We start from the raw sequence: 57,671 nt of genomic DNA, 5'->3' as shown, positions 1-57,671 counted from the left end.
AGCCGCGTGTTTGACGGAAGCCTTCATTTTCTTTAAAGAGCGCAACCAAGTGCTTGAACGACGGGTGGAAGGGATAGGTCTCTCTCACCTGTTCGGCAATTTGCTCGATGCTGGATGCAATGATGTAGCCACCGTCTTCCGCTTTCTTTACTTGCTGCGCATATTCCTCAGCGACATCGCTGATGGTTTGCTCATCCGGAAGTTCATCAATAAGACGCTTTTTTAAAATTTCATAAATTTCATTACCTGACAGTTGCACCGGGGTAATGGTCATCGACTGCCTGCGGGTTTCTTGCTGCAGATTAGAAATAGCTTCTTTTAGTGTTTTGGTTTGCGCACCATAGCTGCCAGATAGGTTGGCAATGACGATACAGCAGTTAGGCAGCTCAAGTGCTGCACTCATCAGCGTGCTTAGACTGTAAACCACCATATTAGCCAAGGTGCCTGAACCATAGACCTGGGTGCTGGCGTTATCGAGGTAAGGTGGCAACTCGTCGATCATAATCAGCGTGGGAGTATCACCGATGATCTCTTTCCATTTTTGCTGGTCAACTGATTTAGGTCCGTTGATCCAATGAGGTTTTATTTTCTCTGCTTCACCTAGTTGAGTAGCAATTTCGCCCCAGATGTAGTTGTCGGGGTTATTACGACCATTAAAAGCAGCAATTCGTGCGTTGCCAAAATCCAGTCGCTCGTTTAAATCAGCAGGTAACACATCAGGGCGCAGATGGGCATGTTTTGCCAGCAAGCCTAGGGCAATCATCATGTGGGTTTTACCACCACCCATGGCTTGTGTAAGTTCAAACACTGCCTGGTCTGATTTGCCTGATAGGCGAAGCATACCCTCGCGGAAGAGTTGCTCCATACCATGAGTAACATAGTTGCGAGAGAAGAACTCTTTACCATCACCTGCGTCGTTAATGAGATCAGCCAGGTTCTCAATTCCCTGGCTCATTCGATAATCCTGGATCACAGGATTAAAACGACACGCCTGCTTAACTGTCTTGATCATGCTTAACGCTCCCACGTTGATCTGAATCTTGGGCTTGCTTTATGGCTATACCATTTTTCTCGCAATGCTCTCGGATGAGCACTTCTATCATGTTGGCGATAGAGCGGTGTTCCGCTTGCGCAGCTGCTCGCAACGCCTCCTTCAAGTCAGGATCGACTCGGATGGTAAGCGTCGCAGTTTTGATGGTAGCCATTACACTCTCCCAGAATGCCTGCAAATGTACTGCATATTACATTACAGTATTGTAATCAACAAGGATAAAATTTACGGTGTAATTAACTTATAATTCCCTATTTTTATTATTTTTTTGGAATAAACCATCACACCAGTATTGTTATATTTATCCTTGATAGACATCTCCCGAATGCGCCTGGCGACTTCTGCCTGTGCTGGTAGCAATGGCAGCATCCCTTCAGCAATCGCGTCCGGTGCAGACTCTTGGCCACAGGACATCAAGTGCTTCCATGGATCTTTAAGAAAGCGCTCGAACGTGATGCCAAATTCAATGATGCGGGCAGAGACGAAGATTTCGCCCCAGTATTCAATGTAGGTGTCTTGGTACATGGAAAGATTCCTCTTATTGGTTAAACCATGAGTTCACTTTCCATTTTCCAGAGGTTTTCAAATATGCAAGAGGCTATGACAAAGCTTTAAATCGATTGCGGGCATCTTTGTAGTCATAGTGGGCATGTTCTGAGCCACGATGATACAAATCATCCAGGTAAGTTTGTTCCTGCGGCAACTCGTCTTCGCTGATTTCGCGCCACCAATGTTTGTTGGCTCCTTTAACGCCGTCATGCCAACGGTAACCACGTTCTTTTAAATAGTCCTTTACGTCAAACGGCGCACCAAACGCACGAACTAACACAGTTCGCCTGTCTGCTTCAGACAACAAGCTTGCAACGGACTCGGGCAACAAATGAAACAGCCAGGCCATCGCCAAACAATCGGTTGCAGCTCGGTGTCCTTCATAAAACCAACCTAAGCGAAGCAGCAGGTACTCAAGTTTTCGACTTTCAAAACCCAGCGCCTTCCAATCTATGCCACTGGCTGAACAGGCCCAAGATAGATGGCCTAATGCGGCAAACCGCTTTTCAAAGAAAGGACGATCAAACTGTGCATTGTGCGCAACCACCAGCGGATCATCGGATAACCAACTCGCAACCATTGCATCATCAATGCGCTGGCCTTGCACCATCTCATCGGTGATACCGGTTAACTCGGTAATCAGTTCGGGGATTGGCTTGCCGGGATCATCATACAGGCTGATCACATCAACAATAGACACAATCCGCTTAGCCGACGGGCTGTAAAGCACCTTAACCAAACCAAGCTCAATAATGGACTCGTCATCGGCAGACAGTCCGGTTGTCTCAGTATCGAGCAGCACCATTGGCTGTTCATCACCGACCATGGGAGATAGTTCAAGTGGCCAGGACTGCGGCTCACGCGTTAATGGAATACGCTCCAGCAATCTAAAATCTTCTGGCCTTTCTGGGATATCCGCCAGGCGCTCTAGCGGAAATGGCGCAGGGGCTCTTGTCATTGATGGTTCCTCTTCAATTCTATTGTTCGCTTTGGGTTATTTCACTGTGCCACAGGTTGTACAAAATGCACCTTGGATACCTCAGCGTTTTTTTAATCTTTCTACTGGGTGAACCCATGTATGAAGGCTTTGACTAAGCCTTTCAGAAAGCCTTAGCTAAACCGTTTAGGTAACCCTTACCGATACCCTTTACGTATGGCTTAGCCAACCCCTTTTCAAACGGTTGCAAAAGGCTTGAACTGAGTTCGACTGAGCATTTTAATGGTGCTCCTAACTTCGCTTTAAGTCAGTAAATTCAATACGAAGCAGAATTTTACTAACTGTTTTTAAACCCTTTGCAAAGGGTTCAACAAGCCTTGTCTGACGGTTACTTGACCCATGCGTTAACCAGTAGCAGTAACAGGATCAGTAACAGAAACAAGAGCAGTAGGCAGAAGCAGTATTGTCCAAGCCTTGCAGGCTTTGACGAGGGCGAGCAATCCCCACATCAAGCTTTTCAACACAAAAAAATAAATCACCGACAACACAGCGTCTTACTCGAACAACTACAGTTTTACCTACAATTTTACTTGTAGAAATCAGCATAGCATTAGATACTGTATAAACAAACAGTATTAAGTATGATTTTTCGAGGTTCGTCATGAGTGTCTCGCTGATAGGCCTTAGCGGCGCACTTGCCTTCATCAAAGCAAAGCGCCTTCGTATTCCATTGTTCATGGAACGTGTTTCTGCTGGTTTTCCCTCACCAGCGCAGGATTATGTTGAGCAAACGCTCGACCTCAACGAGCTGTGCATCAAGCGACCGGCTGCAACGTTCTTTGTGCGTGTTGAAGGTGATTCAATGATTGATGCCGGGATTCACGCGGATGATATTTTGGTGGTTGATCGCTCTGTCCAAGCAGAACAAGGTGACATTGTCATCGCTGGCATCCATGGTGAACTCACGGTAAAGGAGCTTCAACTAAGGCCGTGCGTCAAGCTGATCCCAAGAAACCAGGCGTATGAACCCATTCATATTCCTGAAGGGACAGAGTTAGAGATATTTGGTGTGGTCACCAATGTGGTGCGAAACATGCGCCGTAAGTCGTGACGATCCCATGCCTGTATTTGCCTTGGTGGACTGCAACAACTTTTACGCCAGTTGTGAGAAGCTGTTTCGTCCTGATTTAAAGGATACGCCGGTTGTGGTGCTGTCCAACAATGACGGCTGCGTGGTTGCACGGTCGCGTGAAGCTAAGTTACTCGGTATAAAAATGGGCGTACCCGTCTTTCAGATCAAATCTGAAATGCAGCGCCATGGCATTTTGGCATTTTCGTCCAACTACGCTCTGTATGCAGATTTGAGCAGTCGAGTGATGCGCACTTTGGAGGAGATGGCACCACGAGTAGAGGTTTACTCTATTGACGAAGCGTTTTTGGATTTAACCGGTATTGAGTCTGCCATATCTCTTGTCGAGTTCGGACAACAAGTGCGAGAGCGCATAGGCCACTGGATTGGGATCACCGTTTGTGTAGGCATTGCACCGACTAAAACACTCGCCAAACTGGCTAACCATGCAGCCAAGAAGTATCCAGCCACTCAAGGGGTTGTAGACCTGACCAATCCAGATCGGCAACGTCGATTGCTCTCATTAGTCCCACTTGATGATGTTTGGGGCGTTGGTAGACGGCTTTCTAAGCGTTTAAATGCGTTGGGTATCACCACAGCCTTAGACCTCGCCAATGCCTCTCCTAGAGCTATCAGAGACCAGTTTTCGGTGGTTTTAGAGAGAACCGTCAGAGAGCTCAATGGTGAGTCGTGCATTGAACTTGAAGAGATCCCGCCAACTAAGAAACAAATCGTCTGTAGCCGTTCATTTGGCGTAAAAGTAACGCACTTTGAATTGTTACGTGAAGCCGTATGCGAATACGCAACCCGTGCCACTGAGAAGCTTCGCAAAGAACAGCAGCAAGCCAAAGTGATGACCGTGTTCATACGTACCAGCCCCTTTAAGGACAACGAGCCGCAATACAGCAACTCCGCATCGGGCGAGTTGTTGATACCCAGTTGTGATACGCGGGATTTTATCGAGCTGGCCAATCACTTGCTCAAGCGGATTTGGAAGGATGGTTTTCGTTATGCCAAAGCTGGCGTCATGCTGTCTGACTTTTACGATCCAGGCATGTTTCAACCAGGACTATTCGATGACGTATCGACCCGCTCTAATAGCCAACAGTTAATGTCTGTATTGGACACCATTAACCAAAGTGGTGCCGGAAAGGTTTTCTTTGCTGGACAAGGTACGAAGAAAGATTGGTCGATGAAGCGAGAGCATTTGTCTCCCGCCTACACAACACGCTGGGACCAGTTGCCGCGAGTGAAGTAGCGCAGTTAACTCAATAGGCATTCACTCTGCGACGCAGCATGTTGAGCTTATCAACTTGGCGTCGAATATCACTGAAGAATTCTTCTTTCTCCATGGCCAGCGCTAACTCCCATTCTTTGGCCAAACCTTGGCAGTCCAAAAATGAGTATCTCAGCTTCGTCTTTGAGATACGAAGCCCCTTGCTAAATACCACGCGCTTGCCTCGTTGACCGTGAAAACTGTTGATGTACCACTCTATGCCAAAGCCATACTTAAAGTCTCTGATACGGACACCAAGCAGCCCCCAATCTTTAAAGGGCGCATTTTCGCGAACCTTGTAATGGGTAACCCAAAAGTCATCAACTTCAGCTCGTGCCAGCGCTTTTAGCCTGTCTGTTTCTTGCTGAAGTAAATCTGATACCTCTGCTTTCCATTGTTCATTGACGATTTCTACCAAACCAATTTCCCCATCCAATTAACCCCAAAAGCCAAAACCACTATCCGTTTGGCTTTTGGATCGAAACGCCAAACGTAAAACTGCCGTAACAATCGCTGTTTGGCGTCTCGATATAAATCAACTCGCGCAATCCCATACCTGACAAGGGATACAGGTCGATTTCACTTAAAAACGCCTAAAAAGACGTATTGCCATGAAAATACAAACCGTTTGGCAAGTTCAGGCCAGAATGCAAACGACGTTTGGCGTCTCGATTTTTTTGGCTAGGTTATCCGCCGCCAAACAGAGCCTATTCTCATACTTTTGCGAAAATGCAATAGGCAGATAGATGAAAGGATTTGTCACCTTTCTGCCCACCGCCAGTGCACCGAATCCTGATAATGACATTTGAGTGAACCGCCAGAGCACTTGGAAATGCCCAAGCATGGCCAGTGCGGTTGATTGAAAACCGTTAGAGCACTTTGAGTGCACAGGAGATAAGTATGTTTGTACTAGGCGTAGATATCGGTTACTCAAACCTGAAGCTGGCAATTGGCCAATCAGGCAGTGAACCGAAAACCATTATTCTGCCTGCGGGTGCCGGTCCTGCGGATCGTATGCCAGAGCGTATCGGTGGAGGCGATGATGAAACTTGTTTGTATGTGTCAGTCGATAATGAGCGTTGGGCCGCTGGTGTTCCTGCTGGACGCCTTCAAGGCTGGGAACGAGAGCTTCACCCGGAATATCCCACCACAAAAACCTATAAGGCACTTTTTCATGCCGCCTTGTTAATGGCTGAAACTGAGTCCATCGATTTGGTTGTCACTGGATTACCGGTTTCCCAGTTTCATGAACCACAACGCAAATCTGACCTTGTGAAGCGTTTAAAAGGTGTCCATCAAGTGACGCCTAAGCGCAGCATCACAGTTCATGACGTCAAAGTGCTGCCGCAGCCTGCCGGTGCCTATATGGATCTGGTTCAAACAGGTGGTGATTTGGGCTTGATTGAAGAAGGTCGCGTCGTCGTCATAGATCCCGGCTTCTTTTCTGTTGACTGGGTTGCCCTTGAGGCCGGAGAAATTCGCTACAGCTCATCAGGAACCAGTCTTCAGGCAATGTCCGTTCTACTGGAAACTATTGATAAGCTGATTTCAGAAGATCACGGTGCCAAAGTAGGAATGGATCGACTTGAAAAAGCCATGAGAACAGGAGACTTGCAGGTCCTGCTATTTGGAGAAAAAGTCGATATTTCACCTTATCTGAATGCTGCCATGAAAAAGGTAGCGCCTGTTGCTCTTACAGCCATGCGCCAATCTATGCGTGACGAAAGCATCAATGCAGACTTGGTATTGATCGCCGGAGGTGGAGCCTTGGCTTATAAGGAAGCGGCCAAGGAGATTTTTTCACGAAGCAAGATCATCGTCCCGGAACAGTCTGTTTTGGCGAACGTCCGAGGCTTCTGGTTTTATGGGGCCTGATCATGAGAGTTGTCGTCAACATTCCCCCAGGGAGCCACCCTGAACTGCTTAAAGAATTGGAAAAGACGCCACCACGGGAACGCGCTGAGCGTCTGCGGATGCTGGCCACCTTTGGGTTAATTCACATGAGCCAACCCAAACTATCCACGACATCTGTAACGGTTGATGACCATGCACCAGATGGTGACGTTACTTCCATGAGTACAGCGCCAGAACCCAAAGCAGAATCACGTAAACAATCATTAAAATCCAAACTAGGGCTGGGCTTATAACATGGCGTTATCAGTTAGCTGGCTCGATGCCAGGTTAAATAAAGAAGCAAAAGAAACCGTAGTAAAAGCTGACCGAGACGGGCTAAGTGCTCGGGTATCGCCCAAGGGCAAAATTGTTTTTCAGTTTCGTTATCGTTTCGATGGCAAGCAACAGCGGGTAGACATAGGTACTTACCCACTTATGAAGCTTGCTGAAGCCAGGAATGAGCTGGATAGGTTAAGGGCGGTACTCGACCAGGGCAGAAACCCCAAGCTCTACCTACAGCAGGAACGGGCCAAGTATTCTGCCAATCAAAGCTTCGAATCGATTTTTCGAGACTGGATAGATTCTGCCGGTAAGCAAGGGCTAAAGGAGAAAACGTGGCACTACCAAAAACGCAGCAGTGAAATATATTTGCTGCCCCGACTTGGCAAGTACCCATTAACTGACATCAATGAATTGTCCTTGCGAAACTGTCTTCGTGAGGTTTCGGAGTCGTCCCCTTCAAACACAGAACGTCTGGTGTCTGTGCTGCACAAGTTTTATGACTGGCTGATTGATGAACAAATTTTGGAAATTAACGCTGCCGCTGGGATCACTGCAAAAAAGGTCGGCGGTAAGAAAGGCAAACGAACTCGGGTGCTAAACGACAACGAAATCAGGATACTTTGGCGCTATTTGCATGAGTCAAAAATCACTGAGAAGAATCGCATCTACATAAAACTGCTTCTGCTATTGGGCGGTCGCAAGGGCGAACTCATTCAAGCTGAAAAGCATCACTTTGACTTGCAATCTGCAATGTGGACAGTGCCCATAGAGATCCGCAAACAAGGTGAGAAAATTGGAGCGCCGATCATGCGGCCATTGATTAAGCCAGCTATTGAGCTGATTGAACTGGCGATGCAGATGAGCAAATCAACCTACTTGTTTCCCGCGAACGGACAAGAAGAGCTTGCCACAAATGGCTTTGATACCACTATTCCTAACAATGTGAAAATTTGGGCTCGCAGGTCGCTTAGTGTCGAGATGGAACATTGGTCTATGCATGATCTTCGCAGAACTATGCGAACGCGAATGTCGGCCATCACGACGCAAGAAGTTGCCGAGTTGATGATTGGCCACAGCAAAAAAGGGTTGGATGCTATCTACAACCAATATCAGTACCTGGATGAAATGCGTCATGCTTACGACGTTTGGTATCAACAGCTAGAGACCATCATCGAGCCGACAGGCTTTCCGTTCAACTGGCGTTTCGGACAATAAAATAAAAGAAAGAGGCTCAGTCCTCTTTCTTCTCATACTCCTCCAAATCTTCAATGTGCCACAGCTTGTTTCGTGTATTTCGGTTGATACGAGGTTGCGGCAAGCTGCCATCTTTTATTCTTCGCCAGAGCGTCGTATAGCTAATGTGGTAACGAGCCATCACTTCGTAAGATGTTAGAAAAGGGGTTACCTGGTGCGCTACTGCTGTCATCTGCATTCTCCTGAAAATCAATGTAAAGCTATCATCGCCTGATTCATCACTTGTTGATGGTCAGAAAGATGCATGATTTGTTCAGAAGATCAGCCCAGCATAAATGCCTGTATTTTTGACATCAAACACCGAGAACATCTTTCAACTTTTCTAGGGCTTGTGTATGTTTGTCATTCGGCATTTTTGCCAAATTGATTTGTTTCCATTTAATGGCAGGAAGCTCACTGACTCCATCTAAGCCGAGTAGAGACCAATCAGGCTCTCGATTTTTAAAGGATAGCAAAAAAGACTTTTCACTATCGGTCAGGCCTTGGTGAATGAGGTCTACTAGGCGCACTCTTACGGCTTCCAGCTCCACCAACGGTACATCTGTCTCGGCCATGTTGGTAAATTCACCTTCATAGGTGGCAGTAATATCCTTAAATTGCGGACTGAGTAACTCAGCCATTGGCCGATTATGGCTTGATAAATAAACGAGTAATGCTTTACGAATTTCATCCGTTAGGCCTTCATTCTCCAAAAGCCACTTCACATCAAATAAGTCTCTTGGATGCTGTCTATCTAATGCTGCACATATCTTTCCTGCATACAAATCAGCTAGATCAACAACTGGCATTTCAACATAGCCAAATTCGTCTTCTACAGCTGCGCAAACTTCCATCAACTTTGGTTCATAAACAGTACCGCGCAATACAGGTGATAGCTCGACTTTGATCTGCACACCGTTGCGAGCAACGATCAACCTTAGAGCATCGCGTTTTGAGCGATAGGCTTCCGTTAGCTCGATGTCTTTAAATGCTATTTTTAAATCTGAGCTAATAGCATCAAGTGCATCGCAAATTTCCTGCAAGGCATCATCACGGCTCTTCATTGGCAGATACACCAAATCAATATCGACCGATAAACGAGGAAAGTCTCTGACAAATAAATTGATTGCTGTACCACCTTTGAGGGCAAAGCATTGCTGTTTGGCAACGAAAGGCAATACCTGTATCAAAAGCTGTACTTGTTTGTAATAAATACTATTTCTATCCATCGCTGAACTTATCCTTTACTTGCTAACGCCATATGCTGAGGTACGGTTATCAGATACTCTGTATCCAGCTTCCCACCTTTAGCAACAACACGCTTACCTGAGCCTAAGTCGTAATTTTCTACATTTAACTTATCAAACCAAGGATAAGCTTGGCGTTTTGCAAACCAAAAGAATAAGCGTTTGACCTTTACGCTTTTACACTCCTTTAAGAGCGCATCAAGCTTTCTTGGAGATAAGTTCACTAACCCCTGCATTAGCTCATCGGCATGTTCAAATGACACACTTTCAGGCAAATCCATCAACACTTCCAATATGGCTTTTTCCGGACATGAAAAATATACAGGTGGTAATTGCTCTCCCCATTCATGCTTTTTAACGAACGCTATATCTTGGGATAAACTATCAGGCCACAGTTTACTTGTACTATGTCCTTCGAACTTAATTGGCAATGACAGTCTCGCAAGCCAGGAAGGAAGCTTTTTCGTTGCATATAAATGAATATGAGGCGTACTTCCTAATGATAAATATTGCGATAAACCAGATATGGACAATGCTGACAATCCACCGACCACGATAGACGGAAGTTGTTCATCGACACTTTTTTCCATCATACGCTGCATTGAAGCTACTACGCCTTCCCAAGTGACTGCTCGGGAATACTGACTGTAAACACCTGTAGCTAGTAGCAACAACGTATCGGTTTTGACAGCATTATCTAACGCATGAGCACTCAAGCCTTGCTCTGCAAGCCACTTCTTTGTAGCTAACATGCCATAAGGTAAAAGAGTTTTAAGAGATTGCTTATATGACTCTTTCACCGTTTCACGTTGGGAATGACTAACCATTTCTAAACACCAAACCCTTCTTCTAGTTTATCTCTTTAGGATTTCGCGGCGTAAATCGCCGTAAAACCTAGTTTTAATAAACTAACACAACAAAGGGAAGTTTACCATTTTTTCTATTTACGGCGCATAACGCCGTATAATTGCCATTTGTTAAACCAGCCCAGCTATTAACCCAAGCGATAAAATATCAAGCCCCATCCGCAGAGGTACTTATTGGCTCAAACCTATGAATAACATGGGCTACAAGGCGGTTTGTGTCATGAATTGCAAGCAACACGCCCTACGAGAAAAATTTGTACACACTGTTTGTACACTCGTAACGATGACACATCAAAAACAACAATGATGTCCCCTTTAAATTCAAAAACTTACAAAAAAAACTAGAGATGATCGCATTTATTCCGCTTTTGTAATGTCGAAACCAAAGTACCAAAAGCAAGAGGTACTTTCTTCATCAAACCCAGTAACCACAAGACCTACAGCCAGATTTGTGTCATGAAATTTTCGCCAAAGGCCTCTAAAACGGAATTTGTACTCAAGTTTGTACACACTTTCCGAGGTTACGCTTGAACATCATTGAAAAGCAAAGAAACGAGAAAAAGACAAAAAGCCTTTAAATTCAGTACGTAGAGATGTAATTGTGGTGTGCAATGAAAGGTGGTTTTAAGCGTTGAAAGGCTGGGTGGCATCAGGGTGAGAAATGATAGCAAACGTTCTACGGGTGCTAACTTCATGGAGAAAATTCTGATCTGTCATTTAACCGTTCTTTTCGTCTATATCCAGATTTGTATGGGCATCAGGAAGAGGCTCGAGGTGGCTCTAAGCGCAGCAAATCCGTATTGTTAATCGTAATTGGCGGTTATTTTCGCAGATCTTGGGGTTATAAACAATCAGAGCCTGAAATGTTAGGTGCTCCACCCACTGGATGGAGCCCAATAAATTTACATCGACGCTGCCACTAACTGAGCAATTTCTAGTCCTAATTCTTGTGTGCTGGCATTTCCGCCCATATCGCGAGTCAAGTGACGACGTTCACGAATCGCCGTTTCAACCGCTGACATGATCGTATCGTGCATTTCTTGACAACCGAGATGCTGCATCATCATCGCTGCCGCCCAGATAGTCCCAATTGGGTTGGCAATATTTTTCCCAGCAATATCTGGCGCAGAACCGTGTACCGGTTCAAACATCGATGGAAACTGTTTTTCAGGGTTGATATTCGCTGACGGTGCAATGGCAATCGTCCCCGTACACGCAGGACCAAGATCCGACAAAATATCCCCAAATAAGTTTGATCCCACAATCACATCATAAAATTCCGGCATTCTCACTAAGTTAGCCGCAAAAATATCAATGTGGAATTGATCGACTTTCACATCTGGATACTGTTTTGCCATTTCAGCCACACGGCTATCCCAATACGGCATGGAGTGGAATAACCCATTGGATTTCGTGGCTGAACTTAAATGTTTTTTATCCCGAGAACGGGCAAGTTCGAAAGCATATTTTAAAATTCGGTCAGTCCCTTTGCGGGTAAAAATACTTTGCTGGGATACCATTTCATCTTCCGTCCCTTCATACTGAATCCCGCCAATTGCAGAATATTCGCCCTCTACGTTTTCACGCACTACATAAAAATCAATATCCCCTGGTTTTTTATCCGCTAATGGGCATTTAATTCCCTCAAATAAACGAACTGGGCGCAGATTCACATATTGATTAAACGCACGGCGGATTGGTAGTAATAAGCCCCATAAGGAAATGTGGTCAGGAACCCCCGGAAACCCAACGGCACCAAGGAAAATAGCATCAAATTTTTTCAGTTGCTCTAAGCCATCTTCCGGCATCATGCGTCCTGTACGATGATAGGTTTCACACGACCAATCAAAGTGTGTAAAGTTAAGTTTTACACCATGCTTCTGCGCCGCTGCCTCTAAAACACGTAATCCTTCAGGGATCACTTCCGTTCCAATTCCATCACCCGGAATGACTGCTATATTGAATTGTGCCATTTTCAACGCCCTTATTATTATCTATGCATGTCCTCCAGTTTATGGCTTGCTGTGATAAAGTATAGGCATGAACTGTAATCCCTAGGTTTACAAACTATGAACAAGCTACCTTTGCTTGAAGATATCCGTGTATTTGTCACCGCCGCCCGATTGATGAGCTTCTCTCAAGCGGCAGAGCAACTATTGGTATCTCCAGCCTATATATCGAAACGCATTAAATTACTGGAAGAAAACTTAGGGCAAACGCTGTTTTTCCGTAATGCTCGCGCCATTCAATTGACGCCTGAAGGGAAAATTGTTCTGCATAGTAGTGAGCGGTTACTGGAAGAATTGGAACGTATGCAGGGAGAATTACAAGCTTGCCGCGAGGAGATCAGCGGAGAGCTGCGCATCAGTTGCAGTACAGGCTTTGGTAGCACCTATCTGAATCCCTTTATTCTGGCATTACGTGCTGATTATCCTCTTTTAGGTATTGATCTGACGTTAACGGATCGATCTGTCGATATCATCAGTGAAAACATCGATCTTGATATCTGCATTGGCGGCACCATTTCGGATCAATTTATTGCACGCCGGTTAGCCCGCAATAGCCGAGTACTTTGTGCCTCACCTGCATATATTCAAAAATATGGACAGCCTTCTTTGCCCCAAGAGCTAGAGCAGAAACATTTGTGCATTACCATCAAAGAGCGCAATCAAGCTCCCGCAATCTGGAAACTAGAGCACCAACAAGAAAGCATGACCATCACACCGAATAGTAAATTAATGGTCAATAACGGTGAAGTCGCCAAACAGTGGTGTCTCAGCGGTGAAGGAATTTTATTACGTTCACTTTGGAGTGTACTTCCTGAACTTCAGTCAGGAAAATTAGTGCGCGTTCTACCACAATGGCATCAAGGTGCTGACGTTTTTGCTGTCTATTCACGTAGTTTACGTAATAGTGCTAGTCTTAGAGTTTTCATTGAAAATCTTGAAAAGTATCTCGCCACCCATTTACCACCCATCTTTGGGGATGAATATAACCAATTGGATGCCCATTAATGACCGAACCAGAGACTTTTAAAGAGCGCTTACTCAAGCTATTAAAACAGAAAAAAATGAGCCAGTTAAAAGTTGGGGAACAGCTTGGTGTTTCCCGTACTGCCGTCAATAAATGGACAAAAGGCGGCATGATTGACGAAGATAACCTCAATAAGCTGGCAGACTTACTCGATGTCGATAAGATTTGGCTCAAGTATGGTGAATATACGCAATCCCAACATTCCTTATCTGGAGTAGGCAGCACGCGCAATATCAACGAAGTGCATTTACAAGAATCGGCGGAGATCGTCACTTGGGAATGGGATTTATTGACTGGCGAACTGAATTATTCCGATAACGTTGAAGCGGTGTACGGCATAAAAATCACCACCAACGAAGATTTCTGGGCGTTAATGGATCCGGCATCCAAAGATAAGCTCGTCAATGGTTACTCCAAAATTATTAAAGAAGGCGGCGCCCATGAAATGGATTTTAAAATCAACTGGGAAGGTGACTACCGCTGGATAACATCCAGAGCCGCGGGCGTTAAAGGACCTAACGGCAAAGTCACAAAATTAGTTGGGATCAGCTTGGATAATACTGAGCGCAAAAACAATGAGTTACGTCTACGAAAAATCAAATGCTATTTTGATGTGTTACTGACACACTTCCAACATTTGGTTGCCTTTACCGACAAAGCCGGAGAAATCCTCGCCAGTAATCTTAAAAGCCAATCAACAGATATTGATTATTTAGCCTTACAGCGCCTTCTCTATCAGTTAGCCATTAATCATAAAACATGGCTCGACGATGTTATCCAAACAGGCCGTGGGCAAATTGTGTTTCAGGACAAGCAGATCACCGCCTACCATCATCTTAATGATGAGCATCAATCCTTCTTAATGTTTGAACTAAAACCCTCGTAAATATCAGCAAAAACCCCAGTGATTAAACTGGGGCTTTCCGGCTATCAACCTACACATTCGCCATCATAAATCCAACACCAGCCGTTTGCCCTTCGCTCGAGAAACACACAGCATCATGGTTTTTTGCTCCGCTTTCTCATCATCGTCAAGATACAAATCACGATGGTCGGCTTCCCCTTCCAAAATTGCCGTTTCACAGGTTCCACACACACCATTGCGGCACATACATTCCACCTTTATGCGCTTATCCGCTTCGATAACCTGCAAAATGGATTGATCTTCTGCAACTTGCAAACTAAATCCTGAGCGCTGAAAATGCACTTCAAAAGAGTCCCCTCCACTCGCCACCTCCCCAAAATTTTCAAAATGCACTCGTGCGCTGCCAAGATGCTGATTGCCCTGTTCAATGACTTCATTAATCAGTCTTTCAGGCCCACAGACATACACATGGCTATTTTTAGGTTGGGATTGGATTAATGTGGCAACAGGCATCCGTTGACCTTGGGATTTATCATAAGTGTGTAAACGGGAGCCAATACGCGCCTGCAATTCATCAACAAACGCTGCCGTCGCTTTATCACTGAACCCGTAATGAAGCTCAAAATCCATTCCTGAGTGCTCAAGCTCATACAAATAGGATAAAAATGGTGTGATCCCAATCCCTCCTGCGATCAAAATATGTTTACTGCTCTGCTCTTGTGCTAATGCGAAAAAATTTTGCGCAGGGGATAAATAGAGTGCATCCCCCTGCGCAATGTTATCGTGCATGAAAACAGAACCCCCTTTCGAGTTTTGATCACGCAAAACAGAGATACAGTAACGTTCGCACTGCTGAGGGTCGCTTATTAATGAATAAGCACGTTGTAGCCCAGTTTGCTCATCCATGTGAACCGTGACATGGCTACCCGCGCTAAACGGGTTAAGTTGTCCTTCTTGCGCCACGAATTCGAACATTTTAATGGTTGGGCTGACCTGTTCAATTCGGCTAACATTCACCGCTATTTTTTGTTGGCTCATCACAGTTCCTTTTTCCGTTACGCGATATCAAGGCACAAATATTTGATGCTTAAATAATCATCGATACCATAATGGGAGCCTTCTTTACCTAGCCCCGACTGCTTAACCCCACCAAACGGAGCCACTTCGTTTGAAATCAAACCGGTATTGATCCCAACCATGCCGCTTTGCAGCTTTTCAGCCACTCGGTAAATACGGTTTACATCCCGAGAAAAGAAGTAAGCGGCTAAACCATAAATGGTGTTATTGGCACGGCGGAGAACGTCACCTTCATCAGTAAACCGAATCAATGTGGCAATCGGGCCAAAAATCTCTTCATGGACGATATCCATTGAATCATCGACATCCACCAGCACTTTCGGATTGATAAAATGGCCATGCTCCTCAATTTCAGAACCTAATGTCACTCGGCGAGCACCTTTAGCAAGGGCATTCTCAAGCAGTTGGTTCATTCCATCAATCGCCTTAGTGGTGATCATCGGTCCAATATCAACACCAGCATCCACGCCATTACCGACTCTCAACTTGGCTACTTGTGCCACAAACTTTCGTTCAAATTCATCAAAAATGGCATCATGAAGATAAAAACGGTTAACGCAGACACAGGTTTGCCCACCATTACGGAATTTGGCTTGAATGGCGCTAGTGACCGCTTTATCAATATCCGCATCCTCGAAAACAATAAATGGTGCGTTTCCACCTAATTCAAGCGATGTTTTCTTGATAGTCGATGCACATTGCTCCGCTAATACACGCCCCACTTGGGTGGAACCCGTAAAAGAAAACTTACTGATCAGCGCATGTTTGGTCAGCCTTTCCCCTAAAATACGTGATTCTCCAGTCACCACGTTAAAAATACCCGCAGGGATCCCCGCTTCATCGGCAAGTTGAGCCAGTGCCAATGCGGTAAATGGTGTTTCGGTAGCGGGCTTGATGATGATACTGCACCCTGCTGCAAGGGCGGGTGCCGCTTTACGCGTGATCATCGCCGCAGGGAAATTCCATGGCGTAATTGCACTGCACACGCCAATGGGCTGCTTAATCGTAGAAAGGCGATTAGTTCCAACAGTTTGTGGGATAGTTTCCCCATAAACACGTTTTCCTTCTTCTGCGAACCACTCAATAAAAGAGGCGGCATAACGAATTTCGCCTTTTGCTTCATGCAGCGGCTTACCTTGCTCAAGAGTCATCAACAACCCAAGATCATCAATATTTGCCTCAATCAACTCAAACCAACGGCGCAAAATAATTGAGCGCGCTTTCGCAGTTAATTGGCTCCATCCCGCCATCGCGGCATGGGCTTGTTCAATGGCTTCATCAACCTGCGTCGCTGTTAGGCTGGGAATGGTGCCCAGCACAGTTTGAGAGGCAGGATTTGTCACGGGAATTGTTTTCTCCGCTTCCACCCAGCGACCATTGATATAGCAGGCTTGGCGAAATAGCGCGGCATGTTTTAACCTGTTCATCGTCACGTCTCCCATCCCTTGCGATTATTCCGTATGAGCGCCAGCCACAATTTTGTGGAAATGAGCAACACCGTGCTCACTGATCCCACTGCGTTGTCTATCAGCCATAATGCGCCCTTGACCACGATATCCACGGGAACGCAGACCTTTTTGTACACTTTCCACCAAACGTAAATCTTCAGGGCGGAATACCGTGCGGTACCATTCCACTAAATTTTTCTGATATTCAGTCAGCTCTTCATTCAGGAAATAGATATCGTAATGCTGCAATGTCTCGCCCGCATTCACAGGGAATTCATAAATCACCGTCATAAAATCGCCGCCAGGAGGCATATTGAACATGGTGCTTGGCCAAATCCAAAAACCAAAGAAGCGCGGGTCTAATACTGACTCATCGAACTGATAAGAAGATTCAGATGGCTTGGCTTTGCCGATTTGTACCGTCCAATTATCTTTAAGCAAATGCTCATACACATTCACATCCACCGAACTGGCAAAGCTAACGTGGTTAGTCGGGCAGTGATAGCATTCAATGTAGTTATCAACGATGGTTTTCCAGTTAGCTGGAGTATGGCTAACAAAACGCGCTGCTAATTTCAGGTCATTGATAACCGCGCACGCTTCTTCCATTTTTTTTGCTAAACCAGGTAGCTGCTCTTCAATTGGCTGAGGCTCACCGTCCGTCAGGTTTACATAGATAAAACCTGCGTGCTCAGTCACATGGAAAGAACTTAGTGACATCGCATCCGCTTCAAAGTTATTCACGTTTTCACAGTTGGTTGCATGCGCCAACTTCCCATCCAACTTGAATGCCCAGGCATGGTAAGGGCAGGTAATCACATTTTTCATTTTCCCGCCATCACCACTGATTAATTGATGACCACGGTGTGGGCAAACGTTGTAGAAGCCGCGCAGAACATCATCACGACCACGAACAATCACAAGGCTTTCACCGATTAATTGGCGAGTAATATAGGCATTTTTTTCTTTTACTTCGCTCACATGACCAACACAAACCCATGAGTTAGCAAAGATTTTTTCTTTTTCAAAATCAAAAATGTCTTCGGATGTGTAATAACGTGCAGGGATAGTCCATGCATTATCTATATCAAGGTGATCATTAATCGAAATGACTTTAGCTGCATTGCTCATAATTGCTCTCTCTTTTTGTAAACTTATAGTTAACATATTTTAGGCGGATGTTAACGAAGATCGCAATAATGATCAAACAAAATCTCAGTAGTTTTTATAAATAAAATTATTAACATTTCAATTCAATCAGTTGAGACATAATTCAATAATTACAATGTTAATGTTTAGTTAATTAGTTGTTGACTGGGTAATCTTTGCATGGCTATTCTCTGTAAACCCAAAGTAAGCATCACCTGCAAAATAACGACTCAACAAAAGAGATAATAAAGAAGTGAGCAACTGGAGAAGAGGTATGATGAATCATAAAAGGTCTGTATTTTACGTATCCCTCGCTTTTAGCCTGATCCTCATCGGCTTAGGGGCTTTTATTCCCGATAAACTGGAAACATTTTCACACTCTGCACTGAGCTTTATCTATAACAACTTAGGTTGGTTTATCCTTGGTGCTGTATTCATTTTTTTTAGCTTCTGTATGTACCTTGGATTTTCGAAATTTGGTCATATTCGCTTAGGCGATGATAATGACAAGCCGGAGTACAACACTGCCACTTGGGTCGGCATGCTGTTCAGCGCATCCATAGGGATCAGCTTAGTATTCTGGGGAGTCGCAGAGCCCGTTTCTTATTACATCAGCCCACCAATGGGACCTGGAATGACGGAGCAATCCGCAAAAACAGCGATGCAATATGTCTATTTGCATTGGGGTGTTTCGGCTTGGGCGTGTTATGCCTTAGTCGGGGTTTCTTTAGCTTTTTTCCAATTCAGAAAAAAATTACCATCCTCATTAAGTTCCGTGTTTTATCCATTAATTGGCAATCGTATTAAAGGGTCAATTGGAAAATGGGTGGATGTACTGGTCGTGTTATCCATTGTGATTGGTATCGCCACATCCCTCGGATTTGGTACGTTACAAGTCAACAGCGGAATGCACTATTTGTGGGGTTTGCCTGTTAGTATTTATATTCAAATCGCGATTATTGCCGTTGTGACTGTTATTTATATCGCCTCTACCATTTCAGGATTACAGGGCGCCATCAAGCATCTTTCTAACCTCAACATGTTGCTTGCCTTCGCATTAATGGGGTTTATTCTGTTTGCCGGTCCAACACAAACTATCTTGAAAGTACTGTTCCAAGGTATCGGAGATTACATGCAAAATTTCGTCAGCATGTCATTCCGTACTGAGCCTTATAATGATGGTTCGTGGATTGCTAACTGGACACTGTTTTACTTCGGCTGGTGGATTGCATGGGCGCCATTAGTAGGTAGCTTCGTCGCGCGTATTTCCAAAGGTCGTACAATCAAAGAGTTCATGATCGGTGCAGTATTTATTCCGGTATTAGGTTCATTTGCTTGGTTTGCGGTAATGGGCGGCTCAGCCATCCATATCATCCAAAATCTCGGTGAAGTTGCCTTAGCAGATGCAGTCAAAACCGATGTCACGTCTGCACTGTTTAAATTCTTAGATTATTTCCCTGCTCCGACGTTGATTAGTATTTTAGCCATGGTCTTGGTGATGGTGTTCTTTATTACGTCAGCAAACTCAGCGGTATTCGTCTTAGGTATGGTCAGTGAAAATGGTAATCCAAATCCAAGTCACGTGACCAAAACTATCTGGGGAGTGGTCATTGCAGCAATTGCTATCGTGCTTATAATGACGGGAGGGCTAACGGGTTTACAGTCCGCGCTTGTCGCCACAGCAATCCCACTTTCGGTGTTAATGTTGATTATGTGCTACTCAACCTATAAAGGTTTGAATGAAGAAGTCAAAGCCACGGCCAAAGTCAAAAGGAGCCTGAGAGAAAAAGTTGGGCGCCTGAGAAAACCTATCTTCACAGAAACAGAAAAATCATAAATTATAGGTTCGTTAAGACATAAAAAAACCACGGTGGCTGCTGATTTTATGGGATCACTTCAGGCTACCGTGGTTTTTCTTTAGAAGAATGTATTACGCTTTTTGACTAAACATATCTTCGCTGAACAAGGTTAATGCCAGTACTAACGCATCTTCTCGGCCTGTTTTTGTCGGATAATAGTCTTTGCGCACTGTCGCCTGTTGAAAGCCAAGTTTGTCATAAAGATGAATAGCAGAAGCGTTCGATTCTCGCACTTCCAACCACAGGGTTGAAATCCCTCGATTAACAAGATCGTGAATTAATCTTTCTAATAGCATTCGTCCATAGCCATGTCCTTGAAAATCAGGGTGAATGGCAATATTGAACAGCGTAGCTTCATCTAATACATACTGAGTTATTGCATACCCAACAATTTGATTATTAACTGATATTTTTAGATTATGGTATTTTTCACCTTGGTTGCCATAAAAAACTCGCTCAGTCCATGGAAAATCATGACTTAACTTTTCAATTAAGAAGGCTGTCGCGAGATCAGATTGCTTGAGTGTTGAAATTTTCATCATATTGATAAATTTGTTTCCATAGTGCCTGTTTAGCATTGCTGCTTGCTATCAGTTCAGACAAAACAGGAGAAAGAAATGTGACTTTTGAACCTTCGGGATGAATGCCATCCCCTATCACCCAACAAGGTATTGTTATTGGTGTTGGAATGAGTTTGAGCTGATCGGAATTAATGCACACAACGTCAATCTCATCGATCTTCATTGTGAGAAAAATATCTTTTAACAGCTGGCTGTTTAAATCAAGGTTCTCATCAGTGATAATAATAAGCTTAGTCGACTCAGGAATGCGTACACCACGTTCACCACGTAACACAGTCGGATTTCTCACCATCCATTGAGTGATCCCCATTTGTTCTAAAAGTCTGTCACGTCGTGTCATTGCTTTACCCAGTCGTTAGTTAACAACCACATCTTATCAAAGGGGATTAATAGCGCCAACAGAGCAATGCTATTTATCTTTTTTCTGGTAAGGTAGTCCGCGTGGTTATATTCATTTTAGGAGATAGACAGAATATGTCATTACTGACACCCGCCAGCGAAGTTATTCAACGCCATTTAGAGCACTTTACCGATCGTCATGTTCTTTTGGCAGGCGATATTCAGGATGAACTGGGTACAATTTTAGAAGCCGCCAGCGTGCGCGTGCTCACTAACCAGTACCATCGCTGGAAAAACTTACAGCCGGCATTGGGTGAAAATGTTCTGTTTGCTTCAACAGCAACCGCGGAATTCGTTAAACCTTGCGACACCTTAATTTACTTTTGGTCTAAGAACAAACAAGAAGCCGCGTTCCAACTTGATGATTTATGTACCCATCTTGCTGCTGGCAGCCAAATTTTTATCGTCGGCGAAAACCGCAGCGGCGTAAAAAGTGCCGAAGCGATAATGGAAGGGATTGCGACACTGCAAAAAATTGATTCCGCACGCCGCTGTGGGCTCTATTACGGTGAATTAGAGCAACCAACCGAATTTGATATTAAGCGCTGGTGGCGTAACTATCAGGTTGATAATGTGAAAATTCATGCACTTCCAGGTGTATTCAGCCATAACGAGTTAGATATCGGTAGTGATTTACTGCTCTCCACATTGACTGAGCCAATGAGCGGTAATGTGCTTGATCTGGCTTGCGGTAACGGCGTACTCGCCGCGGTCATCGGCTCACAAAATCCGGGTGTCACCTTAACCCTAAGTGATGTCAGCGCATCCGCGATTGATTCCGCTACGGCAACATTAGCGGCCAACAACCTGACCGGAAAAGTGATCCCAAGCGACGTCTATTCCGATGTTGATGATAAATTTGATTGGATCATTTCTAACCCGCCGTTCCATGATGGGATCAATACCAGCTATAACGCGGTAGAAACACTTATTTTCCAAGCACCTAAGCACCTGAAAAAAGGCGGACGCTTACGGATCGTGGCGAATGCATTTTTACCTTATCCTGACTTACTGGATAAAGCGTTTGGCGGTCATGTGGTTCTGGCTAAGACAGGTAAATTCAAAGTTTACGAAGCCATTAAGCGCTAAAACGGCGAAATTATCTCATTGTCTATTTTGTTTCTAACGGTCAACTTTATAAGTTGGCCGTTTTTTCATCAAACAAGATAGCGCCGATAAAAATTTATTGACGTCTGCGCAAATTAGCCTAAAATCCGCACCGTACTATTGATGCATGAGCAATTATGCAAAAGAGTTAGTATTGCGAGGGTGGCGGAATTGGTAGACGCGCTAGCTTCAGGTGTTAGTGTCCTTTGGACGTGGGGGTTCAAGTCCCCCCTTTCGCACCACTTACTCTTCATAATTTCAATTATCTATGCGTTGACTGCTCTTCGCAGCTCATTATAGAAATCAGTATCAATAGAAAGAATTTTGACAGTATTTGCGAGGGTGGCGGAATTGGTAGACGCGCTAGCTTCAGGTGTTAGTGTCCTATGGACGTGGGGGTTCAAGTCCCCCCTTTCGCACCACTGTTAATGATTCGTAGCCTTATGATTTAATCCTCAGATGTTCAATCCTTGATAGCCACTCGCGCAATACTCCTAGCCTAAATATCGCTTAGACAATCTTAGCTTCGCATAATAAAAATCAGCAAGAAACAACCTAAAGACATCACTGCTGGAATAATTAATAAACGGCGAGAACCTCGATTAAACAGCATGCCAGCCGTCGCAATCATCAAGGTGATCATCGCCACTTTCAGTGGATCAAACCCCATATTGCTCAGCAGATACATAATACTCAGTAATACCACCGCGAAGACGCCCCACAAACCAGCGCCAATACGCCGCAACCCAGTTGCTTTTGATACGCTAGTTCCCATAACGTCTCCCATTTATAGCTAACGAGTCTTTAGCTAACTCTTAATTAGCCTATAATTTCGCTAAAGATGATAATGATTATCAATAATATCTGCGTTTCTATAAAAATCAATCAAATTTTTGTGAGGAAAATATTTCCCCTACGGTAAAAATATCACTCAAAAGTACAAACAAAGTGAATATCTTCAGGCTCTAGCGCAAACAGCACAGGATCGGGCTTTTCGAGCAGTTCACAGCCCATATATTGATAAAAATGCACCGTATTTTCGGAAGGGGTTGCAGAAACATACAACCCACCAGCGCCTTTCTTCAACGCCCTCTGCTGGCAAAGTTTGAAAAGCTGGCCGCCCAGCCCTTCACCACGATATTGGTGGCTAACATGAAGAAAAGAGAGCTGCAACAGATCCTGATTTTCCCCTCGCCATACATTATCTAAACTCGCTGCGGCGATCAGTTTTTCATTATCAAAAATACCAAAGAAAACAGCACCATTATCATAACTTTCCAGCAAATGCGGGGTGTATGCATCGGTTTCACCTTCCGGCCAACCTTTCATATCAAAACGTTGAGCGGAAAGAACTAACTCTCCTTGTTGGTGAAGATAAAGGTGTTCAATCAATTCAGTTCTATCAATCGACCACACATTTGGGATCTCATCCCGCGTGAGCTCGCGTGTTATTCTCATTTTTATTGGTCTCTTAATGCTTGTATAAAGGCTATATAAATCGGATACATAGAGAGCATACAGGCTACACAATCAAAAAGAAATCAGGGCATGAGGAAGGAAACTTAATGAGGATTTATTGGACTTTATAAACAAAAAAGTTCTCTGTAGCATCCTGCCGCAGAGAACTTTTAACTACAGGGGTTGGTTTATTGCTTCAATCCCATCGCATCGCGCATGGTAAAGAACAAATCGGTTTGGTCAGTCAGACCCATTACGTTCGCGGCATGTGGACCATAGGCTGCTACACGTAGCTGAGCACCTGTATGCTCCTGTGAATCTTCTTCTTCAGAGTTACCGTAGTTCACGGTCATCACGGTACCATCTTTAGTAATCAGCGCTTGAGTTAAGCCTGATGATTTAGTTCCGTCTGGAATAATTTGACTAGAATGCGAGTGGTCAGCGGTCACGATAACCAGCGTATCACCGTGCTTCTTAGCAAAATCTAAGCCCACTTGTACCGCTTGGTCCAGCGAGACAGTCTCACCAATTTGACCACATGGGTTCGCTTTATGATCCTGCTTATCGATAGAAGCGCTTTCAACTTGTAAGAAGAAGCCATTCGGATTTACTTTCAATAAATCAATCGCTTTTTCAGTCATTTGCGCTAATGTCGGTGCATTCGGGTCTAGTTTAGAATTCGGTTTACACTCTAATGCTGCATTATTTAAGTTACCGTGATAAGTGGCTTTTGGACCTTCCCACGCCACAGTCATGTTGCCATCATGGAACAGACCTAACACAGGTTTATCTTGGTTAGCTTCTTTGATTGCATCGAGTGACTTAGCATCACGAACGATAGTGAAGCCTCGCTCTTCCGCTTGTTTTTCCAAGGTTTTCCCTTTGTAATCACCCGCTTTAGCTTCCTGCTTAAAACTTTTCGCACCGCCACCTAATGTGACATCGGCACGAGTGATCATTAACTGTTCAGAGATAGAACCACGACCGCCATTTTCCAGCGCATTGGTTGCACACTTTTCGCTGGTCTCTTCAGGACCGTAACATTTGCGCCCCGTCACATGAGCAAACTGAGCCGCTGGCGTTGCATCTTGGATCTCAGATGTCGTTACGTTACCCGTTGCTTTACCATTCCGTTTCGCAATTTCAATCAATGTGTCATGGTCTTTACCAAATACATCAATCCCTAAAGCGCCGTTATAGGTTTTCACACCGGATGACCATGCTGTTGCAGATGCCGCAGAATCAGTTACATAGTCTGGTTTTTGTGTTTTCTTATCTAATGCGTAATGGGTGTATTGTCCAGTGATTGGCAATGCATCGATTCCTTTAAAGAAACCGCCAGCCCCTTCAGCATAGTTACGTGCGACAGTAATTTCAGAATCCCCCATACCATCGCCGATAAATAAAATGACGTTCTTTGCTTGACCATTATGCAGTGCCGCTTTCATGATATCCGTCTGTTCAGTCGATAAACGGCGAGCACCACCAAATTTAGTGATATCCCCTTTTGCAGCGCGACTTTCTGAAACTGCATCATTTTTATCCGCGGCATAAGCGGGGATTGCAGTTCCTAAAATTAACGTACTTACAGCGACGGCTAACATAGATTTCATAAAATTACCTGTCATAACTTTTATCCTTGCCAATCAATAAAAAGAAGAGTGAATATACTTCGAATAATTGACCAGCATGCTAGAGCAGCCAGATGACAGTTGAATGACGGTTTTATGTCGATATAAAGATGATTGTCATAAACATAGCAGCCATAAACATAACAATCATAAAAGCGAAACGCCCAATCAGGGCGTTATCGATGAGAAAAAATTATTGATGAGGTGTTTGTTGGCTCATGAGTTGAGAAATCAGCTGTAGTGCGCTTAATAAGCGATGTCGCTGCTGATCAGTCAAACGTAAATAACGCCGAGCAGCAGGGATCCGACTAACCATTTCAGAAGCTGTGTAAGGCTCAATTTCGCAACGCCAAACGCCATTTTTGACAGCAATATGACAGTGAGTGAAATCTAGCTCTTCGAAAGTTTGGCGGATCACGGGGTACTGCTCTAAGCTTTCGACCAAAAATTTCCCTTCCGTTTGTTGAGTCGTGAACTGAACGTGTTTTTTCCGCGCTGACCCTGCTGTTTTCACATCAATCTGTGCCACCAGCGCACTGTCACATTTTCCCGAAACTGCAAAGCGACTATGCACAATAAACGCCATAAACAAGGTTTTCACACGCTCAGTCACTTCCACTTTAATACCTTGAGGCAATTGGATGAGCAACACTCCAGGCGCCTCCCACTCACAAACATAAGGAGCGATATCTTTCTCAATCCGATTTAAAGTTAACCCAGCTTGATACCCTGTCGGGAGGCGTTTTTGAGTTAACCTTTTCCACCATGGTGACTTAGGCAAGGTTACGTAAAGGCTCAAGTTCCACCTCCTCTGCATTGTCATCGTCAAATGAGTTGGACAATACTTGTTCAACCGGAACGGGCTTAAATGGATTCACTTTCTGCACTAACACGGTCCAACCTAATGCATAACTCGCGGTTAATCCCAACATAATGGCAAATGGAATATACACGTCCGCTTTATTCATGCCCGGCGGCGTGATGTAAACAATCGCTAGAATAATCCCCACACTCGAAATAATTTGAGGGATAGGGAAGAATGGTGAGCGATAAGCACGATGCAAATCAGGGCGACGAATACGTAATAACACCACAGAAATCGTCACTAATAAGTATGCCGTTCCCCACGAGCACACAGCCGCCAGCACCAACGGGATAATACGGTCTAAATCCCCTTGGATAGCAAATGCGTGTAAACATGGGATCATCACCGCCACTAAAATACCAAACACTGGCGTTTTAAAGCGAGGGTGTAAATAAGCGAACACTTTTGGTAATGCACCATCTAATGCCATGCCGTAAAGAATGCGTGGAACTGCCGCCATCAATGTATTGATAGTTGCCCCACCCGCCAGCAATAAGGCGATTCCAATCCAGTATTTACCGAAGTCACCCATAATTTGCCCAGCAAACGCAGGAATAGCCATCGGTGTTTCTAATAGGCTCACACCATTTTGAGGGTCAACAATCACGTTTTCGACTTGGTTTGTCAGTGCCGCACCAAACAGGAACATACAGAATGCCACGCCACATAAACCAATCGCCATCGCACGCGGGATCACTTTGGCTGAATTTTTAATTTCCGGCGCCATCGGTGTCACTAATTCACAGCCGACAAACATAAACATCGCCATTCCCACAAAGCTAAGAACAAGGGTCGGGTCAGAAATATTCAGCCCTTGACCAAACCAGCCTTCTGCAGAAACATGGAATGGCATCAGCAGCCCACAAATACTGAAAATCACCAACGTGCTCCACATTGCAAAAGTGAGCACCACTTCCACTTTGCCGAAAGCTTCGATACCAAATGCATTCAATAAGCCGAATGCCACAACTAAACCAACCCCCACCATCCAAGAGGAGTTATTGGTTTCCAGCACTGTATTCAGGCTTTCAAAGTTCACTAACGCCATAATCCCGGACAAAATGGTCTCTGCTGTACCTGCAAAAACGTGAACTATCAGATAGGCAGACAGTGCCCCTGTAATCGCCCAAAAGCGCCCCATACCGCAGGAGATATAGTCGTAAACAGAACCGGAGGTCGGTAAAATTGCCGCCGCTTCGGAGAATGTGGTTAATTGAGCCTGCATCATGATAAAGCTCAGTAAAACAGCTAAGGCAAAAGTATCACCGCCGATCCCAAAACCACTGGTTACAGTGAGGATCACAGGGCTTGCCATAATCACGCCAACCGAACTGGCGAGCGTTGTTGGAAAGCCAACCTTACCTTTTTCAATGTGTGATGTTAATTTTGAGGATAAATTCATTTTGCTTCCCTCTCTCTGCTCACAGCCCAAATTGTGAATTTTTTGTAAAAATGAAGTGACTGCATTCTCACTATAGAAATAAGCCTAAACATCTCGCCATCGTCCTTTAGAACGATACCCAGAGAGAGGGGAGCACACAGAGCCCAAAACGAAAAGTACCCTTTTAAAACTCAAATAATATAATAATCATTGAAATATCAATGGTTAGTAAAAAATAACCTCATTAACATATTAACAAACACACTACGAAAGATACCCAAAGGCAGTAAACTCCCTTTAAACGATAAAAAACAAGTTTTAAATAGTGTAACCACGCTCACGTTATTAACATGTTTACTTTATGTTAATCGAATTAAATTGCATGATAGTAAGCTGTATATTTTGATGGGGTATGATGATGGTTCAACCGCTATTTAGTGAGAGTCAACAGGGCTTAATCGACTGCTGCCTAAATACAATTGCCCATATCATTCCTATTTCTGCGGCGGTTTATTATCTAGTAAATGAGCACTGGCAGCCAGAAAACCATGTACTGTATGGAATTTCTGCGCGTATGCATGAAGAGTATCTCTCTGCCTTTTCCCAGCACGATCCTCTACATCCCGACCATTTTCGTGGTGAGGATCTCCGTTTAGTGAAGATGCCAGTGGAAATGCGTCAGCACGATCAAACCTTCTTCCATGATTTTATGCAGCCAAACCATATCGCAGATATGGCAGAGATTTTTATTCGCCGTAAAAATAAGATTGTGGCGGGAATTTCCGTGCTACGCGATACGCCATTTACGCCGGAAGAGGTGATTAGGCTCAATGCAATCTTACCAATTGCGGAGCTTATGACATTTGATGTGCGACCCGATTCTCTGGTTTCCTATACCCCGAAAGAGCAAGAAATTATTCATTTAGTGCGAGAAGGCGCCAGTAATAAGCGTATTGCGCTGCTGTTGGGTGTTTCGCTTTCCACTGTAAAAACCCATCTACGCAATATTTTTACCAAAGCCAATGTGAGCAACCGGACAGAATTAGTTTCCTCCGGATTTATACTGCGCCAAGATAAAATTTTATAAAAAATCCCGGCGCATTGGCCGGGAAAACTGTTGCTTTACAGAAAAAACAAAACCACTAACGCTCTAATAACGCACCATGACGGACTTTAATTCAGTGTAGTGCTCGATGAATGCACTACCAAATTCACGACCAATTCCAGAGGACTTAATACCACCGAAAGGCACTGCTGGGTCGAGGAAGGTGTGCATATTCACCCAAACGGTTCCTGCTTCAATTTGTGAAACCATGCGCATTGCTTTGCTGAGATCATTTGTCCATACGCTCGCAGCCAAGCCAAATGGCGTGCTATTCATCATCGTAATCAGCTCTTCTTCATCATCATAAGCCAAGAAAGTGCCGATAGGACCAAATGTCTCTTCTTTCATTAATACATCATCAGGGCCATTTGCACGAATAATCGTAGGCGGTACAAAGTAACCCGCTCCAGCAATTGGCTGCCCGCCATAGACAATTTCACTGCCATCTTGGCGTGCTTTTTCAAATAGGCTTAAGATCTTATCGTAATGGGCTTTATTGGCTAATGGTCCCATTTCTGTGGTTTCATCCAATGGCGAGCCAACCTTCATTGCCGATAAACGCGTTTTTAGCGCTTCCAGAACCGTATCCATCAATTTAGATGGAATATAGAAACGCTCTGCCGCTGCGCAGATTTGCCCTTGGTTTAAATAACCCGCTTCAATGATGCCGCTCACAATCTTATCCACGGATAAATCCGCTAAGAATGCTGCACCATTTTTACCGCCCAATTCTAATGTGACGCGAGTCAGTTTGCCTTCCATCGCTGAGCGCCCTACCGCCAATCCAGTCGGCACTGAGCCTGTAAAGGTCACTTTCGAACAAAGTTCATGGCTAATTAAAGCAGGTCCCACTTCGCGACCACCACCATTTACAATATTGATTACACCATCAGGAATACCCGCTTCTTTAGCGAGTTCAGCCACGCGCAACATGGTCAGAGGGGTAAACTCACTTGGCTTCAGTACAATCGTGCAGCCACATGTCAATGCAGCCGCTAATTTCCAAATGGAAATCATAATGGAGAAGTTCCATGGGATAATCCCAGCAACCACCCCGACAGGCTCACGCTGGGTAAATGCCGAGTATTTTTCGCCATTAAATGATGGCAAAGAAACATTCAGGGTTTCACCGCTAATTTTGGTTGCCCAGCCCGCAAAATAACGTAAAAACTGTGCCGCTGAACCTACTTCCAGAAAACGTGATAACTGAATGGTTTTCCCAGAACTTAAGGTTTCTAATTGCGCTAATTCTTCTAAGTGTTTTTCGAGCAAATCCGCTAAACGATTCAAACAGTTGCCTCGTTCCATCGGCGTGGTATTTGCCCATGAGCCTTTAAATGCGGCATATGCCGCATTCATCGCTGCATCAACTTCTTCGCAAGTCCCTTCTTTCACTTTCGCAATCACTTGCTCGGTGGCTGGATTCACGACTTCAAAATAAGCATCTCCCTTGCCAGAAACAGGCAATCCATTAATAAAATGACCGTGTTGACGGTTCAAGAATTCTCTAACTTCTGGTAACAGGGTTAACTCACTCATCGTTATCTCCACCTCGTTAATTTATCAAATTACGCATTCACGCAGGCTAAATAGTGTTTTACAAAACGTGGTGCGCTGATTTCCCAAAGTACTTCAGTGCCTTTGGCTGCAAACCAAGAGTCGCCTTTATGGTATTCCACGGTGACGCCTGTTTTTACGTCGGTTAATTTCACCGAACCTTCATGGACAGTTGCCATTTCATCAAATGGGTAAACCATCTTAAATTTGCCTGTTGTACAAGCAAAAATACCGCAAGTCAGATTATCTGTTGGCTCTCCGTGGATCATCGCCACGCTTGCTTGTGGATCACCTTCAACAACCACAGAACCTAAATTGCTCACGCTACCAATGTTCAGTAATTCAGGAAGTGCTTTGTTTAACAGTAATGGGCTGATCATCTTTCTTACCTTCTCTTATGTAATAAAATCAAAAATGGACATTAAATTTAGGAAAACTTAGCGGCGACCTTGCCAATATCCTGATAACTGATGCCAACACTTGGCAAGTGACACAATAGCATTACGCATGCTGTCTTTCCCCATAATGTCAGCATGAGGAATCGAACTCATCAGGTCATAGCGGCTGGAGCCTTCAACCATTCCCTCAGCAAGCACCTTGCACACGATCTGGCTTGGCGTAACACCAAAGCCTGAATAGCCTTGTACGTAGAACACGTTTTTATGACCAGGGATCGTGCCAATTTGCGGGAATAAGTTAGCACTACACGCCATTGGACCTCCCCATGCCAGCTCGATTTTGACGTCTTTCAGGTATGGGAAAACATTCAGCATCAATTTACGGTTCCACTCTTTCAAGTCGGATGGAATGTATTCTAAAAAGTACGTCGAGCTACCAAATAGCAGGCGATTTTCGTTTGTTACACGGTAGTAATCGATGACTGGGCGAATATCGCTGTATGCCCCGCGAATTGGGCTAATGCGTTCAATTAATTCATCGGAAAGCTCTTCCGTCATTAACTGATAAGCATAGGTGTTAATTGTTTTTGGGTATAACGTCGGCTCAAGACCATTCAAGAAGCCATCGCACGCCCACAACATTTTTTTCGCTTTCACGGAACCCATCGCGGTACGAACCGTTACTGTATCGCCGTACTCAACATTCAAAACTTGGCTGTTTTCAAAAATTTTTGCGCCATATTCACTCACCGCTTTCGCTTCCCCCAGTAACAGGTTAAGTGAATGAACATGTCCGCCTCCCATGTGTTTGATTCCACATGTATAAGCGTCAGATCCGATAATCTGCTTTAAATCTGAACCTGTATAAAATTCAATTTCTTCATCTGGCGCGACGGCTTTAAAATCTGCAAGCCAACTGCGCAATGTTTTTTCTTGGCGCTTGTTACTACCTAAGTAGGCATAACCATGGCAAAAATCCGCATCAATATTGTATTTGGCGATACGGTCACGCATGATCCCCGCGCCCATGTTGCTCAGTTTAAAAATCGTTTCTAAACCTTCAGAACCAACGTGTTTTTTAATCGCATCGAGGTCATGACCAATACCAGCCATCACTTGCCCACCGTTACGTCCTGTACCGCCATAACCAAGATGGCGACCTTCCAAGATAGCAATGTTGGTAATTCCCTTTTCACACAATTCTAATGCTGTATTAATCCCTGAGAATCCACCACCGATGATCACGACATCCACATCAATGTCTTCTTTCAAAGTTGGGAAACGCAGATCATATTTTTTGGTTGCTGAGTAATAAGTTAATGATTCTACTTGGTTATTCATAATGGATACCCTATCTAGTATCTTGCAATAACCTTGATTATCTTAACCAATCATTAACAGTTACATAGCCCTTTAGGGACATTCGAAACATAAAGTTAACATTTGTGACGTAGATACAATATTTACTTATAAATAAGATTAAATCAATTTAAACCTTTTATGTTTTAATTCAAAAGGATAAATATTTATTATTATATTAATAGAAATTATTACATATTTTAGTAAAGGATGAAGGCAAGGAGTATTTCATTGCTAATGAGATAAATACAATCAATTGAAAAATAAAGCTTTATCAAGGTTATCTAGTATAACCATCTGATATATACAAGAAATACACTAACTCTACTCAATTACTGTTTTATTGGAGTCATTAATAAATTAAACAATTCAACTTGAGAGTTAATCTCTAATTTTTGATAGATATTCTTGCGGTGATTTTTGACAGTACCCAAGCTAATAAACAGCGCCTCGGCAATTTGTGGGGAGCCTTTACCTTCCAAAATTAATTCAACGACCTCACACTCTCTTGGCGTCAAACCAAAGCAAGTTTGTAAGTCAGTATTACGGTAATGGCTGGATACTGAGTTAGGCACGACTTCCTTATGTAATCGAGCGATACTTCGAATAATATCAAAGGCTTCTTTTAATGAGGCTTGTTTATTTTCGTCTGAAAGAAAAGGCTGGTCTTCATTACCAAAGAAAATACCTAATTGTTTATCGGCCGATAGCTCCAGCAACAGCCCCGCCTCATCGCACCAACCGGTCTTACGATAAAAGTTAAGATAATAATCAGTATGATAAAACCCTTTCGGTGCAACTTCTTTCAATGTCAGCACCTTCGAGCTGCCACCTTTTTGTAGTTCTTGGTAGAAAGGATCCATCAGATAAGCGCCACGCTGATAAATACGATTGATACTGTCACTATTGCGCTTCTCAACTTTCGACAGAAAACGCGGCGCACCTTCTTTTTCAAAGGCATAAATAATGGCGTTATCAAAGACCACAAAAGAGGACAGCCATGACAACAAATTGGGGTAAAACTGGTTGGTTGCCACGGAGTCAATAAGGTCAGGTAATTTATGCAGATAATGATCCATTTAGCCCTCACTCATTAACTTATTAATAATTTATCACCGTGTATATTCAGGCGAACTATAACCCTATAAAGACCATATTCTGAGAGGAAGCTCAATTTTTTTGTTATTAATATGTTAATTAAATCACAATATATGCCATGGATATTAATAATGTTTTATCAATTATTTAATAAGTTGAAGGGGAGCGAAGAAAGTACAGGAGTAATAAAAGAGAGCAGCCCCGAAAGGCTGCTAGAGAACTATTTATTGATAATGGCCTTCAATTTGCTGTAACGACGGATCAAACGCCACTTTAATTTCAGCGTTGTGGCATGCTTCCAAACAATATCCCAGTAACCTTTATCGAAAAACAGCTGAACCATCTGCTTTTGCGTTTCCGGTGACTTGATGGCTAATAGCGCTAAAACAACCCCTAAGCCTTCTTTCCCCACTTGCCATAAGCAAGCCGGTGCTTGTTTCACTTCTTCAGGATGGCGCTTATAGATATCCATCAACATATCTAAGATCTTCAGATAGGTATTGATCTTACGTACTGAGCGCTCATCTCCGGTTAAAGAGTGAGAAACGGATTGGTTATGGATCAGATATTCATAATATTGTTCATTGATAAACTGCACTCGTTTAGCAACGAGCAGCATTTCGGTAGTCCAAGGAATATCTTGATGGTGTAATCTTGGTTCAAAGGAAAAATTGTGTTCTCTAATTAATGACAAGCGATACAGATTCAACCAAGTTACATGGAGAAATTTACGAGAGCTCAAGCCAATTTGCAGCCATTGAGGGCCCGTGATCACGCCAGTAGAAGGCACTTTATTTGGCGGAAAAATAGCTTTTGGCGCATCCCCATTGGTGTACACATAAGTACCATTGCAAGTTGCTACGTCCAGATCCCCCACTAAGGCAATCTCTAATAAACGACCATACATTCTGGCATCAATTTCATCATCAATATCAGGGAAAGTGATGTATTTCCCTGTTGCGACAGCCATTCCGGTATTACGCGCAACGGAAACGCCACCGTTTTCCTGAGTGAGTACTTTGAAATTCTCAAACTTATCTTCGTATTGACGAATGACTGATTCGCTATCATCTGTTGAACCATCGTTCACAACGATCAGTTCCCAGTTTTCGAGCTTTTGGGCAATTAAGCTGTCAAAAAAATGGGGTAAAAACTTTTCGCCGTTATAAACAGCAACAACGATACTCAATACAGGCTGAAGGGACATGGATTAACCTTACGCTCATTAAAAATGATGATAATGACAAAACATATTCTTGTTTTTCATGAAAAATTCATAATCAAATCAAAGCTGTTATGATAAGAGCAACTTTACCTATCCCGATTATTACTCAAATTATCAAATCGCTGTGAACTAATTTTGACTTATCTTACCTAAGAAATGTCAATTATACCTCACCTTAACAAAAGGATCCTCCTGTGGCTGGAAGTAGCTTACTTGCCTTATTAGATGATATTGCAGCAGTTTTAGATGATGTGTCCGTGATGACAAAAATGGCGGCAAAAAAAACATCTGGTGTTCTGGGTGATGACCTCGCTTTAAATGCGCAACAAGTCACAGGCGTTCGCGCTGAAAGAGAGATCCCTGTCGTCTTGGCTGTCGCAAAGGGCTCATTCATCAACAAACTCATTTTAGTCCCACTAGCATTACTGATTAGCGCTTTCATTCCGTGGGCAGTCACACCATTATTAATGATTGGAGGCGCATATCTCTGCTTTGAAGGCGCTGAAAAACTTGCCCATAAGTATCTACACAAACATGAAATCTCACCATCAGAAGCAGCACGAGAAGCTCAGCGTTCAGAACAAGAAATAGCAGCATTTGAAAAACAAAAAATTAAAGGTGCAATCCGTACTGATTTTGTTTTATCGGCGGAAATTATCGCTATTACTTTAGGTATCGTTTCTTCAACAACGCTCCTAAACCAATTTGCAGTTTTATCAATTATTGCCATTGTCATGACTGTCGGGGTGTATGGATTAGTTGCTGGTATAGTCAAACTAGATGACTTAGGCTTCTATCTACAGAAAAAAGCCTCTACTTTGCTGCGTAAATGCGGTAATGGGTTAATTTATGTAACCCCTTATTTAATGAAAACATTATCTGTTGTAGGAACGGCCGCGATGTTTATGGTCGGAGGGGGGATACTCACTCACGGAATTACCTATCTGCATTTATGGATCGAAAAAATGGCAGAAAAGACAGGCAGCATCAGTGTTGTTGGTAATACACTACAATTTTTGACTCCTTCTATTCTTAATTTAATTTTTGGTCTAGTTATCGGTTTACTTATTGTTTTCATTATTAACTTTTTTGCTCGATTTAAAAAAACAAAATAAAGCTAAAAACTGACTAATATCCTTAAATACATTATGGTAATAGTCAGTTTATTTTGTATCAGGAAAAAGAGAGAATGCCGACACTTTACCGACGATTTTCGATCATCAACCAGGTTATTGGGTTAATGCTACTTATTGCTGTTTTAGGCATTATCGGTATGACAATTTCCAACCGTATGATCATCAGTGTACAAGGCAATGCTCATGCCATTAACACATCAGGTTCCTTGCGCATGCAAAGTTACCGCCTACTTTCTTTAACGCCCATAAACCAGCATAGTCAGAATTATCTTGATGAATTAGAGAAAGACTTACTCAGCCCCGAACTCACCCAAGTGGTTAAAATTGAAAACCTTACACCTGAATTTAATAAAATACATGAATTTTGGCTAAACACTTTAAGACCCGCACTCACAAAAGCATCTTCACCTGATGATGCCCGTTATGAAGTCATTACTTTTGTTAATATGCTCAATGAGTTAGTTCATAATATTGATGATAAAACTGAGAAAAAAATAGCTTACGTTGCCATGACTCAGCTTATTTTTATTAGCTTAGTCTTTTTACTGTTGATGGGAACAATCTGGCATTTGAGACGAAAAATTTATTACCCATGGATGAAACTGCTTTCTATGGTTAATGCTATTGGGCGTAAAGACTTTACTCAGCGCTATCCCATGAAGAATAATAAGCAAGATGAGCTCAATGCCCTAGGTGAAACCCTCAATCATATGTCTGATGAGCTGGCACAAAGTTACCACCAACTCGAAGAACGTGTGGCAGAAAAAACCGCGGACTTACTCGCTAAAAACCGGGTTTTGTCATATCTTTATCAATCAAATCAAATATTACACTCATCGGAAACGCTTTATTCAAGATTACAAAAAGTTCTCACAGAGCTGAAAAACATTACGCAGCTAGAGAACCTACGCCTCAAATTATATGAAGATAGCAATGAACAATATTTTCATGAAATCTCTTATGCCACGACCAATCTCGAAATAGATAAAACAAAGCTATCTTCCACTAATCAGCATCCATTACACAATGATCCAGCAAAAGAATATCAAACGTTACAGTGGGATCTCTCTGATAACATGCACCGATATGGTGTAATTATTGGTGAAATTGAGCAAAAACAATCATTTTCTGATGAAAAAAACAGATTGGTTCTTATGCTAGCGAAACAGATTTCAGGTATGCTCACCATGGAGCAACAGATAGAGCAACAGCAGCAGCTGCTAATTATGGATGAACGTGCCGCTATTGCCAGAGAGCTTCATGACTCTATCGCGCAATCACTCTCATGTTTAAAAATGCAAATTAGCTATCTGCAAATGCAACCAGAACCATTACCAGAAACAACGCTACATTTGCTCAATGAGATGCGTACAGAAATTAATACTGCATACAGCCAGTTACGGGAATTATTAACGACTTTCCGCTTGAAACTCACTGAATCAGGTCTATTACCTTCACTCAAAAGTACTTTAGGTGAATTTAGTGGGCGTATTGGCTTTAATATTCAGCTTCATTATGAAATTCCAGCGAAAAGTATCTCACCACACCAATCTATCCACATAATACAAATAATTCGGGAAGCACTAAGTAATATTCTAAAGCATGCCAATGCAACTTGGGCTAAAGTTTCATTAAGCCAACATAGAGGCACTGTCACCATTACAATTGATGATAATGGCAATGGTATTGATGACAATCCAAATAAACTTAACCATTATGGCCTCATTATTATGAGAGAAAGAGCACTTAGCCTGAATGGCGAGTGCTACATTACTCAACGTGCCGGAGGGGGAACCGAAGTGAAAGTCACATTCCCCTTATCTGACATCTAAAACATCTGATATTTAGAACACCGGATCAAATCATTCATGGAGACTAAAAATATAATGACCGAAAAATCAACGATCCTACTTATTGATGATCACCCAATGCTCCGAAATGGTGTAAAACAGCTGATTAGCTTAGAGCCTTCACTTCAAGTTATCGGTGAAGCTGGAGATGGCAAAATAGGTATTCAGATAGCAGAAGAGCAAGATCCTGACCTGATCCTTTTAGATCTCAATATGCCTGGAATGAATGGCTTTGAAACCCTAGATGAACTCAGAAAACGTGAACTTTCAGGCAGAATTATTCTCTTTACCGTATCGAATTATAGTGATGATTTGATCAGTGCGCTTAAGCGAGGTGCTGATGGTTATTTGCTAAAAGATATGGAGCCTGAAGAACTGATTATCGCACTCAAAGAAGCCGCAAGTGGAAAAATGGTGGTTAGCCCGACATTAACCTCTGTCCTTGCTGAATCATTAAGAGAAAATCAATCACAAAATGAAAGCGATGCAATCGCACTAACGCCACGAGAATCCGACATTTTAGAGCTTATCGCTCAAGGATTATCGAATAAAATGATTGCTCGAAATTTAGATATCGCAGAGAGCACAGTAAAAGTACATGTAAAACATTTACTTAAAAAACTAAATCTAAAATCTAGAGTCGAAGCTGCTGTCTGGGTGCTCCAACAAAAATAATATTTCTTCATAATACCGTCTTCATTCATAGCTAAATGATTGATTCATCTAGCTATGAATGCACTTATCAATCTCACTGTACAAATTAACAAAGGCTATTAATAGCTCTAATCTACAAGTCATTTTTTTCCAGTTATAATAAGCTTGCTTTGACTCTTACTGATACAGATTACCCTTATGATAGAAGAACAACTTATTTTAGTTAATGAACAAGACACACCAATTGGTAGCATGCCAAAACTACTTGCTCATCAGCAAGGCTGCCTACATCGTGCATTTTCTATCTTTATTTATAACCGTAAGAACGAATTACTCATTCAACAACGCGCATTTCATAAATATCATTCCGCTGGGCAGTGGGCAAACTCCTGCTGTAGCCATCCAAGGCCGCAAGAAGATACCCATGATGCAGCTTTACGCCGCTTAACAGAAGAACTCGGGTTTTCAACTTCATTAACTCATGTTGGTGAGTTTATTTATAAAGCTGATGTGAATGGCGGGCTAATTGAGCATGAGTATGACCACCTATTTGTGGGCTACTATGACAATCAAGTCATTCCTAATCCTGAAGAAGTCAGTGCTACCTGCTGGATTAGCCTTGAAACTTTAGCCCAAGAAATCAGTACTCATCCTGAAAAATTTACTCCGTGGTTCAAGAAAATCTGGGAAAAATACCCGTTACTGAATTTTTCTTCCTAATCCTTCTTTTATATTACGTCAGCCATAACGTATTCCTTTTTTCTCTGTTACCAGATAGTCTTCTCATAAGCAACAGATAGTATAACCAATTAATATATAGCTATTTTCTTACAATAGAATAACTAGAATGGTTGAAATTTTTGAGTCAGAACAAAAGGCGATACTAAGGTTTTACTGTTAATTTAGGACTAAGATTCGGTTTTAGCTTGAGATTTGAAATTATATCGGATCAAATATTCACCCATTAAAGTGCTTTTATTGATAAGCTCTGAAGGGGGCTGTTGCGATAATCACGCTTCAAAGGATGACTATCTTGCCTTTTATCACCTATTTTTTAAGTCCCCAAACGCAAAAAAGCCACCCAATGGGTGGCTTCTCGGCTAATTTAATGTCTGGCAGTTCCCTACTCTCACATGGGGAGACCCCACACTACCATCGGCGCTACGGCGTTTCACTGCTGAGTTCGGCATGGGGTCAGGTGGGACCACCGCGCTATTGCCGCCAGACAAATTCTGTTTATCCCCGTTACCTTTTGGTAACCAGAATATCAATCTTGAACAAGCTGTTGTGTCCTTCACCTTTCGGCTTCTCACTGGCTTTGAAAATCAACTCAATCTCTCTTCTCGAAAACACCTTCGGTGTTGTCAGGTTAAGCCTCACGGTTCATTAGTATTGGTTAGCTCAACGTATCGCTACGCTTACACACCCAACCTATCAACGTCTTAGTCTTAAACGTTCCTTTAGGACCCTTAAAGAGTCAGGGAAGACTCATCTCAAGGCAAGTTTCCCGCTTAGATGCTTTCAGCGGTTATCTCTTCCGCACTTAGCTACCGGGCAATGCCATTGGCATGACAACCCGAACACCAGTGGTGCGTCCACTCCGGTCCTCTCGTACTAGGAGCAGCCCCTTTCAATCTTCCAACGCCCACGGCAGATAGGGACCGAACTGTCTCACGACGTTCTAAACCCAGCTCGCGTACCACTTTAAACGGCGAACAGCCGTACCCTTGGGACCTACTTCAGCCCCAGGATGTGATGAGCCGACATCGAGGTGCCAAACACCGCCGTCGATATGAACTCTTGGGCGGTATCAGCCTGTTATCCCCGGAGTACCTTTTATCCGTTGAGCGATGGCCCTTCCATACAGAACCACCGGATCACTAAGACCTACTTTCGTACCTGCTCGAGCCGTCACTCTCGCAGTCAAGCTGGCTTATGCCTTTGCACTAACCGCATGATGTCCGACCATGCTTAGCCAACCTTCGTGCTCCTCCGTTACTCTTTGGGAGGAGACCGCCCCAGTCAAACTACCCACCAGACACTGTCCGCACCCCGGATTACGGGGCTACGTTAGAACATCAAACATTAAAGGGTGGTATTTCAAGGTTGGCTCCACGCAGACTGGCGTCCACGCTTCAAAGCCTCCCACCTATCCTACACATCAAGGCTCAATGTTCAGTGTCAAGCTATAGTAAAGGTTCACGGGGTCTTTCCGTCTTGCCGCGGGTACACTGCATCTTCACAGCGAGTTCAATTTCACTGAGTCTCGGGTGGAGACAGCCTGGCCATCATTACGCCATTCGTGCAGGTCGGAACTTACCCGACAAGGAATTTCGCTACCTTAGGACCGTTATAGTTACGGCCGCCGTTTACTGGGGCTTCGATCAAGAGCTTCTCCTTACGGATAACCCCATCAATTAACCTTCCAGCACCGGGCAGGCGTCACACCGTATACGTCCACTTTCGTGTTTGCACAGTGCTGTGTTTTTAATAAACAGTTGCAGCCAGCTGGTATCTGCGACTGGCTTCAGCTCCATGAGTAAATCACTTCACCTAATGCCAGCGTGCCTTCTCCCGAAGTTACGGCACCATTTTGCCTAGTTCCTTCACCCGAGTTCTCTCAAGCGCCTGAGTATTCTCTACCTGACCACCTGTGTCGGTTTGGGGTACGATTAATGATAATCTAGAGCTTAGAGGCTTTTCCTGGAAGCGGGGTATGAGCTACTTCGCCACCGTAGTGACTCGTCATCAGACCTCAGCATATAGTGAACCGGATTTGCCTAATTCACCTGCCTACATCCTTAAACCGGGACAACCGTCGCCCGGCCAGCCTAACCTTCTCCGTCCCCCCATCGCAATTATCACCAGTACGGGAATATTAACCCGTTTCCCATCGACTACGCATTTCTGCCTCGCCTTAGGGGTCGACTCACCCTGCCCCGATTAACGTTGGACAGGAACCCTTGGTCTTCCGGCGTGCGGGTTTTTCACCCGCATTATCGTTACTTATGTCAGCATTCGCACTTCTGATACCTCCAGCATGCCTCACAGCACACCTTCACAGGCTTACAGAACGCTCCCCTACCCAACAATATTTACATATCGCTGCCGCAGCTTCGGTGCATAGTTTAGCCCCGTTACATCTTCCGCGCAGGCCGACTCGACCAGTGAGCTATTACGCTTTCTTTAAATGATGGCTGCTTCTAAGCCAACATCCTGGCTGTCTGAGCCTTCCCACTTCGTTTCCCACTTAACTATGACTTTGGGACCTTAGCTGGCGGTCTGGGTTGTTTCCCTCTTCACGACGAACGTTAGCACCCGCCGTGTGTCTCCCGTGATAACATTCTTCGGTATTCGTAGTTTGCATCGAGTTGGTAAGTCGGGATGACCCCCTAGTCGAAACAGTGCTCTACCCCCGAAGATGAGTTCACGAGGCGCTACCTAAATAGCTTTCGGGGAGAACCAGCTATCTCCCGGTTTGATTGGCCTTTCACCCCCAGCCACAAGTCATCCGCTAATTTTTCAACATTAGTCGGTTCGGTCCTCCAGTTAGTGTTACCCAACCTTCAACCTGCCCATGGCTAGATCACCGGGTTTCGGGTCTATACCCTGCAACTCATTCGCCCAGTTAAGACTCGGTTTCCCTACGGCTCCCCTATACGGTTAACCTTGCTACAGAATATAAGTCGCTGACCCATTATACAAAAGGTACGCAGTCACACCACAAGGGTGCTCCCACTGCTTGTACGTACACGGTTTCAGGTTCTATTTCACTCCCCTCGCCGGGGTTCTTTTCGCCTTTCCCTCACGGTACTGGTTCACTATCGGTCAATCAGGAGTATTTAGCCTTGGAGGATGGTCCCCCCATATTCAGACAGGATAACACGTGTCCCGCCCTACTCGTCGAGTTCACAACACTAACACCTTCGGATACGGGGCTATCACCCTTTACTGCCGGCCTTTCCAGACCGTTCTCCTGATGCTAATGCTGATTAAGACTCTGGGCTGCTCCCCGTTCGCTCGCCGCTACTAGGGGAATCTCGGTTGATTTCTTTTCCTCGAGGTACTGAGATGTTTCAGTTCCCTCGGTTCGCCTCGTTTGACTATGTATTCATCAAACGATAGTGCAACGAATTGCACTGGGTTTCCCCATTCGGAAATCGTCGGTTATAACGGTTCATATCACCTTACCGACGCTTATCGCAGATTAGCACGTCCTTCATCGCCTCTGATTGCCTAGGCATCCACCGTGTACGCTTAGTCGCTTAACCTCACAACCCGAAGGTGTCTTTACCAACTGACCCGACGGTCAATTGAACACATTCACGTTGAGATTTTTGAGAGACTCTCACATTGTTTAAGCGATAAACAATGTGCGTTGTTTTCAATTTTCAGCTTGTTCCAGATTGTTAAAGAGCATAATTGTTAAACCAACTACAACGTAATTGGCTTAATCATTATTTGTGGGGAACGTCTTTCACTCATTCTCCGCGCAATTGGCGTCCCCTAGGGGATTCGAACCCCTGTTACCGCCGTGAAAGGGCGGTGTCCTAGGCCTCTAGACGAAGGGGACACTACAGTCAGCTTCGCAGACGCGCTTTTTGCTCTACTTTCTATCAGACAATCTGTGTGAGCACTTCACAAAAACACTTCAATGGTAAGGAGGTGATCCAACCGCAGGTTCCCCTACGGTTACCTTGTTACGACTTCACCCCAGTCATGAATCACAAAGTGGTAAGCGCCCTCCCGAAGGTTAAGCTACCTACTTCTTTTGCAACCCACTCCCATGGTGTGACGGGCGGTGTGTACAAGGCCCGGGAACGTATTCACCGTAGCATTCTGATCTACGATTACTAGCGATTCCGACTTCATGGAGTCGAGTTGCAGACTCCAATCCGGACTACGACGTACTTTATGAGTTCCGCTTGCTCTCGCGAGGTCGCTTCTCTTTGTATACGCCATTGTAGCACGTGTGTAGCCCTACTCGTAAGGGCCATGATGACTTGACGTCATCCCCACCTTCCTCCGGTTTATCACCGGCAGTCTCCTTTGAGTTCCCGACCGAATCGCTGGCAACAAAGGATAAGGGTTGCGCTCGTTGCGGGACTTAACCCAACATTTCACAACACGAGCTGACGACAGCCATGCAGCACCTGTCTCAGAGTTCCCGAAGGCACCAAAGCATCTCTGCTAAGTTCTCTGGATGTCAAGAGTAGGTAAGGTTCTTCGCGTTGCATCGAATTAAACCACATGCTCCACCGCTTGTGCGGGCCCCCGTCAATTCATTTGAGTTTTAACCTTGCGGCCGTACTCCCCAGGCGGTCGATTTAACGCGTTAGCTCCGGAAGCCACTCCTCAAGGGAACAACCTCCAAATCGACATCGTTTACAGCGTGGACTACCAGGGTATCTAATCCTGTTTGCTCCCCACGCTTTCGCACCTGAGCGTCAGTCTTTGTCCAGGGGGCCGCCTTCGCCACCGGTATTCCTCCACATCTCTACGCATTTCACCGCTACACATGGAATTCTACCCCCTCTACAAGACTCTAGCTGACCAGTCTTAGATGCCATTCCCAGGTTAAGCCCGGGGATTTCACATCTAACTTAATCAACCGCCTGCGTGCGCTTTACGCCCAGTAATTCCGATTAACGCTTGCACCCTCCGTATTACCGCGGCTGCTGGCACGGAGTTAGCCGGTGCTTCTTCTGTTGGTAACGTCAATCGCTGATGATATTAGCATCAGCGCCTTCCTCCCAACTGAAAGTACTTTACAACCCTAAGGCCTTCTTCATACACGCGGCATGGCTGCATCAGGCTTGCGCCCATTGTGCAATATTCCCCACTGCTGCCTCCCGTAGGAGTCTGGGCCGTGTCTCAGTCCCAGTGTGGCTGATCATCCTCTCAGACCAGCTAGGGATCGTCGCCTTGGTGAGCCATTACCTCACCAACTAGCTAATCCCATATGGGTTCATCCGATAGCGCAAGGACCGAAGTTCCCCTGCTTTGCTCCTAAGAGATTATGCGGTATTAGCTACCGTTTCCAGTAGTTATCCCCCTCTATCGGGCAGATCCCCATACATTACTCACCCGTCCGCCGCTCGTCAGCGAGAAGCAAGCTTCCCCTGTTACCGCTCGACTTGCATGTGTTAGGCCTGCCGCCAGCGTTCAATCTGAGCCATGATCAAACTCTTCAATTAAAAAGCTTGATGCTCAAAGAATGTTTACTGTCGTTTGATTTCCGAAGAAACCAAATTACCTATTAGTTCATATATATGAATTAACGTGTTAGTCACTCTTCAAGACTTAAAATCAAATATTTTTTTGATAGTGTCCTGTGAGTGCCCACACAGATTGTCTGATAAATTGTTAAAGAGCGGTGCGACTTAATCTTTTGATTATCGACTTTAGGTCGTTGTCGCGAGGTGTCGTATACTACGTTTTTTATTTAGAAAGTCAAGCGATTATTTTCAACTATTTTCTTTCTTCACCTCTGTTATCACGGGGCTTCGAGGTTTTCTTCGAGCCGGTTTGTCGTGACAACGGATGCGCATTATAGGGAGTCGCAGAAATCCTGCAAGTGTTTTTTGAATATTTTTATTCGACCGTTTTCTTTTTAAACAAATCGCGCAAAACAACCACGATTTGTTTAAATATCAAGCTAGAGATTATCAAATTCAGTTGCGAAAGCCGCAACATTATCCCAATTGGTATATTCAATTTCTGTATTTGGGTCGGTTGGTCCGTCTGTCATTTTCATAATGAGCCGGATCATCACTCTATCAAACCATTTATAGCGAGGGTAAAACAGCGCGCCTGCAAAAACAGACTTCACGGTCGGCTGCCATGGGCACTTCTCTAAGAACTTACGAGTATAGGCATTCGTCTCAACGGTATTCTTGCCTTCTTTTCTTGCTGTAAGGTTAACGGCAAAGAACCCCGTCTTCATCGAATTAAGTTGAGTTTGATGGGTTGTAGCAAAACGCACTAACTGCTTATTGAAATGCCCATAACGAATAGAAGCTCCCACTAGCACCTTTTCGTAAGCAGATAAGTTAAAACTTTTATCTGAATTCAAATCACGAATATCACACTCACGCCCAGCGCGACGTAATTGATCTGCCATTTTAAGTATGATTTTTTTGGTTTGCCCATCGGTGCTTGAGTGCAAAAGTAGATAACTCATTTTTATTCCTAATCGTTACTATCTATATACGTTAGCGGCGCAGCTATATTACTCACGCCAGAAAGTAGGGGTCAGTAATACTAATAAAGTAAACACTTCCAAACGACCAAACAGCATCGTGACAACTAAAATCCATTTACCTGCAGGATTCATTGTCGTGAAGTTATCAGCAACAGTACCTAGGCCTGGACCTAAGTTATTCAACGTTGTTGCAATCGCTGAGAATGCAGAAAACTCATCCACCCCAGTGGCGATTAAAAGCAGCAAGCTAACCACGAAAACTAAAGCATAAGCAGAGAAGAATCCCCAGACAGCTTCAATGATCCTTTCTGGCAGTGCCCGTTGTCCTAATTTAATGGTATAGACCGCATTAGGATGCACTAATCGTTTTAACTCTCGGGAACCTTGCAGGAACAGTAAAAGGATACGAATCACTTTTAATCCCCCACCCGTTGACCCTGCACAACCACCGACAAACGCCGCACATAGTAGAAGCATTGGCAAGAACAGCGGCCAGCCAGAAAAACTGTCAGTGGTGAAACCCGCAGTGGTCGCCATCGAGACCACTTGGAAAAAGGCTTGATCCAACGTTTGCCCAAAGCCAGCATATACGGAGTGATACATCAGCACCGCGGTACAGATCACGACTAGAACAAACTGGAAACTGATGAACATTCTAAACTCAGGGTCGCGCCAATAAATTCCGAGGCTTCTTCCCGTTAAAACCGCAAAGTGCAAGCCAAAGTTACAACCCGAGATAATTAGAAACACGCCAATAATGGTATTAATGGCAGGACTATTAAAGTAGCCTATGCTGGCATCATGAGTAGAAAACCCACCGATCGCGATGGTTGAAAAACTGTGTGATATCGCATCGAACACATCCATACCAGCGATCCATAATGCAATCGCACACGCGATAGTTAGCAACACATAAATAAGCCAAAGGGTTTTTGCTGTTTCCGCAATTCGCGGACGCATTTTGTTATCTTTTAATGGCCCCGGCATCTCTGCACGATAGAGCTGCATCCCCCCGACACCTAAGAGAGGCAAAATCGCGACGGCGAGTACAATGATCCCCATCCCTCCAAGCCATTGCAGCATCTGCCGATAGAATAAGATCGCTTTCGGAAGAGAGTCTAATCCCGTCAGAGTTGTTGCACCGGTGGTTGTTAGCCCAGAAAAGGACTCAAAGAAGGCATCTGTAACAGATAAATTGGGTTTTTCAGAGAAGATAAACGGCAGTGCCCCGACACTCCCTAGCACCGTCCAAAACAGAACAACAATTAAAAAACCTTCTTTTGCTTTTAATTCATGTCGACTATTTCGCGTAGGCAGCCATAAAAAAAGCCCAATCAGCAACGCCGTTATAAAAGTTTGACTGAATGCTCGTCCCGCACCATCGCGATATATCAGTGCGACAATACCAGGTATGACCATAGTAAAAGAGAAGATAATGACGAGTAACCCGACAATACGAGTTATTGCGCGAAAATGCATTCGGCCGGTTCCTTGCTATGCTGTTTGCTCTTGTGACGGTTCTAAGAGAGTAACTTCCCCACGACTGATATCACGTAATTTATCATTGACCTCCTGCTCACAAGTAGCAGGAATAGAAATTTGCAAAGATACAGACTCATTATAATCACTGAGCAATATAGTACCATTTACCTGAGCTAATAATTGCTCAACTCCATTGATAAGTGAGTAATCACATACCACATTGAAGATTTTTTGAGGGACTTTAGTTTGTGTTGGGAGTAACTTCAGCGCTTGCTGAACCCCACTACCATAAGCACGGACTAACCCACCCGTACCTAGCTTTATTCCACCAAAATAACGCACAACAACGCAAGTGATCTCACCTAAGTTGCTACCTAATAGCTGCGCCATGATGGGTTTACCTGCCGTTCCCGTAGGCTCTCCATCATCGGAAAAACCTAATTGCTGGGAATCATCAGGTCGCCCCGCAACAAATGCCCAGCAATGGTGCCGGGCATCGGGGTATTGCGCTTTAATCGATTGAATATAATCTTTCGCAGCGTCAATACCCTCGGTATGAGCGATATAAGTAATAAAACGGCTTTTTTTGATCTCTTCCGAAAAAGAGATCGTTTCTGCCGGAATTGAGTACGCTTTCATTACGGTAAATGCAAATCTCGAGTCATATTTTCAATATGGTTATGATGGATAACGATATTATCTTCAATTCGAATACCACCATAAGGTTTGAAGTGCTCGATTTTATCCCAATTAAAGTGCTGACTGAACTCCCCTGTACGCCACGCAGAAAGCAAGGACTCAATAAAGTAAAGACCCGGTTCGATAGTTAACACCATTCTTGGTTCCAAAATACGAGTGCAGCGTAAGAATGGATACATTTTCGGTGCAGCTAAATGGGTACCATCTTCATCCTGCATAAAGCCTGCTACATCATGCACTTGTAAACCTAATGGATGACCTAACCCATGTGGTAAAAATGGTGTTGTTAAACCATTTTCAACCATAGCATCTTCGCTAATCCCTTTCACAATTCCATGCTTAGCAAGTAATTTCGCAATACGGTGATGCATATCTACATGGTAATCGGTATAACGCACGCCAGCTTTAATTGAAGCGATCAGAGCGAGTTGTTCTGTATTCAAATCTCCAACTAATTCTGCAAACTCACTTTTGTTCTTAGCCGCATAAGTACGAGTAATATCAGCGGCATAACCGTTATACTCAGCACCAGCATCAATCAAGAAGCTACGTAATTCACTCGGAGTCGTTTGCTGTAATTTAGTGTAGTGAAGCACGGCTGCATTTTCATTTAAAGCTACAATGTTACCGTAAGGCACATTCGTATCACGATGCCCTGTCGCTTCTAAATAGCTAATATTAATATCAAACTCACTTGCCCCAGCTTGAAAAGCTTCGAAAGCTGATAAATGACCATTCACCGCCATTTTTTGGGCTTCGCGCATACAGTACAGCTCATAGTCTGTCTTATATGAACGGTGATAGTGATAATAATCGAGTACAGGTTTTGGGTTGATATTGTGTGTCGAAATACCTAAAGATTCGGCTTTGTTTGCAGAGGAGCCGATATAAGCTAGATGCTCTTTCGGTAAATTCGCTAAAAAGCCTTTAATTTCATCCGCATTTTTCAGATGAATAAGCTCAACTTCTTTCGTCCAGAAGCTAGTTGGTAAAGGTTCAACGCTATGCCAATAATCAACTGGTGAGTAAAACCATAACTTCGGTTTATTCACTCCATCGACTAATAACCAAGAATGCGGGACGTCCGTCACTGGAACCCATGCTTTGAAATGTGGATTCACTTTAAATGGGTAGTCACTATCATCGAGGAAAATGCGAATTGGCTCTCCTGAATGAATCAAGATGGCATCTAATTTACTGCGTTGCAAAACTTGCTGAGTCGTTTTTTGTAGCGTTTTAATATGTTCTGCGTAGAGTCCAGCCAGTTTTTCCATTTCGTTCAACCTTTCAGTATTAGTTAGAAAAATCAAGCTTATCACGTTCTGCTAATAACGTGTATGCACTCAATGACAAGATAAGATTAATGCATTGATTATTAATAGAAATATCATTTTCACCTTGTGTTATTTACCTTAATTCCTGTGAGCCGCCTTCCAGTTTTGTTATTAATCATTTGCATTTAATTAACATTATCGTCACACTGATTTTCATCTGGTCATACCAGATAAGACCGCCACATAAAGGAGAACAGCATGCTTTATCAAAGTGAGACAATCTCTATTCAATGGTTGAAAAAAGGTATTGCAGAACTGGTGTTTAACTCATCAGGACCAATCAATAAATTGGATACTCATACCGTCGCTTCACTTGATGAAGCAGTTGCAGTACTCGAACAACAAAGCGATTTACAAGGCGTTATTTTGCGCTCAGATAAACCCGCTTTTATTGTTGGCGCAGATATTAAAGAATTTTTATCCCTATTCGACGCATCCAAAGAAACCCTCAGTGAATGGCTTGGTTACGCGAATAGTATATTTAATCGCCTTGAAGATCTCCCTGTTCCAACTATTAGCGCAATTAATGGTTATGCCCTAGGCGGTGGATGTGAGTGTGTACTCGCTACCGATTTTAGAATTGCGTCACCCGATGCCAGAATTGGCTTACCTGAAACAAAGTTAGGAATTATGCCTGGCTTTGGCGGATCAGTCCGTTTGCCTCGACTTATTGGTCTTGATAGCGCTCTGGAAATTATCACTGCGGGTAAAGATGTGAGTGGATCTCAAGCACTGAAACTCGGTTTAGTGGATGCGATTGTCGAAACTGAAAAATTACCACAGGCAGCCTTGCACATCATCGAACAAGCTATTTCTGGCGCATTAAATTGGCGTCAAGCACGGCAGCCAAAACTTGAGCCGCTAAAACTTAGCGCACTAGAGCAAGCAATGAGCTTTAACGTTGCTAAAGGTATGGTCTATCAAGTTGCTGGAAAACACTATCCAGCACCAATGAGTGCAGTCAATACTATCGAGAAAGCTGCAAACTGCACTCGAGATGAAGCACTGAAACATGAAACTGCTGCTTTCGTCCCGCTGGCTCATAGTGATGTTGCTCGTGCATTAGTTAGCGTTTTTCTGAATGATCAACAGGTTAAATCGACCAGTAAAAAAATCGCAGGTTCCTCTACTGCACCGGCACACGCAGCTGTACTGGGTGCAGGCATTATGGGTGGAGGTATTGCTTATCAATCTGCGAGCAAGGGTGTTCCCGTTCTGATGAAGGATATCAATGAGAAATCCTTAGATTTAGGTATTGATGAAGCTAGAAAGCTGCTTAATGGTCAATTTGAACGAGGAAAAATCACTGCAGATAAGATGGCAACAACCTTAGCCTCTATCCATCCGTCTTTATCTTATGCTGGCATTGATAATTCTCAGGTGGTCGTTGAAGCTGTCGTTGAAAACCCTAAAATAAAAGCCGCCGTGTTATCCGAAGTGGAATCACTAATCACATCAGAGACTATACTGGCTTCAAATACTTCAACTATTCCAATCACTGAACTAGCGAACTCTCTTAAACGCCCAGAAAACTTCTGTGGTATGCATTTTTTCAATCCTGTTCATCGCATGCCTTTGGTCGAAATTATTCGAGGTGAAAAAACCAGTGATGCCGCCATCGCTAAAGTGGTTGCTTATGCGAATAAAATGGGAAAAACCCCTATTGTTGTAAATGACTGCCCTGGCTTTTTCGTTAACCGCGTTCTTTTCCCTTATTTCGCTGGGTTTAACTTATTACTTCAAGATGGCGCCGATTTTAGAGAAATCGATAAAGTCATGGAAAAAGAATTTGGTTGGCCAATGGGGCCGGCTTATCTACTTGATGTTGTCGGGATTGATACCGCATTTCATGCAGAGCAAGTCATGGCTCAAGGATTTCCGCAAAGAATGCAAAAAGTCGGTAAGAACGCCATCGATATTATGTTTGAACAACAACGTTTTGGTCAGAAAAATGGCAAAGGCTTTTATCAATATGAAAAAGATAAAAAAGGAAAGCCAAAGAAAATTGATGACCCAAAAACCGATGAATTATTAAGTTCGATTCGCCAAAGTAAGCGTTCATTTACTAAAGATGAAATTATTGCTCGAATGATGGCGCCAATGGTGAACGAAGTGGTTCGCTGCCTTGAAGAAGGCATTATACAAAGCCCTTCAGATGCCGATATTGCGCTAGTTTATGGACTTGGTTTCCCGCCATTCCGCGGAGGTGTTTTCTGCTATCTTGATACACTCGGTAGCCAGTCTTATGTCAAAACTGCGGAATCCTACTCCCATTTAAGCCCGCTTTATCAAGTTCCAAATGGATTGAAAGAAAAAGCGGCCACTAACGCCAGATACTATCCGCAGCCACCGGTTGTGGCTATTGATGTTAAAAAAGTTGCGAGAGGTTAATCCTATGGAAAATGTCTTCATTATTGATGGTATACGCACACCAATGGGCCGTTCCAAAGGCGGTGTATTTCGTCATGTAAGAGCAGAAGACCTCTCTGCACACCTGATGAATGCAATTTTTGAACGCAATCCCAATGCGAAAAAGAAAGAGTTGGATGACATTATTTGGGGATGTGTTCAGCAAACCTTAGAGCAAGGTTTTAACATCGCAAAAAATGCTGCTTTATTGACTGATATTCCTCATACAGTTCCTGCGGTCACGGTCAATCGCCTATGTGGTTCTTCGATGCAAGCCATTCATGACGCAAGCCGTTTCATTATGACTGGAGATGCTCATTCCGTTTTGATTGGAGGTGTTGAGCATATGGGTCATGTTCCAATGACTCACGGTATTGATTTCAATCCAAAGCTCACATTACGCGTAGCAAAAGCCTCTGGAGCCATGGGTTTAACTGCCGAAATGCTCGCCAAAATGTATAAAATCAGTCGCGAAGAACAAGATGCCTTTGCATTGAGATCTCACCAACGCGCGGCAGCGGCAACTAAGAATGGTAAATTTAGCCGTGAAATCGTTCCGATTTCAGGACATGACGCTGATGGCAATCTTATTTCAATCAACTATGACGAAGTCATCCGTTTTGATGCCAATTTGGAAGGACTTGCTGCATTAAGACCCGCTTTCGACCCTGTCAGTGGTACCGTGACCGCAGGTAATTCGTCAGCATTGTCCGATGGTGCTTCAGCCATGCTACTTGCCAGTGAGTCTTATGCCAAACTGCATGGATTGAAACCTCGTGCAAAAATTCGCGCCATGGCCGTGGTTGGTTGCGATCCTTCAATCATGGGTTTTGGGCCAGTTCCTGCCACTGAATTAGCATTAAAGCGTGCGGGGCTGACGTTGAATGATATTGATATTATTGAACTTAATGAAGCTTTCGCGGCTCAGTCTATTGCTTGCCTAAAAGGGCTGCAAATTTCAGAAAGCCAAGTGGATCAGAAAGTGAATTTAAGTGGTGGAGCAATCGCTTTAGGGCACCCTCTCGGTTGCTCTGGCGCAAGGATCACAACTGCGTTACTTAATCAGTTAGAACAACATGATAAGCAGTTTGGTTTAGCTACAATGTGTATTGGATTTGGGCAAGGCATCGCCACAATTATCGAAAGAGTCTAATTCATTTTGCCGTTACATTGTCGTATCTTGCAATGTTCCCGCCTAGTCAGGGGCGGGATTTTTTTATCCACGAACCAGCTCAGTGAAATCAATCAGCCAATCAACCAATCAACCAATCAACCAGAATATTGAATACAACTCAGTCCATCCCCTAAATAGTTCAGGTCACAGGTAGGCGGCAAGTAAAGCTATCCCTTGAGCATACTGGAGTATGTGATAGGGTAGCTTTATGAAGCTAACACCCCTGTGGCTTGAAATATGACGGGGATACTCAAATCACAAAAAGTCGAAGGCATCGCCGAACAACTGGGTGGACTTTGCCCCCCTCTCATTACAAAACCTATCCCGCGCAATCTTCGCCATCTCAAAACGACCCGCAATATAAATATCATGCCCAGATAAGTCACCGAAATCTTCTAGCACGGTACTCAAAACAGTTCCTGTTCTTCCACGCCAATTTTCATCCGGTTGCTCGACAACAGGGACCACTTTCAGATTAGGATAACGCTCACTAATAGCCTGCAATTCACCGAGGTCATACAAATGCTCTAACTGGCGACCGCCCCAATAGAAAGTAATATCCCGTTGAGGGTTTTCAGCCAAAGCAGCCAATAGAATAGAATGGGTATAAGAGAAGCCGGTACCGCCTGCGATCAAGATCATCGGGTTTTGGCTATTTTCGCGGAACCACGCTTTACCGTGAGGAATATCAATATCAATACGTTGCTGTTCTAAAATGCGATCCATCACCGCCATAGCGTATAAATTAAATTCCGACGCGCCAATATGCAGTTCGATAGATTGATTATTTTCGGGAGTAGAAGCCATAGAGAATGGTCGTTTGTCTCTTTCATCCATAACGACCATAAGATATTGACCCGCTTTAAAATGAAAAGGTCCGTCTGGCAACAAAATAACCCGATAAACTGTATCCGTGATAGATTCAACAGATGTGACTTTACAGCTCAAAGTTGCCATGATTTTCCTCTTACTTTTCAATAATATTTAACTGTTCCCAGATATCATCTACGCGGGATTTGACACTCTGCGTCATGACAATAGGGCGTCCCCATTCACGGTTGGTTTCTCCCGGCCATTTATTGGTCGCATCCATTCCCATTTTGGAACCAAGCCCAGAAATCGGTGATGCAAAATCGAGATAATCAATCGGCGTGTTTTCCATCATGACAGTATCACGAGCAGGATCCATACGTGTTGTGATGGCCCAAATAACATCTTTCCAATCACGAGCATTGATATCATCATCACAAACAATCACGAACTTCGTATACATAAATTGGCGCAGGTAAGACCAGACGCCCATCATTACTCTTTTTGCGTGTCCTGCATACTGTTTTTTCATGGTAACAACCGCCAGACGATAGGAACAACCTTCTGGTGGCAAATAGAAATCCACAATTTCAGGGAACTGCTTTTGCAAAATAGGCACTAAAACTTCGTTCAGCGCTTCCCCTAATACTGCAGGTTCATCTGGTGGACGGCCTGTATAGGTAGAGTGATAAATCGCATCGCGACGTTGAGTCACATGAGTCACAGTAAATACTGGGAAGTCATCAATCTCGTTATAATAACCAGTGTGGTCACCGTAAGGGCCTTCTGGTGCCATTTCGCCCGGTTCAATATATCCTTCAAGGATAATTTCCGCCCCTGCAGGAACCTCTAAGTCGTTAGAAATACACTTTACGACTTCCGTTTTATTGCCTCGGAGTAACCCAGCAAAAGCATATTCAGATAGCGTATCAGGAACTGGTGTCACTGCGCCTAAAATCGTTGCGGGGTCAGCACCTAGCGCCACAGCGACTGGGAATCGTTCACCTGGATGTGCCTGACACCACTCTTGGAAATCCAGCGCACCACCACGATGAGACAACCAACGCATAATAACTTTATTTTTGCCAAGGACTTGCTGGCGATAGATACCTAAATTTTGGCGTTCTTTATGGGGGCCTTTAGTGACCGTTAAGCCCCAAGTAATCAGTGGTGCAGCATCTTCCGGCCAGCAATGCATAACGGGGATCTTAGTCAGATCAACATCATCACCAGCCCAAATTTCCTCCTGACAAGGCGCTGAGCTTAAGCGTTTAGCTGGCATATTCAGCACTTGTTTGAATTTCGGCAACTTGTCCATTAAGTCACGAAAACCCTTAGGAGGATCCGGTTCTTTCAAGAAAGCGAGCAACTTACCCACATCATGTAAGGCTTTAATATCTTCTTGCCCCATTCCCATAGCAACGCGCTTGGTTGTACCAAACAAGTTACACAGAACGGGCATATTATAGCCTTTAGGGTTTTCGAATAGTAAGGCTGGTCCCCCTGCTCTTAGTGTACGATCTGCGATTTCAGTCATTTCCAAATAAGGGTCGACTTCCATCGTAATGCGTTTTAGTTCGCCTTGCTTTTCAAGCTGCGCGATGAAATCTCTAAGGTCACGGTATTTCATTATCTTCTTTTACTATTACAGGGGGAACCTCATTATAAGGTTCCCAGCCAAGGTTACAAGTTGCTGTTAAACATACTTAATAATCAATATCTTCAGATTAAGTATATCACTTTACTTGCAATCAAACGGAACATAATCCTTTAATGATACGGTATCAAATTGCTCAGGGAATGTTTTGTTGTGCTGAAACAGCTTGAAACCTTCATTTTTACCACTGAAGTAGCTTAATTCATTTCCTTTGATCTGTAATCCGCTACCTTCGCGTAACGCGACAACAACTTCATGAGGGTTAATAACACAGAATTCTTGTAAGCGCTCATCTCGTGTTTCACCCATATGCCCAGAAATATGCGCATCGATATAATGTGGGTTAATTTGCATTGGAAACAGCCCTAAAGACGGCATGATAACCGCATTGCTCACAGGCATATCATTCGTTGTACGAATACTTGGGGTCGCCACGTTACAACCCGCACTCCAACCAATGTAAGGTACACCGCGTTCACGTACTGCACGTTGGATAGCAACAATTAAGCCATTCTCATGCAAGCATTTGTTTAACCACCATGTATTACCGCCGCTAACAAGAATACATTCTGCTTGTTCGATGGCTTCTACTGGGCTCTCAAAATGTTCAATCGAAGTCACTTTAATACCTAAAGCATCGCTTAACTGCTCCGCACGCTCATCGTGAGAACCTCGTAAAACAGCATAAGGCACTAATACTGCTGACTTAATCTGTTTACGTTCAATCATTTCGCTAATTCTTGGTAATGCGTAACTTAGCCATACAGGGTTGCCGGAAAGTTTGCCATTACTCAGTAAAAAGATATCCATGGTGTCTCCTACAAAAAGTGTATTAACTGCTATGTTTATTGTGTATCTAATTTCGTAACTATCGAATTAATCTATACTTGTGTAGATGAATAATATTGTGCAACTCATCATTAGTCACATTCTTATGCCTTAATTTGTTATCATGAGCATAAATTTGTTGGATGGGATCAAAAAATGGAAAAATGGTATTTGCTGTATTGCAAACGAGGGCAACTGGATAGAGCGATTGAGCACTTAACTCGACAGCATGTGACTTGTATGACTCCAATGACTGAAATGGAGAAAGTCGTTCGAGGCAAGCGCACAGTTATTACTGAAGCGTTATTCCCCAATTACCTGTTTGTGAAATTCGACCATGAGCAAATTCATACAACCACCATCCAATCTACACGCGGTGTCAGCCACTTTATTCGCTTTGGCGCATTACCGGCTGAAGTTCCTGAAGAGATAATTGAACTCATACAACAAACGCCCGTCAGCCATACTCAATCACCGGATCTCCCCTCTCAGGGAGATAGTGTTGTCATTACTGAAGGTATTTTTGCCGGCGTTAAGGCCATCTTCAATGAACCAAATGGTGAGTCGCGCTCAATCCTCTTGCTTAACATCTTAAATACCACTGTCGCAAAAGTCATTGATAATACGCAATTTAGAAAAGAGTCTGAATAAATTTTTCACGATATGTTTGCTTCAAACTGGCATAAAAAAAGCCCATCGATTGAATGGGCTTTTTATTTCACAATAACGTTGTCACCGTGATTATTCTTCTGGCTCTTCTTCTTCGTCATCACCTCTACGTCGACCTTTGCCAACATAGAAATTAGATAGTAATACCCCAAGCTCAAACAGCAAATACATCGGTACTGCGAGTAAAGTTTGCGATAAAACATCTGGCGGAGTCAGGAACATCCCGACGATAAACGCACCCACTAAAATATATGGACGTTTACGTCTAAGTGATTCTGGAGTCGTTACGCCAGTCCAGCACAGTAAAATAATCGCGATTGGCACTTCAAACGCAGCCCCGAATGCCATGAACAATGTCATGACAAAACTGAGGTATTTGCTGATATCAGGTATAAAGTTAACGCTTTCTGGCGTTGTTTTTACAAAGAAGCCAAAAGCTAACGGGAATACCACAAAGTAAGCAAATGCCATTCCTAAATAGAATAGGAAGCTACTTGATACCAGCAACGGCAGCATTAATCGACGTTCATGCTTATACAGCGCAGGCGCGATAAATGCCCAAATTTGGTACAAAATGACGGGTATCGAAACAAATACAGATACCATCATGGTCAGTTTAATCGGGGTAAAAAACGTCGATGCCACGTCTGTCGCACTCATCTGAGAGCCAACAGGCAGCTTATCAATCAAAGGCGCAGCAACAAGGCGATAAATATCGTTTGAAAAATAAGCGAGCGCCGCAAAGACGATTAATACCGTAATCAAACAGTTTAGTAGCCGCTTTCTTAGTTCAATCAGGTGGCTAATAAGTGGTTGAGCATCATTGACAGCCATGTGTTATTTTTCACTTTCTGTTTGATTAGAGTTTGTTACTTTAGCATCGAGTAGCTTAGAGTCTGCAGGAGTTGTTGAAGCAGGTGTTGTTGAAGCAGGTTTTTCTTCAACAACTGCAGCCATCTTAGCAGCATACTCAGGATCAGGATCTGACTCTTGAGTTTGCGAAGAACTAGCATGGGATTCCTTTACCGCAGCATCGTAGTTTTCTGTGATCTCTTTTGCTTTGTTCAACTCAGATTGGACATCATTGGTTGTTGCCTGATAACCGCTTTGTAAAGACAAAGCAGCATGACGCAGGTCATCCATCGACTTTTTAAGTTCCGGAGAAAGAGTTTCCAAACCCGCCTTCTCTTCAACTTTTTTAAGAGTCTCTTGCAGTTCTTGCAATTTCAGTTCTTGTGATAGCTCATTCTGGACATTAGCAGCCATAGAGCGCATAGCACGAATCCAACCAGCAACAGTTCTCACTGCCACTGGTAGACGTTGGGGACCTAATACCACAAGACCGATGATCGCAACTAGCAGTAGTTCACTAAAACCTATGTCAAACACGGTTTATCCCTGCTCTTTATTTTTGCTCTCAACTGGGCTGTCTTTTCTCTCAGGAGCCTGTTGTTCAGTGATGTTTTTCGGTGCAAAATCAGCATCTTGCTTCTCTTGCTCTGCTTTCGCTTTTGCAGCTTCATCATCGCTCATTGCTTTTTTGAAGCCCTTAAGTGATTCGCCCAGATCAGAACCTAAAGAACGTAATTTCTTGGTGCCGAAAATTAAAATGATAAGCAAAGCAATGATAATTAATTGCCAAGGACTACCGAAAGCAGCCATTGCAAAAGTTGATTCCATTGTTAATACCTCTATAGTTTTGGGATC

At 43.8% G+C, this 57,671-nt stretch carries 52 protein-coding genes, 3 tRNA genes and 3 rRNA genes (1 of these 58 running past the window's edge); 19 read left to right on the top strand and 39 right to left on the bottom strand.

The features are described from left to right. The 5 genes from ACY3ZI_RS03070 to ACY3ZI_RS03050 all read right to left on the bottom strand — a co-directional run. A protein-coding gene (locus ACY3ZI_RS03070) for an anti-phage-associated DUF499 domain-containing protein (protein WP_108717267.1) crosses the window boundary here: on the bottom strand, nt 1–1,012 show its 5' end (the start). The gene continues 2,114 nt to the left of window position 1, outside the view; only the first 1,012 of its 3,126 coding nucleotides appear in the window; its start codon is at nt 1,010–1,012; its stop codon lies off the left edge, out of view. Further along, on the bottom strand, nt 996–1,205 hold the full coding sequence (locus ACY3ZI_RS03065) for a type II toxin-antitoxin system antitoxin (RefSeq protein ID WP_024008846.1): 210 nt from the start codon (nt 1,203–1,205) through the stop codon (nt 996–998). The genes ACY3ZI_RS03070 and ACY3ZI_RS03065 overlap by 17 nt, the downstream gene beginning before the upstream one ends. 71 nt (nt 1,206–1,276) lie before the next feature. Beyond that, nucleotides 1,277–1,576 carry a hypothetical protein gene (locus tag ACY3ZI_RS03060; protein ID WP_024008847.1) on the bottom strand — a complete coding sequence of 100 codons (300 nt, stop codon included), beginning with the start codon at nt 1,574–1,576 and terminating at the stop codon, nt 1,277–1,279. Between the two features lie 73 nt (nt 1,577–1,649). Further along, the gene (locus ACY3ZI_RS03055; protein ID WP_487375957.1) at nt 1,650–2,558 is read right to left on the bottom strand and encodes a 3'-5' exonuclease; all 909 of its coding nucleotides are present in this window, start codon (nt 2,556–2,558) and stop codon (nt 1,650–1,652) included. A 405-nt stretch (nt 2,559–2,963) separates the two neighbouring features. After that, nucleotides 2,964–3,200 (bottom strand): hypothetical protein, encoded by a 237-nt coding sequence (locus ACY3ZI_RS03050; RefSeq protein ID WP_487375956.1) that lies wholly within the window; start codon nt 3,198–3,200, stop codon nt 2,964–2,966. Here ACY3ZI_RS03050 and umuD point away from each other — a divergent pair. Together umuD and umuC are read left to right on the top strand one after the other, a co-directional pair. Next, the gene (gene umuD / locus ACY3ZI_RS03045; RefSeq protein ID WP_487375955.1) at nt 3,199–3,648 is read left to right on the top strand and encodes a translesion error-prone DNA polymerase V autoproteolytic subunit; all 450 of its coding nucleotides are present in this window, start codon (nt 3,199–3,201) and stop codon (nt 3,646–3,648) included. The two genes, ACY3ZI_RS03050 and umuD, sit on opposite strands and share 2 nt — an antisense overlap. Before the next feature lie 7 nt (nt 3,649–3,655). Continuing rightward, the gene (gene umuC, locus ACY3ZI_RS03040) at nt 3,656–4,924 is read left to right on the top strand and encodes a translesion error-prone DNA polymerase V subunit UmuC (RefSeq protein ID WP_487375954.1); all 1,269 of its coding nucleotides are present in this window, start codon (nt 3,656–3,658) and stop codon (nt 4,922–4,924) included. 10 nt (nt 4,925–4,934) lie between these two features. On the opposite strand, the gene mobI is transcribed toward umuC, so the two are convergent. Continuing rightward, entirely contained in the window at nt 4,935–5,360 is a 426-nt protein-coding gene (mobI, locus tag ACY3ZI_RS03035; RefSeq protein WP_201284758.1) for a conjugative transfer protein MobI(A/C), read from the bottom strand. A gap of 482 nt (nt 5,361–5,842) precedes the next feature. Here mobI and ACY3ZI_RS03030 point away from each other — a divergent pair, with 482 nt between their 5' ends. From ACY3ZI_RS03030 to ACY3ZI_RS03020, 3 genes are read left to right on the top strand one after another with little or no spacing between them, the layout of a single operon-like run. Next, nucleotides 5,843–6,817 carry a ParM/StbA family protein gene (locus tag ACY3ZI_RS03030; protein ID WP_008305551.1) on the top strand — a complete coding sequence of 325 codons (975 nt, stop codon included), beginning with the start codon at nt 5,843–5,845 and terminating at the stop codon, nt 6,815–6,817. 2 nt (nt 6,818–6,819) lie between these two features. Beyond that, nucleotides 6,820–7,089, top strand: coding sequence for a hypothetical protein (locus ACY3ZI_RS03025; protein WP_032194327.1), 270 nt, complete (start codon nt 6,820–6,822; stop codon nt 7,087–7,089). A gap of 1 nt (nt 7,090) precedes the next feature. Continuing rightward, on the top strand, nt 7,091–8,332 hold the full coding sequence (locus ACY3ZI_RS03020) for a tyrosine-type recombinase/integrase (RefSeq protein ID WP_024015921.1): 1,242 nt from the start codon (nt 7,091–7,093) through the stop codon (nt 8,330–8,332). A gap of 16 nt (nt 8,333–8,348) precedes the next feature. On the opposite strand, the gene ACY3ZI_RS03015 is transcribed toward ACY3ZI_RS03020, so the two are convergent. The 4 genes from ACY3ZI_RS03015 to ACY3ZI_RS03000 form a co-directional block, all read right to left on the bottom strand. Beyond that, on the bottom strand, nt 8,349–8,543 hold the full coding sequence (locus tag ACY3ZI_RS03015) for a helix-turn-helix transcriptional regulator (protein ID WP_000127614.1): 195 nt from the start codon (nt 8,541–8,543) through the stop codon (nt 8,349–8,351). A 121-nt stretch (nt 8,544–8,664) separates the two neighbouring features. Then, nucleotides 8,665–9,579 (bottom strand): nucleotidyl transferase AbiEii/AbiGii toxin family protein, encoded by a 915-nt coding sequence (locus ACY3ZI_RS03010; RefSeq protein WP_025516074.1) that lies wholly within the window; start codon nt 9,577–9,579, stop codon nt 8,665–8,667. Nucleotides 9,580–9,587: 8 nt separating this feature from the next. Next, a complete protein-coding gene (locus ACY3ZI_RS03005) occupies nt 9,588–10,424 on the bottom strand; it encodes a type IV toxin-antitoxin system AbiEi family antitoxin (protein ID WP_049874721.1) in 837 nt (278 codons plus the stop codon). A 941-nt stretch (nt 10,425–11,365) separates the two neighbouring features. Then, nucleotides 11,366–12,436 (bottom strand): tartrate dehydrogenase, encoded by a 1,071-nt coding sequence (locus ACY3ZI_RS03000; RefSeq protein ID WP_211886745.1) that lies wholly within the window; start codon nt 12,434–12,436, stop codon nt 11,366–11,368. 96 nt (nt 12,437–12,532) lie between these two features. On the opposite strand from ACY3ZI_RS03000, the gene ACY3ZI_RS02995 reads away from it, so the two are divergent. Together ACY3ZI_RS02995 and ACY3ZI_RS02990 are read left to right on the top strand one after the other, a co-directional pair. After that, nucleotides 12,533–13,477, top strand: coding sequence for a LysR substrate-binding domain-containing protein (locus tag ACY3ZI_RS02995; RefSeq protein ID WP_211886747.1), 945 nt, complete (start codon nt 12,533–12,535; stop codon nt 13,475–13,477). Next, nucleotides 13,477–14,382 carry a helix-turn-helix domain-containing protein gene (locus ACY3ZI_RS02990; RefSeq protein WP_211886749.1) on the top strand — a complete coding sequence of 302 codons (906 nt, stop codon included), beginning with the start codon at nt 13,477–13,479 and terminating at the stop codon, nt 14,380–14,382. The genes ACY3ZI_RS02995 and ACY3ZI_RS02990 overlap by 1 nt, the downstream gene beginning before the upstream one ends. 63 nt (nt 14,383–14,445) lie before the next feature. Here the strand turns inward: ACY3ZI_RS02990 and ACY3ZI_RS02985 are convergent, their stop codons facing one another. From ACY3ZI_RS02985 to ACY3ZI_RS02975, 3 genes are read right to left on the bottom strand one after another with little or no spacing between them, the layout of a single operon-like run. After that, nucleotides 14,446–15,399 (bottom strand): PDR/VanB family oxidoreductase, encoded by a 954-nt coding sequence (locus ACY3ZI_RS02985; RefSeq protein ID WP_211886751.1) that lies wholly within the window; start codon nt 15,397–15,399, stop codon nt 14,446–14,448. A 17-nt stretch (nt 15,400–15,416) separates the two neighbouring features. Continuing rightward, nucleotides 15,417–16,865: an NAD-dependent succinate-semialdehyde dehydrogenase gene (locus ACY3ZI_RS02980; protein ID WP_487375953.1), complete on the bottom strand. Its 1,449-nt coding sequence runs from the start codon at nt 16,863–16,865 to the stop codon at nt 15,417–15,419. Nucleotides 16,866–16,889: 24 nt separating this feature from the next. Next, a complete protein-coding gene (locus ACY3ZI_RS02975) occupies nt 16,890–18,017 on the bottom strand; it encodes an aromatic ring-hydroxylating oxygenase subunit alpha (RefSeq protein ID WP_211886755.1) in 1,128 nt (375 codons plus the stop codon). 292 nt (nt 18,018–18,309) lie between these two features. Between ACY3ZI_RS02975 and ACY3ZI_RS02970 the strand changes: the two genes are divergently transcribed. After that, complete coding sequence (locus ACY3ZI_RS02970; RefSeq protein WP_211886757.1) at nt 18,310–19,872, top strand: BCCT family transporter; 1,563 nt, start codon at nt 18,310–18,312, stop codon at nt 19,870–19,872. 93 nt (nt 19,873–19,965) lie between these two features. Here the strand turns inward: ACY3ZI_RS02970 and rimI are convergent, their stop codons facing one another. Further along, nucleotides 19,966–20,436 (bottom strand): ribosomal protein S18-alanine N-acetyltransferase, encoded by a 471-nt coding sequence (rimI, locus tag ACY3ZI_RS02965; RefSeq protein ID WP_036950199.1) that lies wholly within the window; start codon nt 20,434–20,436, stop codon nt 19,966–19,968. Next, the gene (locus ACY3ZI_RS02960; protein WP_036950197.1) at nt 20,405–20,815 is read right to left on the bottom strand and encodes a DNA polymerase III subunit psi; all 411 of its coding nucleotides are present in this window, start codon (nt 20,813–20,815) and stop codon (nt 20,405–20,407) included. The genes rimI and ACY3ZI_RS02960 overlap by 32 nt, the downstream gene beginning before the upstream one ends. Before the next feature lie 134 nt (nt 20,816–20,949). Between ACY3ZI_RS02960 and rsmC the strand changes: the two genes are divergently transcribed. The 3 genes from rsmC to ACY3ZI_RS02945 all read left to right on the top strand — a co-directional run bounded on the left by rsmC (nt 20,950) and on the right by ACY3ZI_RS02945 (nt 22,403). Beyond that, nucleotides 20,950–21,963 carry a 16S rRNA (guanine(1207)-N(2))-methyltransferase RsmC gene (gene rsmC / locus ACY3ZI_RS02955; RefSeq protein WP_487375952.1) on the top strand — a complete coding sequence of 338 codons (1,014 nt, stop codon included), beginning with the start codon at nt 20,950–20,952 and terminating at the stop codon, nt 21,961–21,963. Between the two features lie 174 nt (nt 21,964–22,137). After that, nucleotides 22,138–22,223 (top strand) — tRNA-Leu (locus ACY3ZI_RS02950). A gap of 94 nt (nt 22,224–22,317) precedes the next feature. Further along, nucleotides 22,318–22,403 (top strand) — tRNA-Leu (locus ACY3ZI_RS02945). A 98-nt stretch (nt 22,404–22,501) separates the two neighbouring features. Here ACY3ZI_RS02945 and ACY3ZI_RS02940 read toward each other — a convergent pair. The 5 genes from ACY3ZI_RS02940 to ACY3ZI_RS02920 all read right to left on the bottom strand — a co-directional run bounded on the left by ACY3ZI_RS02940 (nt 22,502) and on the right by ACY3ZI_RS02920 (nt 27,337). Next, nucleotides 22,502–22,756 (bottom strand): DUF1435 family protein, encoded by a 255-nt coding sequence (locus ACY3ZI_RS02940; protein ID WP_036950193.1) that lies wholly within the window; start codon nt 22,754–22,756, stop codon nt 22,502–22,504. A gap of 152 nt (nt 22,757–22,908) precedes the next feature. Then, complete coding sequence (locus ACY3ZI_RS02935; RefSeq protein WP_211886763.1) at nt 22,909–23,439, bottom strand: GNAT family N-acetyltransferase; 531 nt, start codon at nt 23,437–23,439, stop codon at nt 22,909–22,911. Between the two features lie 188 nt (nt 23,440–23,627). After that, nucleotides 23,628–25,067, bottom strand: coding sequence for an alkaline phosphatase (phoA, locus tag ACY3ZI_RS02930; RefSeq protein WP_211886765.1), 1,440 nt, complete (start codon nt 25,065–25,067; stop codon nt 23,628–23,630). Between the two features lie 196 nt (nt 25,068–25,263). Then, the gene (locus tag ACY3ZI_RS02925) at nt 25,264–25,869 is read right to left on the bottom strand and encodes a DUF3156 family protein (RefSeq protein WP_249215467.1); all 606 of its coding nucleotides are present in this window, start codon (nt 25,867–25,869) and stop codon (nt 25,264–25,266) included. Beyond that, a complete protein-coding gene (locus tag ACY3ZI_RS02920; protein ID WP_036950184.1) occupies nt 25,844–27,337 on the bottom strand; it encodes an APC family permease in 1,494 nt (497 codons plus the stop codon). Before ACY3ZI_RS02920 ends, ACY3ZI_RS02925 begins: the two co-directional genes overlap by 26 nt. 397 nt (nt 27,338–27,734) lie before the next feature. Here ACY3ZI_RS02920 and ACY3ZI_RS02915 point away from each other — a divergent pair, with 397 nt between their 5' ends. Beyond that, nucleotides 27,735–28,403, top strand: coding sequence for a helix-turn-helix transcriptional regulator (locus ACY3ZI_RS02915; protein ID WP_132496283.1), 669 nt, complete (start codon nt 27,735–27,737; stop codon nt 28,401–28,403). A gap of 63 nt (nt 28,404–28,466) precedes the next feature. Here ACY3ZI_RS02915 and ACY3ZI_RS02910 read toward each other — a convergent pair whose 3' ends face one another. The 5 genes from ACY3ZI_RS02910 to ACY3ZI_RS02890 form a co-directional block, all read right to left on the bottom strand. Then, nucleotides 28,467–29,960, bottom strand: a complete 1,494-nt coding sequence (locus ACY3ZI_RS02910; RefSeq protein ID WP_132496111.1) for an aldehyde dehydrogenase family protein — start codon at nt 29,958–29,960, stop codon at nt 28,467–28,469. A gap of 29 nt (nt 29,961–29,989) precedes the next feature. Beyond that, nucleotides 29,990–30,358: a cupin domain-containing protein gene (locus ACY3ZI_RS02905; protein ID WP_036950178.1), complete on the bottom strand. Its 369-nt coding sequence runs from the start codon at nt 30,356–30,358 to the stop codon at nt 29,990–29,992. Nucleotides 30,359–30,415: 57 nt separating this feature from the next. Next, the gene (locus tag ACY3ZI_RS02900) at nt 30,416–31,717 is read right to left on the bottom strand and encodes an NAD(P)/FAD-dependent oxidoreductase (RefSeq protein WP_036950176.1); all 1,302 of its coding nucleotides are present in this window, start codon (nt 31,715–31,717) and stop codon (nt 30,416–30,418) included. Nucleotides 31,718–32,067: 350 nt separating this feature from the next. Then, nucleotides 32,068–32,814, bottom strand: a complete 747-nt coding sequence (locus tag ACY3ZI_RS02895; RefSeq protein ID WP_036950174.1) for a helix-turn-helix transcriptional regulator — start codon at nt 32,812–32,814, stop codon at nt 32,068–32,070. A gap of 239 nt (nt 32,815–33,053) precedes the next feature. Continuing rightward, the gene (locus ACY3ZI_RS02890) at nt 33,054–34,040 is read right to left on the bottom strand and encodes a glycosyltransferase (protein WP_036950171.1); all 987 of its coding nucleotides are present in this window, start codon (nt 34,038–34,040) and stop codon (nt 33,054–33,056) included. 212 nt (nt 34,041–34,252) lie between these two features. On the opposite strand from ACY3ZI_RS02890, the gene ACY3ZI_RS02885 reads away from it, so the two are divergent. The 4 genes from ACY3ZI_RS02885 to idi all read left to right on the top strand — a co-directional run bounded on the left by ACY3ZI_RS02885 (nt 34,253) and on the right by idi (nt 38,418). Continuing rightward, nucleotides 34,253–35,173: a DUF808 domain-containing protein gene (locus ACY3ZI_RS02885; protein WP_211886767.1), complete on the top strand. Its 921-nt coding sequence runs from the start codon at nt 34,253–34,255 to the stop codon at nt 35,171–35,173. A gap of 74 nt (nt 35,174–35,247) precedes the next feature. Further along, complete coding sequence (gene narX, locus ACY3ZI_RS02880; protein WP_211886769.1) at nt 35,248–37,026, top strand: nitrate/nitrite two-component system sensor histidine kinase NarX; 1,779 nt, start codon at nt 35,248–35,250, stop codon at nt 37,024–37,026. 54 nt (nt 37,027–37,080) lie between these two features. Further along, complete coding sequence (gene narL / locus ACY3ZI_RS02875) at nt 37,081–37,719, top strand: two-component system response regulator NarL (protein WP_487375951.1); 639 nt, start codon at nt 37,081–37,083, stop codon at nt 37,717–37,719. 177 nt (nt 37,720–37,896) lie between these two features. After that, complete coding sequence (gene idi / locus ACY3ZI_RS02870) at nt 37,897–38,418, top strand: isopentenyl-diphosphate Delta-isomerase (protein WP_154599534.1); 522 nt, start codon at nt 37,897–37,899, stop codon at nt 38,416–38,418. Nucleotides 38,419–38,808: 390 nt separating this feature from the next. Here idi and rrf read toward each other — a convergent pair. The 8 genes from rrf to pepQ all read right to left on the bottom strand — a co-directional run bounded on the left by rrf (nt 38,809) and on the right by pepQ (nt 48,357). Continuing rightward, a 5S ribosomal RNA gene (gene rrf / locus ACY3ZI_RS02865) occupies nt 38,809–38,924 on the bottom strand. Between the two features lie 139 nt (nt 38,925–39,063). Continuing rightward, nucleotides 39,064–41,969: ribosomal RNA gene (locus ACY3ZI_RS02860) — 23S ribosomal RNA — on the bottom strand. Nucleotides 41,970–42,195: 226 nt separating this feature from the next. Next, nucleotides 42,196–42,271, bottom strand: a tRNA-Glu gene (locus ACY3ZI_RS02855). A gap of 85 nt (nt 42,272–42,356) precedes the next feature. Further along, a 16S ribosomal RNA gene (locus ACY3ZI_RS02850) occupies nt 42,357–43,895 on the bottom strand. The 16S, 23S and 5S rRNA genes sit together here with 1 tRNA gene alongside, the layout of an rRNA operon. Nucleotides 43,896–44,356: 461 nt before the next feature. Next, nucleotides 44,357–44,881, bottom strand: a complete 525-nt coding sequence (gene hemG, locus ACY3ZI_RS02845; protein WP_108479349.1) for a menaquinone-dependent protoporphyrinogen IX dehydrogenase — start codon at nt 44,879–44,881, stop codon at nt 44,357–44,359. A gap of 48 nt (nt 44,882–44,929) precedes the next feature. After that, nucleotides 44,930–46,381, bottom strand: coding sequence for a Trk system potassium transporter TrkH (gene trkH / locus ACY3ZI_RS02840; protein ID WP_108479348.1), 1,452 nt, complete (start codon nt 46,379–46,381; stop codon nt 44,930–44,932). A gap of 15 nt (nt 46,382–46,396) precedes the next feature. Continuing rightward, nucleotides 46,397–47,023 carry an IMPACT family protein gene (locus ACY3ZI_RS02835; RefSeq protein ID WP_036954919.1) on the bottom strand — a complete coding sequence of 209 codons (627 nt, stop codon included), beginning with the start codon at nt 47,021–47,023 and terminating at the stop codon, nt 46,397–46,399. Continuing rightward, nucleotides 47,023–48,357 (bottom strand): Xaa-Pro dipeptidase, encoded by a 1,335-nt coding sequence (gene pepQ / locus ACY3ZI_RS02830; RefSeq protein ID WP_211887830.1) that lies wholly within the window; start codon nt 48,355–48,357, stop codon nt 47,023–47,025. The genes ACY3ZI_RS02835 and pepQ overlap by 1 nt, the downstream gene beginning before the upstream one ends. A 258-nt stretch (nt 48,358–48,615) precedes the next feature. Here pepQ and fadB point away from each other — a divergent pair, with 258 nt between their 5' ends. Both fadB and fadA read left to right on the top strand, forming a co-directional pair. Beyond that, entirely contained in the window at nt 48,616–50,808 is a 2,193-nt protein-coding gene (gene fadB, locus ACY3ZI_RS02825) for a fatty acid oxidation complex subunit alpha FadB (protein WP_487375950.1), read from the top strand. Nucleotides 50,809–50,812: 4 nt separating this feature from the next. Beyond that, nucleotides 50,813–51,979, top strand: a complete 1,167-nt coding sequence (fadA, locus tag ACY3ZI_RS02820) for an acetyl-CoA C-acyltransferase FadA (RefSeq protein WP_036954926.1) — start codon at nt 50,813–50,815, stop codon at nt 51,977–51,979. Nucleotides 51,980–52,255: 276 nt separating this feature from the next. Here the strand turns inward: fadA and fre are convergent, their stop codons facing one another. The 3 genes from fre to pepE form a co-directional block, all read right to left on the bottom strand. Beyond that, nucleotides 52,256–52,957, bottom strand: coding sequence for an NAD(P)H-flavin reductase (gene fre, locus ACY3ZI_RS02815; protein WP_036954929.1), 702 nt, complete (start codon nt 52,955–52,957; stop codon nt 52,256–52,258). Between the two features lie 10 nt (nt 52,958–52,967). Further along, nucleotides 52,968–54,440: a 4-hydroxy-3-polyprenylbenzoate decarboxylase gene (gene ubiD, locus ACY3ZI_RS02810; RefSeq protein WP_006658346.1), complete on the bottom strand. Its 1,473-nt coding sequence runs from the start codon at nt 54,438–54,440 to the stop codon at nt 52,968–52,970. A 111-nt stretch (nt 54,441–54,551) separates the two neighbouring features. After that, a complete protein-coding gene (gene pepE, locus ACY3ZI_RS02805; protein ID WP_036954932.1) occupies nt 54,552–55,277 on the bottom strand; it encodes a dipeptidase PepE in 726 nt (241 codons plus the stop codon). A gap of 174 nt (nt 55,278–55,451) precedes the next feature. Between pepE and rfaH the strand changes: the two genes are divergently transcribed. Then, nucleotides 55,452–55,946 (top strand): transcription/translation regulatory transformer protein RfaH, encoded by a 495-nt coding sequence (rfaH, locus tag ACY3ZI_RS02800; protein ID WP_487375949.1) that lies wholly within the window; start codon nt 55,452–55,454, stop codon nt 55,944–55,946. 90 nt (nt 55,947–56,036) lie between these two features. Here the strand turns inward: rfaH and tatC are convergent, their stop codons facing one another. The 3 genes from tatC to tatA are packed head-to-tail and all read right to left on the bottom strand — an operon-like array spanning nt 56,037 to nt 57,644. Then, nucleotides 56,037–56,798 (bottom strand): Sec-independent protein translocase subunit TatC, encoded by a 762-nt coding sequence (tatC, locus tag ACY3ZI_RS02795; protein ID WP_487375948.1) that lies wholly within the window; start codon nt 56,796–56,798, stop codon nt 56,037–56,039. 3 nt (nt 56,799–56,801) lie between these two features. After that, on the bottom strand, nt 56,802–57,353 hold the full coding sequence (tatB, locus tag ACY3ZI_RS02790) for a Sec-independent protein translocase protein TatB (protein ID WP_487375947.1): 552 nt from the start codon (nt 57,351–57,353) through the stop codon (nt 56,802–56,804). Between the two features lie 3 nt (nt 57,354–57,356). Beyond that, the gene (gene tatA, locus ACY3ZI_RS02785; RefSeq protein ID WP_487375946.1) at nt 57,357–57,644 is read right to left on the bottom strand and encodes a twin-arginine translocase TatA/TatE family subunit; all 288 of its coding nucleotides are present in this window, start codon (nt 57,642–57,644) and stop codon (nt 57,357–57,359) included. Nucleotides 57,645–57,671 lie beyond the last annotated feature (27 nt).

It is taken from the genome of Providencia sp. LY12, from assembly GCF_057621555.1.
The sequence above is the reverse complement of the archived record's forward strand: the minus strand, read 5'-3'. Positions and strand labels throughout refer to the sequence as shown.

Excerpts from the sequence above, each read along its gene's own strand:
- ACY3ZI_RS03065 (WP_024008846.1), bottom strand. The coding sequence starts at position 1,205 with ATGGCTACCATCAAAACTGCGACGCTTACCATCCGAGTCGATCCTGAC.
- ACY3ZI_RS03060 (WP_024008847.1), bottom strand. The coding sequence starts at position 1,576 with ATGTACCAAGACACCTACATTGAATACTGGGGCGAAATCTTCGTCTCT.
- ACY3ZI_RS03055 (WP_487375957.1), bottom strand. The coding sequence starts at position 2,558 with ATGACAAGAGCCCCTGCGCCATTTCCGCTAGAGCGCCTGGCGGATATC.
- umuD (WP_487375955.1), top strand. The coding sequence starts at position 3,199 with ATGAGTGTCTCGCTGATAGGCCTTAGCGGCGCACTTGCCTTCATCAAA.
- ACY3ZI_RS03050 (WP_487375956.1), bottom strand. The coding sequence starts at position 3,200 with ATGACGAACCTCGAAAAATCATACTTAATACTGTTTGTTTATACAGTA.
- umuC (WP_487375954.1), top strand. The coding sequence starts at position 3,656 with ATGCCTGTATTTGCCTTGGTGGACTGCAACAACTTTTACGCCAGTTGT.
- ACY3ZI_RS03030 (WP_008305551.1), top strand. The coding sequence starts at position 5,843 with ATGTTTGTACTAGGCGTAGATATCGGTTACTCAAACCTGAAGCTGGCA.
- ACY3ZI_RS03025 (WP_032194327.1), top strand. The coding sequence starts at position 6,820 with ATGAGAGTTGTCGTCAACATTCCCCCAGGGAGCCACCCTGAACTGCTT.
- ACY3ZI_RS03020 (WP_024015921.1), top strand. The coding sequence starts at position 7,091 with ATGGCGTTATCAGTTAGCTGGCTCGATGCCAGGTTAAATAAAGAAGCA.
- ACY3ZI_RS03015 (WP_000127614.1), bottom strand. The coding sequence starts at position 8,543 with ATGACAGCAGTAGCGCACCAGGTAACCCCTTTTCTAACATCTTACGAA.
- ACY3ZI_RS03010 (WP_025516074.1), bottom strand. The coding sequence starts at position 9,579 with ATGGATAGAAATAGTATTTATTACAAACAAGTACAGCTTTTGATACAG.
- ACY3ZI_RS03005 (WP_049874721.1), bottom strand. The coding sequence starts at position 10,424 with ATGGTTAGTCATTCCCAACGTGAAACGGTGAAAGAGTCATATAAGCAA.
- ACY3ZI_RS03000 (WP_211886745.1), bottom strand. The coding sequence starts at position 12,436 with ATGGCACAATTCAATATAGCAGTCATTCCGGGTGATGGAATTGGAACG.
- ACY3ZI_RS02995 (WP_211886747.1), top strand. The coding sequence starts at position 12,533 with ATGAACAAGCTACCTTTGCTTGAAGATATCCGTGTATTTGTCACCGCC.
- ACY3ZI_RS02990 (WP_211886749.1), top strand. The coding sequence starts at position 13,477 with ATGACCGAACCAGAGACTTTTAAAGAGCGCTTACTCAAGCTATTAAAA.
- ACY3ZI_RS02985 (WP_211886751.1), bottom strand. The coding sequence starts at position 15,399 with ATGAGCCAACAAAAAATAGCGGTGAATGTTAGCCGAATTGAACAGGTC.
- ACY3ZI_RS02980 (WP_487375953.1), bottom strand. The coding sequence starts at position 16,865 with ATGAACAGGTTAAAACATGCCGCGCTATTTCGCCAAGCCTGCTATATC.
- ACY3ZI_RS02975 (WP_211886755.1), bottom strand. The coding sequence starts at position 18,017 with ATGAGCAATGCAGCTAAAGTCATTTCGATTAATGATCACCTTGATATA.
- ACY3ZI_RS02970 (WP_211886757.1), top strand. The coding sequence starts at position 18,310 with ATGATGAATCATAAAAGGTCTGTATTTTACGTATCCCTCGCTTTTAGC.
- rimI (WP_036950199.1), bottom strand. The coding sequence starts at position 20,436 with ATGATGAAAATTTCAACACTCAAGCAATCTGATCTCGCGACAGCCTTC.
- ACY3ZI_RS02960 (WP_036950197.1), bottom strand. The coding sequence starts at position 20,815 with ATGACACGACGTGACAGACTTTTAGAACAAATGGGGATCACTCAATGG.
- rsmC (WP_487375952.1), top strand. The coding sequence starts at position 20,950 with ATGTCATTACTGACACCCGCCAGCGAAGTTATTCAACGCCATTTAGAG.
- ACY3ZI_RS02940 (WP_036950193.1), bottom strand. The coding sequence starts at position 22,756 with ATGGGAACTAGCGTATCAAAAGCAACTGGGTTGCGGCGTATTGGCGCT.
- ACY3ZI_RS02935 (WP_211886763.1), bottom strand. The coding sequence starts at position 23,439 with ATGAGAATAACACGCGAGCTCACGCGGGATGAGATCCCAAATGTGTGG.
- phoA (WP_211886765.1), bottom strand. The coding sequence starts at position 25,067 with ATGACAGGTAATTTTATGAAATCTATGTTAGCCGTCGCTGTAAGTACG.
- ACY3ZI_RS02920 (WP_036950184.1), bottom strand. The coding sequence starts at position 27,337 with ATGAATTTATCCTCAAAATTAACATCACACATTGAAAAAGGTAAGGTT.
- ACY3ZI_RS02915 (WP_132496283.1), top strand. The coding sequence starts at position 27,735 with ATGGTTCAACCGCTATTTAGTGAGAGTCAACAGGGCTTAATCGACTGC.
- ACY3ZI_RS02910 (WP_132496111.1), bottom strand. The coding sequence starts at position 29,960 with ATGAGTGAGTTAACCCTGTTACCAGAAGTTAGAGAATTCTTGAACCGT.
- ACY3ZI_RS02905 (WP_036950178.1), bottom strand. The coding sequence starts at position 30,358 with ATGATCAGCCCATTACTGTTAAACAAAGCACTTCCTGAATTACTGAAC.
- ACY3ZI_RS02900 (WP_036950176.1), bottom strand. The coding sequence starts at position 31,717 with ATGAATAACCAAGTAGAATCATTAACTTATTACTCAGCAACCAAAAAA.
- ACY3ZI_RS02895 (WP_036950174.1), bottom strand. The coding sequence starts at position 32,814 with ATGGATCATTATCTGCATAAATTACCTGACCTTATTGACTCCGTGGCA.
- ACY3ZI_RS02890 (WP_036950171.1), bottom strand. The coding sequence starts at position 34,040 with ATGTCCCTTCAGCCTGTATTGAGTATCGTTGTTGCTGTTTATAACGGC.
- narX (WP_211886769.1), top strand. The coding sequence starts at position 35,248 with ATGCCGACACTTTACCGACGATTTTCGATCATCAACCAGGTTATTGGG.
- narL (WP_487375951.1), top strand. The coding sequence starts at position 37,081 with ATGACCGAAAAATCAACGATCCTACTTATTGATGATCACCCAATGCTC.
- idi (WP_154599534.1), top strand. The coding sequence starts at position 37,897 with ATGATAGAAGAACAACTTATTTTAGTTAATGAACAAGACACACCAATT.
- hemG (WP_108479349.1), bottom strand. The coding sequence starts at position 44,881 with ATGAGTTATCTACTTTTGCACTCAAGCACCGATGGGCAAACCAAAAAA.
- trkH (WP_108479348.1), bottom strand. The coding sequence starts at position 46,381 with ATGCATTTTCGCGCAATAACTCGTATTGTCGGGTTACTCGTCATTATC.
- ACY3ZI_RS02835 (WP_036954919.1), bottom strand. The coding sequence starts at position 47,023 with ATGAAAGCGTACTCAATTCCGGCAGAAACGATCTCTTTTTCGGAAGAG.
- pepQ (WP_211887830.1), bottom strand. The coding sequence starts at position 48,357 with ATGGAAAAACTGGCTGGACTCTACGCAGAACATATTAAAACGCTACAA.
- fadB (WP_487375950.1), top strand. The coding sequence starts at position 48,616 with ATGCTTTATCAAAGTGAGACAATCTCTATTCAATGGTTGAAAAAAGGT.
- fadA (WP_036954926.1), top strand. The coding sequence starts at position 50,813 with ATGGAAAATGTCTTCATTATTGATGGTATACGCACACCAATGGGCCGT.
- fre (WP_036954929.1), bottom strand. The coding sequence starts at position 52,957 with ATGGCAACTTTGAGCTGTAAAGTCACATCTGTTGAATCTATCACGGAT.
- ubiD (WP_006658346.1), bottom strand. The coding sequence starts at position 54,440 with ATGAAATACCGTGACCTTAGAGATTTCATCGCGCAGCTTGAAAAGCAA.
- pepE (WP_036954932.1), bottom strand. The coding sequence starts at position 55,277 with ATGGATATCTTTTTACTGAGTAATGGCAAACTTTCCGGCAACCCTGTA.
- rfaH (WP_487375949.1), top strand. The coding sequence starts at position 55,452 with ATGGAAAAATGGTATTTGCTGTATTGCAAACGAGGGCAACTGGATAGA.
- tatC (WP_487375948.1), bottom strand. The coding sequence starts at position 56,798 with ATGGCTGTCAATGATGCTCAACCACTTATTAGCCACCTGATTGAACTA.
- tatA (WP_487375946.1), bottom strand. The coding sequence starts at position 57,644 with ATGGAATCAACTTTTGCAATGGCTGCTTTCGGTAGTCCTTGGCAATTA.